At 71.2% G+C, this 55,987-nt stretch carries 49 protein-coding genes (1 of these 49 cut by a window edge); 25 read left to right on the top strand and 24 right to left on the bottom strand.

Features of this window, described 5'->3' with window-relative positions:
• Window positions 1-70: 70 nt before the first annotated feature.
• Together ABZT04_RS22970 and ABZT04_RS22975 are read right to left on the bottom strand one after the other, a co-directional pair.
• Window positions 71-1,507: an aldehyde dehydrogenase family protein gene (locus tag ABZT04_RS22970; protein WP_356058793.1), complete on the bottom strand. Its 1,437-nt coding sequence runs from the start codon at window positions 1,505-1,507 to the stop codon at window positions 71-73.
• Window positions 1,508-1,701: 194 nt separating this feature from the next.
• Complete coding sequence (locus ABZT04_RS22975) at window positions 1,702-2,736, bottom strand: LacI family DNA-binding transcriptional regulator (protein ID WP_356058959.1); 1,035 nt, start codon at window positions 2,734-2,736, stop codon at window positions 1,702-1,704.
• 140 nt (window positions 2,737-2,876) lie between these two features.
• Between ABZT04_RS22975 and ABZT04_RS22980 the strand changes: the two genes are divergently transcribed.
• The gene (locus tag ABZT04_RS22980; protein ID WP_356058795.1) at window positions 2,877-3,554 is read left to right on the top strand and encodes a TetR/AcrR family transcriptional regulator C-terminal domain-containing protein; all 678 of its coding nucleotides are present in this window, start codon (window positions 2,877-2,879) and stop codon (window positions 3,552-3,554) included.
• Window positions 3,555-3,592: 38 nt separating this feature from the next.
• Window positions 3,593-4,729, top strand: a complete 1,137-nt coding sequence (locus ABZT04_RS22985; RefSeq protein WP_356058796.1) for an NAD(P)/FAD-dependent oxidoreductase — start codon at window positions 3,593-3,595, stop codon at window positions 4,727-4,729.
• A 7-nt stretch (window positions 4,730-4,736) separates the two neighbouring features.
• On the opposite strand, the gene ABZT04_RS22990 is transcribed toward ABZT04_RS22985, so the two are convergent.
• On the bottom strand, window positions 4,737-5,420 hold the full coding sequence (locus ABZT04_RS22990) for a TetR/AcrR family transcriptional regulator (RefSeq protein WP_356058798.1): 684 nt from the start codon (window positions 5,418-5,420) through the stop codon (window positions 4,737-4,739).
• A gap of 103 nt (window positions 5,421-5,523) precedes the next feature.
• On the opposite strand from ABZT04_RS22990, the gene ABZT04_RS22995 reads away from it, so the two are divergent.
• Entirely contained in the window at window positions 5,524-6,087 is a 564-nt protein-coding gene (locus ABZT04_RS22995) for an NADPH-dependent FMN reductase (protein WP_356058799.1), read from the top strand.
• A 66-nt stretch (window positions 6,088-6,153) separates the two neighbouring features.
• Here the strand turns inward: ABZT04_RS22995 and ABZT04_RS23000 are convergent, their stop codons facing one another.
• On the bottom strand, window positions 6,154-7,035 hold the full coding sequence (locus tag ABZT04_RS23000; RefSeq protein ID WP_356058800.1) for an LLM class F420-dependent oxidoreductase: 882 nt from the start codon (window positions 7,033-7,035) through the stop codon (window positions 6,154-6,156).
• A gap of 256 nt (window positions 7,036-7,291) precedes the next feature.
• On the opposite strand from ABZT04_RS23000, the gene ABZT04_RS23005 reads away from it, so the two are divergent.
• The 4 genes from ABZT04_RS23005 to ABZT04_RS23020 all read left to right on the top strand — a co-directional run bounded on the left by ABZT04_RS23005 (window position 7,292) and on the right by ABZT04_RS23020 (window position 12,568).
• Window positions 7,292-8,272, top strand: coding sequence for an alpha/beta hydrolase (locus tag ABZT04_RS23005; RefSeq protein ID WP_356058801.1), 981 nt, complete (start codon window positions 7,292-7,294; stop codon window positions 8,270-8,272).
• A 757-nt stretch (window positions 8,273-9,029) separates the two neighbouring features.
• The gene (locus ABZT04_RS23010) at window positions 9,030-10,118 is read left to right on the top strand and encodes a helix-turn-helix domain-containing protein (RefSeq protein WP_356058802.1); all 1,089 of its coding nucleotides are present in this window, start codon (window positions 9,030-9,032) and stop codon (window positions 10,116-10,118) included.
• A gap of 455 nt (window positions 10,119-10,573) precedes the next feature.
• A complete protein-coding gene (locus ABZT04_RS23015; protein WP_356058960.1) occupies window positions 10,574-10,951 on the top strand; it encodes a histone-like nucleoid-structuring protein Lsr2 in 378 nt (125 codons plus the stop codon).
• A 276-nt stretch (window positions 10,952-11,227) separates the two neighbouring features.
• Window positions 11,228-12,568, top strand: coding sequence for a jacalin-like lectin (locus tag ABZT04_RS23020; RefSeq protein ID WP_356058804.1), 1,341 nt, complete (start codon window positions 11,228-11,230; stop codon window positions 12,566-12,568).
• A gap of 133 nt (window positions 12,569-12,701) precedes the next feature.
• Here ABZT04_RS23020 and ABZT04_RS23025 read toward each other — a convergent pair whose 3' ends face one another.
• Window positions 12,702-13,697, bottom strand: coding sequence for an AsnC family transcriptional regulator (locus tag ABZT04_RS23025; protein ID WP_356058805.1), 996 nt, complete (start codon window positions 13,695-13,697; stop codon window positions 12,702-12,704).
• Between the two features lie 141 nt (window positions 13,698-13,838).
• Here ABZT04_RS23025 and ABZT04_RS23030 point away from each other — a divergent pair, with 141 nt between their 5' ends.
• A complete protein-coding gene (locus ABZT04_RS23030; RefSeq protein ID WP_356058806.1) occupies window positions 13,839-15,446 on the top strand; it encodes an MFS transporter in 1,608 nt (535 codons plus the stop codon).
• 48 nt (window positions 15,447-15,494) lie between these two features.
• Here ABZT04_RS23030 and ABZT04_RS23035 read toward each other — a convergent pair whose 3' ends face one another.
• Complete coding sequence (locus ABZT04_RS23035) at window positions 15,495-16,445, bottom strand: superoxide dismutase (protein WP_356058807.1); 951 nt, start codon at window positions 16,443-16,445, stop codon at window positions 15,495-15,497.
• A gap of 416 nt (window positions 16,446-16,861) precedes the next feature.
• Between ABZT04_RS23035 and ABZT04_RS23040 the strand changes: the two genes are divergently transcribed.
• Together ABZT04_RS23040 and ABZT04_RS23045 are read left to right on the top strand one after the other, a co-directional pair.
• Entirely contained in the window at window positions 16,862-18,172 is a 1,311-nt protein-coding gene (locus ABZT04_RS23040) for an MFS transporter (protein WP_356058808.1), read from the top strand.
• Window positions 18,173-18,239: 67 nt separating this feature from the next.
• Window positions 18,240-19,607, top strand: coding sequence for a Fic family protein (locus tag ABZT04_RS23045; protein WP_356058961.1), 1,368 nt, complete (start codon window positions 18,240-18,242; stop codon window positions 19,605-19,607).
• A gap of 11 nt (window positions 19,608-19,618) precedes the next feature.
• Here the strand turns inward: ABZT04_RS23045 and ABZT04_RS23050 are convergent, their stop codons facing one another.
• Together ABZT04_RS23050 and ABZT04_RS23055 are read right to left on the bottom strand one after the other, a co-directional pair.
• Window positions 19,619-20,878, bottom strand: a complete 1,260-nt coding sequence (locus ABZT04_RS23050; protein ID WP_356058809.1) for a glucarate dehydratase family protein — start codon at window positions 20,876-20,878, stop codon at window positions 19,619-19,621.
• A gap of 76 nt (window positions 20,879-20,954) precedes the next feature.
• Window positions 20,955-22,343: a glycoside hydrolase family 43 protein gene (locus tag ABZT04_RS23055; protein ID WP_356058810.1), complete on the bottom strand. Its 1,389-nt coding sequence runs from the start codon at window positions 22,341-22,343 to the stop codon at window positions 20,955-20,957.
• Between the two features lie 255 nt (window positions 22,344-22,598).
• On the opposite strand from ABZT04_RS23055, the gene ABZT04_RS23060 reads away from it, so the two are divergent.
• The 4 genes from ABZT04_RS23060 to ABZT04_RS23075 all read left to right on the top strand — a co-directional run bounded on the left by ABZT04_RS23060 (window position 22,599) and on the right by ABZT04_RS23075 (window position 26,389).
• On the top strand, window positions 22,599-24,035 hold the full coding sequence (locus ABZT04_RS23060) for an amidase (protein WP_356058812.1): 1,437 nt from the start codon (window positions 22,599-22,601) through the stop codon (window positions 24,033-24,035).
• Window positions 24,036-24,037: 2 nt separating this feature from the next.
• Entirely contained in the window at window positions 24,038-24,256 is a 219-nt protein-coding gene (locus tag ABZT04_RS23065; protein ID WP_355911397.1) for a hypothetical protein, read from the top strand.
• 143 nt (window positions 24,257-24,399) lie between these two features.
• The gene (locus tag ABZT04_RS23070; protein WP_356058813.1) at window positions 24,400-25,887 is read left to right on the top strand and encodes an SPFH domain-containing protein; all 1,488 of its coding nucleotides are present in this window, start codon (window positions 24,400-24,402) and stop codon (window positions 25,885-25,887) included.
• Window positions 25,888-25,942: 55 nt separating this feature from the next.
• Window positions 25,943-26,389 carry a type II toxin-antitoxin system PemK/MazF family toxin gene (locus ABZT04_RS23075; RefSeq protein WP_356058814.1) on the top strand — a complete coding sequence of 149 codons (447 nt, stop codon included), beginning with the start codon at window positions 25,943-25,945 and terminating at the stop codon, window positions 26,387-26,389.
• Window positions 26,390-26,393: 4 nt separating this feature from the next.
• Here ABZT04_RS23075 and ABZT04_RS23080 read toward each other — a convergent pair whose 3' ends face one another.
• Window positions 26,394-27,218 carry a TIGR02452 family protein gene (locus tag ABZT04_RS23080; RefSeq protein ID WP_356058816.1) on the bottom strand — a complete coding sequence of 275 codons (825 nt, stop codon included), beginning with the start codon at window positions 27,216-27,218 and terminating at the stop codon, window positions 26,394-26,396.
• Window positions 27,219-27,499: 281 nt separating this feature from the next.
• On the opposite strand from ABZT04_RS23080, the gene egtA reads away from it, so the two are divergent.
• From egtA to ABZT04_RS23105, 5 genes are all read left to right on the top strand, one after another.
• Window positions 27,500-28,810: an ergothioneine biosynthesis glutamate--cysteine ligase EgtA gene (egtA, locus tag ABZT04_RS23085; RefSeq protein WP_356058817.1), complete on the top strand. Its 1,311-nt coding sequence runs from the start codon at window positions 27,500-27,502 to the stop codon at window positions 28,808-28,810.
• Window positions 28,807-30,135, top strand: a complete 1,329-nt coding sequence (egtB, locus tag ABZT04_RS23090) for an ergothioneine biosynthesis protein EgtB (protein ID WP_356058818.1) — start codon at window positions 28,807-28,809, stop codon at window positions 30,133-30,135. The genes egtA and egtB overlap by 4 nt, the downstream gene beginning before the upstream one ends.
• Window positions 30,135-30,905, top strand: coding sequence for an ergothioneine biosynthesis protein EgtC (egtC, locus tag ABZT04_RS23095; protein WP_356058819.1), 771 nt, complete (start codon window positions 30,135-30,137; stop codon window positions 30,903-30,905). Before egtB ends, egtC begins: the two co-directional genes overlap by 1 nt.
• Window positions 30,902-31,864: an L-histidine N(alpha)-methyltransferase gene (egtD, locus tag ABZT04_RS23100; protein ID WP_356058820.1), complete on the top strand. Its 963-nt coding sequence runs from the start codon at window positions 30,902-30,904 to the stop codon at window positions 31,862-31,864. The genes egtC and egtD overlap by 4 nt, the downstream gene beginning before the upstream one ends.
• A gap of 93 nt (window positions 31,865-31,957) precedes the next feature.
• Window positions 31,958-32,173, top strand: coding sequence for a dodecin (locus ABZT04_RS23105; RefSeq protein ID WP_019068358.1), 216 nt, complete (start codon window positions 31,958-31,960; stop codon window positions 32,171-32,173).
• Window positions 32,174-32,206: 33 nt separating this feature from the next.
• Here the strand turns inward: ABZT04_RS23105 and ABZT04_RS23110 are convergent, their stop codons facing one another.
• Window positions 32,207-32,698: a hypothetical protein gene (locus tag ABZT04_RS23110; protein ID WP_356058822.1), complete on the bottom strand. Its 492-nt coding sequence runs from the start codon at window positions 32,696-32,698 to the stop codon at window positions 32,207-32,209.
• Between the two features lie 64 nt (window positions 32,699-32,762).
• Between ABZT04_RS23110 and ABZT04_RS23115 the strand changes: the two genes are divergently transcribed.
• Window positions 32,763-33,767 carry an LLM class flavin-dependent oxidoreductase gene (locus ABZT04_RS23115; protein ID WP_356058823.1) on the top strand — a complete coding sequence of 335 codons (1,005 nt, stop codon included), beginning with the start codon at window positions 32,763-32,765 and terminating at the stop codon, window positions 33,765-33,767.
• Here ABZT04_RS23115 and ABZT04_RS23120 read toward each other — a convergent pair.
• Together ABZT04_RS23120 and ABZT04_RS23125 are read right to left on the bottom strand one after the other, a co-directional pair.
• Entirely contained in the window at window positions 33,757-34,779 is a 1,023-nt protein-coding gene (locus ABZT04_RS23120; protein WP_356058824.1) for an alcohol dehydrogenase, read from the bottom strand. The two genes, ABZT04_RS23115 and ABZT04_RS23120, sit on opposite strands and share 11 nt — an antisense overlap.
• A 37-nt stretch (window positions 34,780-34,816) precedes the next feature.
• Window positions 34,817-37,285, bottom strand: coding sequence for an ATP-dependent Clp protease ATP-binding subunit (locus ABZT04_RS23125; protein WP_356058825.1), 2,469 nt, complete (start codon window positions 37,283-37,285; stop codon window positions 34,817-34,819).
• A gap of 123 nt (window positions 37,286-37,408) precedes the next feature.
• Here ABZT04_RS23125 and ABZT04_RS23130 point away from each other — a divergent pair, with 123 nt between their 5' ends.
• The gene (locus ABZT04_RS23130) at window positions 37,409-39,751 is read left to right on the top strand and encodes an excinuclease ABC subunit UvrA (protein WP_356058827.1); all 2,343 of its coding nucleotides are present in this window, start codon (window positions 37,409-37,411) and stop codon (window positions 39,749-39,751) included.
• Between the two features lie 12 nt (window positions 39,752-39,763).
• Here the strand turns inward: ABZT04_RS23130 and ABZT04_RS23135 are convergent, their stop codons facing one another.
• From ABZT04_RS23135 to ABZT04_RS23160, 6 genes are all read right to left on the bottom strand, one after another.
• Window positions 39,764-40,933, bottom strand: coding sequence for an alanine--tRNA ligase-related protein (locus ABZT04_RS23135; protein ID WP_356058962.1), 1,170 nt, complete (start codon window positions 40,931-40,933; stop codon window positions 39,764-39,766).
• A 130-nt stretch (window positions 40,934-41,063) separates the two neighbouring features.
• Window positions 41,064-41,999, bottom strand: coding sequence for a lysophospholipid acyltransferase family protein (locus ABZT04_RS23140; RefSeq protein ID WP_356058828.1), 936 nt, complete (start codon window positions 41,997-41,999; stop codon window positions 41,064-41,066).
• Entirely contained in the window at window positions 41,999-42,772 is a 774-nt protein-coding gene (locus ABZT04_RS23145) for a GNAT family N-acyltransferase (protein ID WP_356058829.1), read from the bottom strand. Before ABZT04_RS23145 ends, ABZT04_RS23140 begins: the two co-directional genes overlap by 1 nt.
• A gap of 252 nt (window positions 42,773-43,024) precedes the next feature.
• Window positions 43,025-43,774, bottom strand: a complete 750-nt coding sequence (locus ABZT04_RS23150; protein ID WP_356058830.1) for a succinate dehydrogenase/fumarate reductase iron-sulfur subunit — start codon at window positions 43,772-43,774, stop codon at window positions 43,025-43,027.
• Complete coding sequence (locus ABZT04_RS23155) at window positions 43,771-45,723, bottom strand: fumarate reductase/succinate dehydrogenase flavoprotein subunit (protein ID WP_356058831.1); 1,953 nt, start codon at window positions 45,721-45,723, stop codon at window positions 43,771-43,773. The genes ABZT04_RS23150 and ABZT04_RS23155 overlap by 4 nt, the downstream gene beginning before the upstream one ends.
• Window position 45,724: 1 nt before the next feature.
• Entirely contained in the window at window positions 45,725-46,396 is a 672-nt protein-coding gene (locus tag ABZT04_RS23160) for a succinate dehydrogenase (RefSeq protein WP_356058963.1), read from the bottom strand.
• A 120-nt stretch (window positions 46,397-46,516) separates the two neighbouring features.
• Between ABZT04_RS23160 and ABZT04_RS23165 the strand changes: the two genes are divergently transcribed.
• Window positions 46,517-47,398 carry a LysR substrate-binding domain-containing protein gene (locus tag ABZT04_RS23165; protein WP_356058833.1) on the top strand — a complete coding sequence of 294 codons (882 nt, stop codon included), beginning with the start codon at window positions 46,517-46,519 and terminating at the stop codon, window positions 47,396-47,398.
• A 116-nt stretch (window positions 47,399-47,514) separates the two neighbouring features.
• On the opposite strand, the gene ABZT04_RS23170 is transcribed toward ABZT04_RS23165, so the two are convergent.
• The 5 genes from ABZT04_RS23170 to ABZT04_RS23190 all read right to left on the bottom strand — a co-directional run bounded on the left by ABZT04_RS23170 (window position 47,515) and on the right by ABZT04_RS23190 (window position 53,027).
• Window positions 47,515-48,294: an oxidoreductase gene (locus ABZT04_RS23170; protein WP_356058834.1), complete on the bottom strand. Its 780-nt coding sequence runs from the start codon at window positions 48,292-48,294 to the stop codon at window positions 47,515-47,517.
• Between the two features lie 31 nt (window positions 48,295-48,325).
• On the bottom strand, window positions 48,326-48,712 hold the full coding sequence (locus ABZT04_RS23175; protein WP_356058835.1) for a DUF4440 domain-containing protein: 387 nt from the start codon (window positions 48,710-48,712) through the stop codon (window positions 48,326-48,328).
• A gap of 50 nt (window positions 48,713-48,762) precedes the next feature.
• Window positions 48,763-50,907 carry an EAL domain-containing protein gene (locus ABZT04_RS23180; protein WP_356058836.1) on the bottom strand — a complete coding sequence of 715 codons (2,145 nt, stop codon included), beginning with the start codon at window positions 50,905-50,907 and terminating at the stop codon, window positions 48,763-48,765.
• The gene (locus ABZT04_RS23185; RefSeq protein ID WP_356058838.1) at window positions 50,904-51,716 is read right to left on the bottom strand and encodes an SAM-dependent methyltransferase; all 813 of its coding nucleotides are present in this window, start codon (window positions 51,714-51,716) and stop codon (window positions 50,904-50,906) included. The genes ABZT04_RS23180 and ABZT04_RS23185 overlap by 4 nt, the downstream gene beginning before the upstream one ends.
• 351 nt (window positions 51,717-52,067) lie before the next feature.
• The gene (locus ABZT04_RS23190; RefSeq protein ID WP_356058839.1) at window positions 52,068-53,027 is read right to left on the bottom strand and encodes an SCO0930 family lipoprotein; all 960 of its coding nucleotides are present in this window, start codon (window positions 53,025-53,027) and stop codon (window positions 52,068-52,070) included.
• 271 nt (window positions 53,028-53,298) lie between these two features.
• Between ABZT04_RS23190 and ABZT04_RS23195 the strand changes: the two genes are divergently transcribed.
• From ABZT04_RS23195 to ABZT04_RS23205, 3 genes are all read left to right on the top strand, one after another.
• Window positions 53,299-53,925: a hypothetical protein gene (locus tag ABZT04_RS23195; protein ID WP_356058840.1), complete on the top strand. Its 627-nt coding sequence runs from the start codon at window positions 53,299-53,301 to the stop codon at window positions 53,923-53,925.
• Window positions 53,926-53,941: 16 nt separating this feature from the next.
• Entirely contained in the window at window positions 53,942-54,706 is a 765-nt protein-coding gene (locus tag ABZT04_RS23200; protein ID WP_356058841.1) for a DUF4239 domain-containing protein, read from the top strand.
• 200 nt (window positions 54,707-54,906) lie between these two features.
• Window positions 54,907-55,455, top strand: coding sequence for a hypothetical protein (locus ABZT04_RS23205; protein ID WP_356058842.1), 549 nt, complete (start codon window positions 54,907-54,909; stop codon window positions 55,453-55,455).
• 94 nt (window positions 55,456-55,549) lie between these two features.
• Here the strand turns inward: ABZT04_RS23205 and ABZT04_RS23210 are convergent, their stop codons facing one another.
• Window positions 55,550-55,987: the 3' portion of a hypothetical protein gene (locus ABZT04_RS23210; RefSeq protein ID WP_356058844.1), read on the bottom strand. Its footprint extends 69 nt past the window's final position; only the last 438 of its 507 coding nucleotides appear in the window; its start codon lies beyond the right edge, outside the window — the gene reads right to left on this strand; the stop codon is at window positions 55,550-55,552.

Raw genomic sequence — 55,987 nt, forward strand, 5'->3', positions numbered from 1 at the left:
ATAGTCATACCGCAAAGCTAGAAACGGAGGCGCCGTAGAAGGTGCTGGCTGGGCCTAGAAGGAGTTGGACCTAGAAGGGGTACGACGCCACGTCGCCGCGCACCGTCGTCCACCGCACATCGGTGAAGGCCTCCACGTTGGCCTCGCCGCCGAAGCGGGCTCCGGTGCCGGAGGCTCCTGTGCCGCCGAAGGGTGCCACGGCCTCGTCGTTCACGGTTTGGTCGTTGATGTGGACGATCCCAGTCGGGATACGTTCCGCCAGGTCCAGACCGCGGGCGCTGTCGCGGGTGACGATGCCGAGCGAGAGGCCGTAGGGTCCCGCCGCGGCCAGGGTCGCCGCCTCGTCGGGGGTGGCGAAGGACCGTACCGGCGCCACCGGGCCGAAGACCTCCTCCGCGTAGGCGGGGGTGTCGTCGCCGGCGCCCGCGAGGACGGTCGGCCGGTAGAAGAGGTCCTCGTGGGTGCCGCCGGCCGCGAGCCTGGCGCCGCTCGCCGTGCTGGCCTCGACCAGGCCGTGCACCTTGGCCAGTTGGGCGCCGTCGATGATCGGCCCGAGGTGGACCTGTGCGCGGTGCGGGTCGCCCACGGCGAGGGAGTCGGCCTTGGCGGCGAGGCGTTCGACGTACTCCTCGTAGAGCGACTCGTGGACGAGGTGGCGGCCGGTCGTCATGCAGATCTGGCCCTGGTGGAAGAACGAACCCCAGGCCGCCGTGGAGATCACCGCGTCCAGGTCGGCGTCCGCCAGCACGATCAGGGCCGAGTTCCCGCCCAACTCCAGGTGTGCGCGCTTGAGATGACGCCCCGCCGCCTCACCGACCGCGCGGCCGGCCGCCGTTGAGCCGGTGAAGGAGATGACCGGCACCTGCGGGTCGGCGACCAGCGCGGCCCCCACCTCCGCGCCGCCGGGCAGGACGTGGAGCAGTTCGTCGGGCAGGCCGGCCTCCGCGAAGATCGCCGCGAGGGACAGTCCCCCGCAGACCGCCGTGCGCGGATCCGGCTTGAGGACGACGGCGTTGCCGAGTGCGAGCGCGGGGGCGACGGAGCGGATGGAGAGGATCAGCGGGGCGTTGAAGGGCGCGATCACGCCGACGACTCCGACCGGGACGCGCCGGGTGTACGACAGCCGGGGCGCCTCCGAGGGGAGGACCTGTCCGGCGGGGCGGGAGGCGAGCGCGGCGGCCTCGTAGCACTCCTGGGCGGCGACGTGCAGTTCGAAGTCCGCCTTGCCGGGGATCGACCCGGACTCCCGCACGATCCACTCGCGCAACCCCTCGGCGTGCGCGGCGAACAGGTCACCGGCCTTGCGCAGCACGCCGGCCCGGACGAAGTGCGGGACGCGCGCCCACTCGGCCTGCGCGGTGCGCGCCGCTTGCACGGCGGGGCGTATGTCCTCGGCGGCGGCGAGCGTGACGGTACCGAGCGTGTCGCCGGTGGCGGGCTCGGTGACCGAATACTCGGGGCCCGAGAGGGGGCGGGACTGCCAGGTCTTGGGGTCGAGCAGGGGCATGGCGGCTCTCCGTTCCGTCACCGGCGGGACCCACGGGGCAGGTGGAGTCCCGGGTCGTTCGCGTGACGGGATGCGGCGATCCGACGCAGACGTGCGAGCCGCATCCGGTGGTCGAACGCATCCCCGTCTGGTTGAGCATGCAACATCCTAGTCGCGTACGGCGAGTTCGCCCCGGTGCGGTCGTCGGCCCCCGTTCAGCTTGAATCGCGGTGGACGACCGAGGCGCCGAGCAGTTCGTGTACGCCCGGTGGCGCGCCGGGCTCGCGTACCGCGCCGTCGACCAGTTCGGCGAGGTCGCGGCCGGACGGCAGTTGGATGTGGACGGTGCTCAGGCGGGGGCGCAGGAGGCGGCCGATCATCAGGTCGTCGGCGCCGATCACGGCCGTGTCCTCGGGGATGCGGACGCCTTCGTCCTGGAGGGCGCGCATCAGCAGCATCGCGTACTCGTCGTTGTACGCGAACACCGCGTCGAGGCCGAGAGCGCGCCATCGTGCGGCGGTCTTGGCGGCACTCTCCTCGGTGTAGGCGAGCGGGAGTTCGGTCACCGTGGCGTCCGTGCCGAGCAGGGCGCGGCGCACTCCTTCGAGGCGCGGCCGGGAGAATGCCTCCAGGCCGGGCTCCTCGGGGACGACCACACCGATCCGGCGCCTGCCGCGACCGTAGAGGTGCGCGCCGGCGGCGTGGCCGACGCCCTCGTGGTCGAGCAGCAGGGCGTGGGCGCCCTCGACCCGCTCGGGGCCGAGCGTGAGGACGGCGCGCGCACCGGCACGCTTGAGGACCGCGACGCCCTGCGGGCCGAGTCCGGAGCCGGGCACCAGGACGGCGACCGGGCGGAGTTCGGCCCAGGCACGGGCGGCCTCGTCGCCGTGCAGACCGACCGAGCCGTGCTGCACGACCGTGTAGTCGAGGCGGCTCAGCGCCCACTGGAGTTCGGTCATGAACTGGCTGTAGAGCAGTCCCACCGCCACGGTCGGCGCCGGCATCAGCACCATCCGGCTGTGTCCGGCGCGCAGGCTGCGGGCCGCCGCGTGCGGGACGTACCCGAGTTCCTTGGCGGCCGCGTGGACGCGACGGCGGGTGGGTTCGCTGATCCGTACGGCGCTGGTGTTGTTGAGGACGTAGGAGACGGTCGCGCGTGAGACGCCGGCCAGGCGGGCCACATCGGCGCTCGTGGGGACGGAGCGCGGTGCGGGCGACGGGGCTGCGGGCGTTTTCGGTATCTGCACCATGACGTACGGCATCTTGGCAGAAGCCGGGGCCGGGCAGTGCGGCGGGGGAACGGTCGTCACGACAGCGACATGGTCCGGGATTTTACGAACATGTTCGTCACGAACTTGTTCTCAACGAACATGTTCGTTACCTTGAAGGCATGACAGCTCGCCCCGACACCCCGCGCAGCCGCCGTGAACGCCCGGCGAAACCAGCCCTGACCAGGGAGGGCATCGTCGCCGCCGCCGTGGCGGTGCTGCGAGCGGAAGGTTTGAACAAGGTCACCATGCGGCGCCTGGCCCAGGAGCTGGACACCGGTCCGGCCTCGTTGTACGTGTACATCCGCAACACCGCGGAGCTGCACGCGGCGGTCCTGGACGAGCTGCTCGGCACGATCGGGCCCGTCCCGGCCGAGGGCTCCTGGCGCGAGCGGCTGGAGCGGGTGCTCACCGCGTACACCGCGATGCTGTACGAGCATCCGAGCCTCGCCCGTTCGGCACTGACCGCCTGGCCCAGCGGCCCGCACTACCTGAACCTGATCGAGACCCTGCTGGCCCTGCTCGACGAGGGAGGCGTGCCACCCGCGCAGGCCGCGTGGGGCGTGGACCTGCTGCTCCAGCAGGCCACCGCGACGGCCGCCGAGCACTCGGCCGAGGACACCGGCCAGGACGCCGACTGGGACGCCCTGACGCACGCCCTGCGGAACGCGTCCGACCGCACCCACCCGCACATCGCCGCCGTCTCCGACGACCTGCTCTCAGGGGCACCCGAGGCCCGCCTGTCCTGGAGATTCCAGGCACTGATCAACGGTATCGAGCGCACCGCCGTAGTCGACTGACATCCCATCAAGTCGCGTCCCTTTCAAGGAGGTTCACCATGACCACCCCCCATCACCCCATCGCCGTCGTCGGCGGCGGACTCGGCGGGCTCACGCTCGCCCGGGTCCTGCACGTCAACGGCATCGAGGCCGCCGTCTTCGACCTGGAGGCCTCCCCCGCCGCGCGCACCCAGGGCGGCATGCTCGACATCCACCACGACTCGGGTCAGCCGGCGCTGCGCGCGGCGGGCCTGTACGAGGAGTTCCGCGCGCTGGTCCACCAGGGCGGCGAGGCCACCCGCGTCCTCGACAAGGCCGCCACGGTCCTGCTGGACGAGCCCGACGACGGCAACGGCGGGCGCCCCGAGGTCGACCGCGGGCAACTGCGCGACCTGCTGCTCGACTCCCTGCCGGAGGGCACCGTCCGCTGGGGCGCCAAAGTCACCGGCGCCCGTCCGCTGGACGGCGGCCGGCACGAGGCGACGCTCGCGGACGGCACCTCCTTCACCACCGATCTGCTGATCGGCGCCGACGGCGCCTGGTCCCGGGTGCGGTCCCTGCTCTCGGACGCGCTGCCCGCGTACACCGGCATCTCGTTCGTCGAGGTGGACCTGCCGGAGGCCGCCGTACGGCATCCCGTGAGCGCCGAGGTGGTCGGCGGCGGCATGCTGTTCGCGCTCGCCGCGGGCAAGGGATTCCTCGCCCACCACGAGACCGACGGGAGCCTGCACATCTACGTGGCGCTCAGCGTCCCCGAGGACGAGTTCGACGGCATCGACTTCGCGGACACCGAGGCGGCGAAGGCGTACACACTGGAGCACTTCGCCGACTGGGACAAGAGCCTGCGGGCCCTGGTCGCCGACGCGGACGGGCCGCTGGTCCCGCGGCGGATCCACGCCCTGCCGATCGGGCACCGCTGGGACCGGGTGCCCGGCGTCACGCTGCTGGGCGACGCGGCCCATCTGATGTCACCGTTCGCGGGCGTGGGCGCCAACCTCGCCATGCTCGACGGGGCCGAACTGGGCCTGGCGCTGGCCGCGCACCCGGGCGACACCGAGGCCGCGCTGACGGCCTACGAGGAGCGACTGTTCCCGCGCGCCGAGGAGTCGGCGGCGGACTCCGCGGCCAACGGGATCCTGCTGTTCCGTGAGGACGCCCCGCAGGGTGTGCTCGACATGTTCGCCGCCCACGACTGAGCGGGACTCAGCGGGGCGGCGGCGTACAGGTCACGCGGGCGACGAGGTCGACCCAGCCGGCCTCCAGCCGCTCCATGGGCATCCCGCACTGTCGGGTCAGATGGTTGATCAGGGCCGGGTCGAGATACGCCATGAGCGGCTGGGCGAGCAGCTCGCAGTCGGCGTCCGGCAGGATCTGCCGCAGCAGCATCGTGACGTGTGTGTGCAGGGCCCCGAGCGAGGGGTGGGAGAAGCGCCGGGTCGGCTCCGGCTGGGCGGCGAGCTGCAGGTCGAGCTGTTCCGCCGAGCGGTAGAGCACCGCCACGCCGAAGGCCCGCAGCCGCTCGACCGGCGGGGCGCCGGGACCCAGCGGGGGCGGCCCGCCGAGGAAGTCGGCCTGGAGCTCCCGCGATGAGTGGTCCAGCAGGGCGATCAGCAGGCCGGTGCGGTCGCCGAAGCGGCGGAAGACCGTCCCTTTGCCGACCTCGGCCGCGGCGGCCACGGCCTCCATGGTGACGCCGGCGACCCCGTGCTCCGCGATCAGCCGGGCGGCGGCCTCCAGCAGCCTGGCCCGGTTGCGGGCCGCGTCGGCGCGCAGGCACGGCTCGCGGTCGGCGGAGGAGCGGACCTCGAGCAACTGGGCTTCGCCGCTTGCCTCTTCGGGCTGCGAAAAGGGCGGCAGGACGCTGGACATGAACCCAGCATAAAGCACCGGGAAGAAACTGGACCGTGGTCCGGTTAGCCTGGTACAACTTAAACGGACCCCGGTCCGGATCGTAACGGCAGTGTTTCAGCACCCCCCTTTGGAGTCCCCCATGTCTGTTCGTATCCTCGCGCTCGTCGGCAGCCTGCGTGCCGGCTCGCACAACCGCCAGCTCGCCGAGGCCGCCGTGAAGTTCGCGCCCGAGGGCGCCGACATCGAGATCTTCGAGGGTCTCGCCGAGATCCCGTTCTACAACGAGGACATCGACGTCGAGGGCGACGTCCCGGCCGCCGCCGCCAAGCTGCGTGCCGCCGCCGGCTCCGCCGACGCCTTCCTCTTCTTCTCCCCCGAGTACAACGGCACCATCCCGGCCGTCCTGAAGAACGCCATCGACTGGCTGTCCCGCCCCTACGGCGCCAGCGGCTTCGGCGGCAAGCCCGTCGTCGTGGTGGGCACCGCCTACGGCCAGTACGGCGGCGTGTGGGCGCAGGACGAGACCCGCAAGGCCGTGGGCATCGCCGGCGGCAAGGTGATCGAGGAGATCAAGCTCTCCATCCCCGGTTCCGTCACCCGCTTCGCGGAGACCCACCCGGCCGACGACGCCGAGGTCGTGGCCCAGTTGACCGAGGTTCTCACCCAGCTCCACGGCCACGCGGGCGAGGCCGTCGCCGCCTGATCCTGGCACCCCGCCGCAGCGCCCGAAGGGGCCGGAGTCCACACGGACTCCGGCCCCTTCCACGTGTCAGTCCAGTTCGGCCAGGCGCGGTACCGCCGGGGCCACGAACCGCTCGATCCACTCGGCCGGTTCGCCCGTGCGCGGACCCAGGATGACCGTGTCGACACCGAGCTTGGTGAAGCCGTCGATCTCACGCAGGAAGGCCTCGACGTCCCCCGTGGTGACCGACTCGCCGGTGTGCACGATCGTCTTGCGGATACGGCCGTAGTCGCGCCCCAGCCTGTCGCAGTGCCCTCGCAGCACGTCGAGCTTGTGCCGCAGCTCGTCCGGCGTCGACACGATCAGGTTGCAGGCGTCGGCGTACTGGGCGACCAGCCGCAGGGTCTTCTTCTCCCCGCCGCCACCGATCATGATCTCGGGGTGCGGACTGCTGACCGGCGCGGGTACGCAGAGGGTCTCGGCGAGTTGGTAGTGCTTGCCCTCGAACGGGCCGTTCGCCTCCGGGTCCCACATCTGCAGACAAATCCGCAGCGTCTCCTCCAGCCGCTCGAAACGCTCCGCGACCGGCGGATAGGCCACGCCCAGACCGTGGTGCTCACGGTCGTACCAGGCGGCCCCGATGCCCAGCGTGGCCCGGCCGCCGGAAAGCACGTCGAGCGTGGTGGCGATCTTCGCGAGCAGCCCCGGATTCCGGTACGTCACACCGGTGACCAGCGCGCCGAGCCGGACCGTGGAGGTGTGGCCGGCCAGGAAGCCCAGCGTCGTGTAGGCCTCCAACATGGCGTCCTCGCCACCGCCGTTGAACTCCATCTGGAAGTAGTGGTCCATCACCGAGAGCCAACTGACGCCCGCCGCCTCGGCCGCGGCGCCCGCGGCGGCCAGCTCGGGCCCGACCGCCGCAGGTCCTCCGGGATGGTTGAAGCGGTTGATGTGTACGCCGACCCGCATGTCCGACTCCGTTCACAGTCCGCACGGACGTTCACCGTCCCCGTGACGGTAGGTCTTCGAGCGCCCTCGAAGTCAACCGCTGTACGCCCTGGTGGCCCGCGGGCCGGTGAGCGCGCGGTGCTCCTCGTACAGCCAGTGGCGCGCGAGGCACCCGCCGTCCGGCGGAGAGGTCCCGCCGGACGGCGGTGACCGGATCAGGGGTGGTCGCGCGGATTATGGCCGTACGAGCCGCCGCACCCAGCGTCAGGAGAAGCGCATGACGTCCGTCCCGCCGCCGCCCCCGTTCGACCCCGAACTCGCCGCCGCCCTGGAGTTGATCAGGGAGTTCATCTCGCCCGGGATGTCACTGGAGGAGATCGACGAGATCCGCCGGGGCCCGGCGATCACGCAGTCCGCGGAAATGGACCTGACCCTGGACGGTGCCTTCGAGATCGAGGACCGGGAGGTGCCGGGACCGCCCGGCGACCCCGCCGTCCCGCTCCTCATCTGCCGCCCGACCGCGCCCTCGACGCCCGCACCGCTGCCCGTCATCTACCACGTGCACGGCGGCGGCATGGTGCTCGGCAACAACCGGGTCGGAGTGGCCGGGGCGCTGGACTACGCGCGGGAACTGGACGCGGTGGTGGTGTCGGTGGAGTACCGGCTGGCGCCCGAACATCCGCATCCCGCGCCGATCGAGGACGTGTACGCCGGTCTGCTGTGGACGGCGGAGCACGCGAAGGAGATCGGCGGTGATCCGGAGCGGATCCTCATCATGGGCGCGAGCGCGGGCGGCGGCCTGTGCGCGGCACTGGCCCTGCTCACCCGGGACCGCGGCGGCCCCCGCCCGATCGGCCAGTTGCTGCTCTGCCCCATGCTCGACGACCGCAACGACACCCCGTCCGCACACCAGATGGCCGGCATCGGCATCTGGGACCGCACCGCCAACGAGACCGGCTGGACCGCCCTCCTCGGCGACCGCCGCGGCGGCCCGGACGTATCCCCGTACGCCGCCCCGGCCCGCGCGGACGACTTGACCGGCCTTCCCCCGGCCTTCCTCGACGTCGGCTCGGCGGAGACCTTCCGCGACGAGGTCGTCACCTACGCGTCCCGCCTCTGGCAGGCAGGCGGTATCGCCGAACTCCACGTCTGGCCCGGCGGCTTCCACGGCTTCGACGGCTTTGCGCCTCAGGCAGCGGTGTCGCAGGCGGCGCGGGCCGCTCATGTGGGGTGGTTGAGGCGGTTGTTGGGGGTGTGAGAGGGGCTTGCGCGTGACGCGGGGGGCGGCTGCTGCGGGCGTGGGTGTCGGTCGGGGCCGGTGGTTGGCGTTGCCGCGGGTGTCCTCGCCTTGCCGTGCCGTCAGGTGTCGAGGCGTAAGCGGTATGGGCAGTTTCCGTACGCTGCCGGGCGCGCCGTCCGGCGTCAGCGCGCCCGAGCCGCGCGGACGGGGCGCGTACGGTGGCATCTCGCCTCGGTCGGTGTTGTCCCTTCGCCTTGCTGCCGCGCCGAGGCATCGCCGCTCACGCACAGGGCGAGAGCGCCCGAGGCCGGACTGACGGCGGGGGCACGGTGACCTGGCGTCTCCGTTGGGGCCGGCGATTCGCGTATGAGGGGCACAGGCGCCGCCGCACCATGTCGGCGCGGGGCGAACGGGGCCCGCTGTTGGCTCGCGTGCGGTGACAGGTCGTCTTCGCCGGAGCCGATGGTTGGTATCGCTGCGGGGCCAGCACTCCCCCGAACCGTCGCTCGCGCACCGCGCCGTCGGATGCCGGAGCGCGGACGATTCGCGCGGTTTCCGTACCCCATCCCGGGGGCCGCCTGGCGGGAGAGCTGTCGAGTGCGCGCCCCGGCCCACACGTGCGGTGCTTGATGGCCTGGGTCGGCGCCCGTGGTTCGCGTTTCCCGGAGTCCGAGGACGCGATGGCCTTCTCCGGCAGCGTTCCACGTGTCCGTGTCGGCGGCGGAACCTCGTCCGCAGGCTCCTGCATACCCGTTTCATGGCGCACCATGGGCTTATGAAAGAGCTGGCCGGGCGGCTGACCGCGTTGGATCCGGACGCGGGGGCCGCCGTGCGGGTCATCGGTTACTTCGATCGGCTCGCCGAGTCGCGGGCCGGGCTGGAGGCGCTGGTGCGTGGGGCGGCGGTGCTGGCCGGGTGTGCCGCGCGGCTGGTCGACGGCGAGCGGCGGGTGCGGGTGCGCGTCGAGGCGGACGGCACGCGCAGGGACAGCGAGTCGCCGCCGGATCCCGCCTGGCCGTCCGCCGCGCTGACGCCGGGCGGCGCCTCGGCGCTGTGGCTGGAGCGGGCGGCGGAGGCTGAGCCCAGTGTCGTCGACGCGGTGATCCTGGAGCGGGCGGCCGGTGCGGTACGGCTCGTGCTCGACCGCACCCGGGGCCGGGTTCCCGCCGACGACCCCGAGCTGGTCGAGACACTGCTCGACGCCACGGCTCCGGAAACGGCACGGCTGCACGCGGCCCGCCGCCTCGGCCTCGACACGGCCGACCCCGCGACCCGCGCCCGGGTCGTCGCCCCGCTCGACGGGCGGCCCCGGGTCGTCGCCGCGCCGCGGGACACCGGTACGTCCGGTGCGCGGCCTCCGTCGGTCGGCCCGCGCGCCGACGGCGATCCGCAGACGGCCACTGTCATGGCCCACGCCGACGCCGAGTTGTCCGCAGGCCGGCTCGGTATCGGCCCCGCCGTCCCCGTACTCGACCTGCCCCGCTCCTGGGCCGCCGCCCGCACCGCTCTCCGCTTCACCGCCGACGGGACCGCACAGGATCCCGGCCCGCGCATCGCGTACGCCGACGAACTCGGCGGCATCGCCCTCCTCGCCGAACTGGTCGCACCGGGTGCCGAACCACCGCCCGACGTCCACGACTTGGAAGCGGCGGCGGCGAACGCGCCCTGGCTGCTGGCCACTCTGAACGCGGTCGCCACCACCACGAGCCTGCGCGCGGCCGCCGCCGAGATCAACGTCCACCACTCCACCCTCCAGGACCGGTTGGCCCACGCGGAATCCCTCCTGGGCTGGCCGGTACGCACGCCGCAGGGACGGCTACGACTCCAACTGGCGCTGACGATGCGGCATTTGGCACGGCCGTAGGTGCGGTCCAGGAGGTGGTGGCGTGCTCAGTGTCAGTGGTCCCGCATACGGTTCTCCAATGGATCGTCAACGGTCGTCGCCTCGCCAAGAGGACGACTTCACAGTCCAGGAGACCGGGCATGAGCGGAACTTCGATGCACGGGACAGAAGACGTACGAGAAGCGTGGGGCCGGGTGACCGCGTGGCTCGAACGCAACGACCCTGAAACTCTCGCCACGCTCGGCGGCCCCGGAAGTCGTTCCGCCATCAGGGAAGCCGAACTGCGCATGGGTCTGGACCTGCCCGCGGAGATGCGGCAGTGGCTGCTGGCGAACGACATCGATGCCGGCAGGCAACCCGACGCTCGCTCCTGTCTGGTGGCGCTGGGCTGCCAGATGGACATCCCCGGCGGCCACATCCTTCTCGGGCTGACGGATATCCAGCGGGTCTACCTCAGCCGGATGGGCCTGGAGGAAATGCAGCCGTCCGCAGACCCGGACCATCCGTTCTGGCGTCGCGAATGGGTACCCGTCGCCGCGGAGGCCGACGGTCTCTACGGGACGTTTCTCAACACGCTCAGCGGAACCATCGGAACCTGGGACGAGGCATCCGGTCCCGAAGAGGGCACCTACGCTTCGTTGTTCGCCTTCTTCCAAGAGACGGCGGACCGCCTGGAAGGGGTGTCGTCGGGGGACTGGAGCGGCCCCGGCCCGGCTGCCGGACCCGGTAGGTTCGATCCCCGTCCGGATGACGAGCCGATACGCCTGTGGGCACGCGCCAACGGTTATCTCGTGAATGACCGTGGACGTATCCCTGCGTCGATCCGTGAGGCCTACGAGATGTCACAGAACTGAGCACCGGCTCCGATCCCCCACGGAACACCGGCTCGCACCCGCCGCGCAGCCACCCCGGACCGCTGTCGAGGCAGCCGCTCGGACTCCGCGGCCGTATCCGCCCGCACCCACAACAAACGGTCACCCACCGGCACTTGGCCATCTCCACGTCATGCGGAATTCCCGATTCGGTACATCCGGAGGGGAGCCATAGCAAGCGCTTGTCGCTACATTTCGACAGGACCGCCGCATCACCATCACCCTCCCCCTCTGTCACTCCGCAGGAGGCACTTCCCCATGCGCAGACTTCTCGCCTGTCTGGCGGCCGCTACCGCGGCCCTGGGCGGGATCACGGTGGCCGCCGCCACTCCGGCCGCCGCCGCTACCTCGGGCAGCTTCAACGTGCTCAGCTACAACGTCGCCGGACTGCCGGAGTCGTTGTCCAGCGCCTCGACGCCGCGCGACACGAGCACCACCGAGATCGGCAAGCGCATCGCCCCGTACGACATCGTGAACGTGCAGGAGGACTTCAACTACCACGCCTACCTGTACTCCACCGACACCCACCCCTACCGCACCGCGACCAGCGGCGGCGCGGGTATAGGCAGCGGGCTCAACACCGTCTCCAACTACGCCTGGGACGGGGACGACTTCGAGCGCGTCCACTGGAACTCCTGCCAGGTCGACTCGGGCGACTGCCTGACCCCCAAGGGCTTCTCGTTCATGCGTGAGCGCCTCTCCGAGGGCGTGTACGTCGACTTCTACAACCTGCACACCAACGCCGGTACCAACGACGGCGACGAGGCCTCCCGTGCCGACAACCTCAGCCAGTTGACCTCGTTCATCAGCACCCACTCGGCGGGCAACGCCGTCGTGGTGATGGGTGACACCAACACCCGCTACACCCGCTCCGCCGACACCATCGCGGAGTTCGCCTCGAACAACAGCCTCACGGACGCCTGGGTCAAGCTGATCCGCGGCGGGTCAGCGCCGGCCAAGGGCAGCGACGCGCTGGTGTGCGACCAGACCGGGGCCACCGTCCCCAACACCTGCGAGGTCGTGGACAAGGTCCTCTACCGCAGCAGCAAGCTGGTCACGCTCAACGCGACCTCGTACAACAACGAGCACGCGAAGTTCCTGAACTCGGACGGGCTGATGCTCTCCGACCACGACCCGATCACGGTCGGCTTCACCTGGTCGCAGAACGCGGACTTCCAGCTCAGTGACCAGTTCGGCGGTCCGCACGGCGACTACTACCAGGACCTCCCGAGCGTCCCCGCCGCCGCCCAGGCCACGAAGATCTCGCTGCGCGCAGGCTCCCGCGTCGACCAGGTCGGCATCACCCTCGCGAACGGCACCACCCTCACCCACGGCGGCACCGGCGGCACCGCGTCCTCGCTGACGCTGGGCAGCGGCGAGTACGTGACGTCGGCGTACCTGTGCGAGGGCAAGTACAGCGACACCACGCGGATCTTCTACGCGAAGTTCACCACCAACCTGGGCAACACCCTGGCCGGTGGCACCACCACCTCGGACTGCGTGACCCGCACCGCCCCGTCCGGCTGGCAGATCGCCGGCTTCCACGGACGCTCCGGCGACGAGCTGGACAAGGTCGGCTTCATCTACACGAAGCGCTGACCCGAAGTACCGCAGGACGTCCGCCGGATCACCCGCCGCCACGGGTGGTCCGGCGCGGTGCGTTCCGGCCGCCTAGGGCCTGTTGCGAAAGTCCCGTCGTCCGCCGGGGCAGGCGGGACTTTCGCAACAGGCCCTAGGCGAAGGCCGGAGGCACCAGCCGCCCCCGTGAGATGAGCGACGTGGCCTGCTTCAGGCGGTGGACGTGGATGCTCACGCCGTAGCCGTCGACGCCCGGGACGGCGGCCAGCCTGGTGGTCAGGTAGCGGTACAGGTCCTCCGTGTCACGGCAGATGGCGATGACCATCACATTGGAGTCGCCGCTGATGGCGGCGGCGAAGGCGACCTCGTCGTGGCCCGCGAGTTCCTCGCCGGCGCGGGCAAGGCGGGCGGGGGCGACCCGCAGCCACAGGGTCGCGGTGAGCGCGAACCCGAGGCGCGCGGAGAGCAGTTCGACGTCGTAGGAGAGGGCCCCCGAGTGCTCCAGGGCGTCCAGGCGTCGCGCCACGCGGGCCGTGGACCAGCCGGTGGCGTCGGCGAGTTGGGTGTGGGTGGCGCGCCCGTCCTCCGCGAGGGCGTCGAGGAGCGGGGTGTCCTCGTCGGTGAGGCGTACGGGCGGTCCGGCGGGGCCGGGCGGCCGGTCGCCCACGAGGCGCCGGATCTGCTCGGGGGTGAGGTGGCCTCCGTAGCCCGTCCAGTCGTTTCTGCCGGTCGTGCCGAAGGGATGGATGAGCAGGTCGATGCTCACGTCGAGGACCGATGCCGATCTGGGCAGTTGTCGTAGCAGGACGTCGTCGCGCGACACATGTACCGGCGCGCTGATGACGCAGATGATCTCCGAGCCGCCGGACGCCAGCCCGGCGTAGGCGATGTCGGGCCGTCGGGAGAGGGCGTCGGCGAGCGGGCCGACCCGGTCGGGGCGGCAGCGGATCCGGGCCACCCAGCGCGCCTCGCCGTGGACGGCGGGATCGACCAGGCCGATCACCCGCATCACCCCGGCACGGCGCAGGGCGTGGAAGCGGCGGGCGGCCGTCTGCTCCGAGACCCCGGCCACCTCGCCGATCAGCCGGAACGACGCCCGTGGCGCGCACTGCAGCGCGCGGAGGATTTTTCCGTCGACTTCGTCCGTCATGGGGAAAGTCTGACATCAGTGCCGCGCTCCATGGAGGTTTCGGCTCGCTTCTCGGTGACACGTTGGTGATTGTCGATGCCGGAGCCGATCCTGGGGCGCGTGCCTGTTCTAGGGCATCACACCTCAGAAGGAGAGTTCTCCGTGAACGTCACGACCCCGGCGAGCGGGCCGACCGACCGGCGGGCGGCCACCCTTGTCATGGCCTGTCTCGGCGTCTTCGTCGCCTACCTGCCGGTGACCACGGTCGCCGTGAGCCTGCCCGCCGTCCAGGCGGCGCTGAACGCGTCGACCGCCCAACTGTCCTGGGTCCAGGACGCGTTCGTCCTGCCCATGGCCGCGTTCATCCTCACCGCCGGTGTCTTCGGCGATGTGCACGGGCGCAAGAAGGTGTTCCTGGCGGGGCTGCTGTTCGCCGCCGCCGGTGCCGCCGTGGCGCTGTCCGCGCAGTCGGTGCAGGTGCTGTGGATCGGGCAGGCGCTGGCCGGGCTCGGCGCGGCGACCCTGCTGCCCACCACGCTGGCGCTGATCAGCCACGCGGTGCCCGACCACCGGGAGCGCGGCAAGTTCATCGGCCTGTGGGCGACCTCCCTCATGGCCGCGCTGGCCATCGGCCCGCTGATCGCCGGAGTCATCCTCGACCACGCCTCCTGGCGCTGGATCTACCTGCTCTCCGTCCCCGTCCCGCTGATCGCGCTGGGCTTCGCCGGCCGCCTCCTCCCCGACTCACGGGCCCCGCACGGCCGCAGGCTCGACTGGCCCGGCCAGCTCACCGCCACTCTCTCCATCACCGCCCTCGTCTACGGCGTGATCGAGGGCGGCGCGGGTTCGTTCACCGACGTCAAGGTCATGGTGGCGCTGTTCACCGCGGTGGTCGCGGGGGTCGCGTTCGTGCTCGCCGAGCGGCGCGGCGACAGCCCGATGCTGGACCTGACGCTGTTCCGCAGCCCGGCGTTCACCGCCACCACCCTGGTCGCGATGATCACCTTCCTGGCGCTGATCGGCTTCTTCTTCCTGCTCAGCCTGTACTTCGGTCTGGTGCAGCAGCTCGACACGCTCCAGGCGGCCTGGCGGCTGCTCATGGTCACCGCGGCGGCGATCGTGGTCGGCCAGCCGGTCGGGCGGCTCATGCACCGGGTCTCGCCGCGCGTCCTGATCACCGGCGGTCTGCTCGTCATCTCCGGCTCGATGTTCTCGCTGACCGGCGTCGACGCCGACACCTCGTTCACGTCCATCGCCTGGCGGCTGGCGCTGCTGGGCCTGGGCATCGGGACCGTCCTGACGCCGATGACCGCGACCGCCGTGGCCTCGGTGCCGTATCAGCAGGCGGGGATGGCCGCGGCCGGCAACAACGCGTTCCGGCAGGTCGGCGGCGCGCTCGGCCCGGCCGTCCTGGGCGCCCTGCTCACCACCAAGGCGCTGGACGCGCTGCCCGGCCACCTCACCGACGCCGGGGTGACCGGCGCGACGCAGCGCAGCATCGTCTCGACCGCCGACGCCGGCGGTCTGGGCGCCGTCGCCCATATGAACCTCGGCGCGGACACCGGGCGGGCGCTCGGCGCGCTGGGCGACTCGTTCCTGGACGGCATGCGGCTGTGTCTGATCGTGGCCGGGGCGCTGACTCTCCTCGCCGCCGCGGTCTGCGCCCTGCTGCTCCGCCCGCGACAGGCGTCCGCGCCCACGACGGCTCCGACCGCCGGGGCTGCCACCGAGGCGCCCGTCGCGGCGGGCGACCCGGTGGCGAACCGCTGAACCACCCACGAGCGGGGCTCCGTTGACGGAGCCCCGCTCTCTGTCGTCTCAGACCGGGACGGCGACGGCGGTGAACGTCGTCTCGGGCGTCTGCGGGCTGGTGAAGCGGGCGTTGACCAGGTAGAGCCGGTTCCCGAAGCGGGCGGCGGTCGTGGGGACGTCGAAGCGCGGGTCGGTGATCGTACGGCGCAGGGTCGCGGTGGTGACCTCGGCGTCGAGGTCGAACACGCTGATCCGGTTCAGCCGGTTCTGGACGACGTACAGGGTCCGGCCGATCCGGAACAGACCGTCCCCGTTGGCCACGTCGGACGCTCCGCTCAGGGCGATCTCGGTGGCGGCGCCGGTCCTGAGGGACACGCGGTAGAGCTTGCCGGGTGTGCTGCTGACGACGATGAGGTCATGGCCGTCGGGGGTGCCGACGATGCCGTTCGCGTTGTTCACCCCGGGTGTCTGCACCCAGTCGCCGGTGAGCGGCAGGGCGGTGACCTCTCCCGTACGGCCGCGGGGCACGCCGTGGAGCACCGCGTCGAGGGAGTCGGTGAACCAGGCGCGGTCGCCGAGCAGGGTGACGTCGTTGATGAAGTGGCCGGTCGACGGGGTGAGTTGATAGGTCGTCAGGATCTCGCCGGTGCGGGAGTCGACGACTCTCGCGGCTCCGGTGCTGTCGGCGACGTACAACAGGCCGTCGTGGTCCAGCTTCAGTCCGACGGAGACCAGGCCGGTGGCGCCCTCGGAGAGCACCTTGCCCTCGCCGGTACGCAGGTCGGTGCGGTAGATGGCGCCGTCGGCGCGGGAGCCCATGTAGGCGTACGGCCTGCCGCCGATGGCTATGCCCTCGGGGAGGAAGCCGTCGGGCAGCGGGAACTCCGTCGGCCAACTGGCCTGGGCGGTGGACGAGTTGGCGCTCGCGGTGCCGGTGCCGACGGTCACGGCGAGTGCGGTCAGGGCGGCGCCGCCGAGTAAGGCGCGCCGGGTGGGCCGGGGAGGGACAGCGGTCATGACCAGGGCCTCCGGGACGAGTGGGAGTGGGGGGAGTTGAGCTCTGGGACCGGGTCAAGTCGTCTTCAACTCCGCCCCAAAGCCTTCTCTTTGCGCAACGGCCCGTCACGCCCCCGGAGTTCCCACCCGGGCGAACAGCAGGAAAGGTTCTGGTGCTCTACTCACCGCTCCCGACCACGAATCTGCGGACACTTCCGATTTCGGCATCGGAAATGCCACGAACTCCTTGCGCAGACCTTGAGGAGATGCCGGTACCGCATATGAGGAGTGGCGTGGCTGCGCTATATTTCACGCCTCAACTTCCCCTGCTCGCAGGCGTTTTCCCCTTGCTCCGCCTTCCTTGAATTCCTTGCGCCCCAGGCCGGTTCCGTCCGTTTCGCCCCCCGTGATACGCCTCACCGAAAGCCCCCCATTCCGTGGCCATCACCCTGCACGAGGACCGGCCGCCGGCCGGTCGCCATGCAGCCGTTCCGTCCGGCAGCCTTTTTCGACGGATCTACGCACCGCGCACCAGTGACGCGCTGGCGTTCTCCATGTCCACGTACGCCATGCCGCTGCTGGTGCTGGCCATCACCCGTTCCTCGTCGCTGACGGGTCTGGCGTTCGCCCTGGAGTGGACACCGCGGATCGCCGCGTTCGTGCTGGCCGGAAAGGTGGTGGACCGGCGCGGCGCGGCGATCGTGTGCTTCCTCGCCTCGCTGCTGCGGGCCCTGGTGCTGGTGGCGGCGGCCGTCGCGCTGGCCATGCTGCCGCACGGCACCGCGGAGACGGTGACCGTGCTGGTGCTGGCCGCGGTGACCGGCACCCTCACCCAGTTCAGCTTCGTCGCCAACGAGGCCGTGGGCGCGATCGTCACCCGGCGGGCCGAACACCACCCGCACGGAGTGCAGTCGGTGCTCATCGGCATCGACCAGACCGCCATGCTCGTCGGCCCCCTGCTCGCGGGCTTCCTGCTGCTGGTGGGCCCGGGCTGGATGCTCGGCTGCCTGACCGGGCTGTCGCTGCTGGCGGCCGTGCTCGGCCTGCAGACACCGCCCACCCCGCTGCGCTCGGCCCGCCCGGACGGCGAGCGGACCCCCGGCGGCATGCGGACCGGGCTGCGCATGCTGCGCCGACTTCCCGCCCTGCGCTGGCTGGTGGCGGGGCTGGCCTGTTCCAATCTCGCCCTCGGCCTGCTCCAGTCGGCCAGCCCCGTCATCGTGGTGCAGAACTTCGGCCGCGACTCCGCCGACGTGGGCACCCTGTGGTCCGCCGCCGCTGCCGCCACCCTGCTGGCCATCACCCTGTGCCGACTCGCGCTGAGCCGCGTCGACCTGTGGGGAGTGGGGGTGGTGTGCGGCACGTTCGCGTCGGCGGCCTGTCTGGCACTCCCCCAGGCCCCGTCCTACGCCGCCTACACGGTCCTCGTCGCGCTGTTCATGGCCGGCGACGGCGGCCTCACCGTCGTCCTGCGCACCCTGCGGTCGCTGGTCATCCCGGCCACGGCGTTCGGCACCACGCTCTCGCTCACCATGCTGCTCCTGCTGCTGCCGTTCCCGGTGGCCGGCGTCCTCGTCGCCATCACTCCGCCGGCCCACCTCGGCACGGCCGTCCTGTGCTGCGCCGCCGTGCAGGCCGTCGCCCTGGCCGTCACCTTCGTACGGCTGCGCAACGAACCCACCCTGCGCGCGAGCGCCGACCCGACGCGCGCCATGCTCCCCAAGGAGCCGTCGACGGCGGCGCGTTGACGAGCCGTGCCCCACGGTAATTCGGTTGAACGGGCGCCGGGTGGGTGGGCAGGCTTGCGCGGTGCTGATGGACCTGAACCCGAGGACGCTGAGCTGGGACGAGGTGGACCCCGCCCGTCATCCCTTCGACAGCGGGTCCGCGGCACAGGCGGTCCGTTCGCTCGGACCGGCCCTGCGGACACCGAGCCGCCCCGACCTCCCCTACGGCGATCCCGTACTGCACGAGTGGAGTTGGCACGTGGCGACGCCCTGGGCCGACGCCATGTCGTATTCCCTCGCCGAGCGCTTCGGCGACTGGGCCGTCGGCTGGCGCTGGGCGCACGACGAGGGGGACTTCGACGGCGGCCCGGTCGGAAGCTGGTGCTGTGCCACGCATTCGCACCACTCTCCGGAGGAGACCCTGGACCGGGTGGCCTCCGGGCTGTGCGAGTGGCGCGACTGGCTGGAGCGGCTCGCCGACCTGTTCGAGGCGTATCCGCTGGACCTGGCGACCGTGGCGGACCAGCGGATCCTGTGGGAGTGCGCCGCCCGGAACCTGATCCTTCAGGTGACGGACCGCACCGGTTGCGGCAGCGGCTGGTACGGGCACTGCCGTCAGGTCCTCTCCTGGTTCCTCAGCCGCTGGCACGTCGACCCAGAGGTCGCGGAGGTGTTGGTGGACGAGGCGATCGGCGGGCGGTTCCGCAGTTGGAGCGGCCCGGACCGGGTGCTCGTCGACGACATCGCGGAGCGACTCGCGCGGTCACTGCGGCCCGACGACGCGGTACGCCGCGCCGCCGGACCTCTGCCGGACCATCTGCGGAGCTGGCTCGCGCTGCGCGAGGACGTGCCGTGGGAGGGAGTGCCGGACGGCGGCGGGGACGGCCCGGTGATCCCGGTGCGTGACGGAGCGGCGGAGTCCATACGTACCTTCGACCGTGCCGTGGACACGGCCCGCGGGGAGGGACTGCTCGCCGCCCTGGACCTGGTGCGGGCCGACGCGGCGCGTGGCGCCCGGCTCGACTTCGACCTGCTGCGCGGCTGGCAGCAACAGGTGCTGGGCACACCGGAACCACCGTCGTTCCGCACACTCCCTGCCTTCGCCAAAGGCGGCAGGGAGCGCTACGGCATCGGCCCGGACACCCGGGAACACCTCGACGTCTGTCTGGCCGAGAGCGCAGCGAGCGGTGCCCGGCCCCTCCCGCTGACCGCCCGCGCGGCACGTGCCCATCTCGACGTGTGCTTCTTCCATCCCTTCGACGACGGCAACGCCCGGTCCGCCTTCCTGGCCCTGGTCTTCGTCCTCGCCCGCGAAGGCGTCGCCCTGGACCGGGTCACTCTGATCCGCCGCTTCGGCCTGCGGGCCGACGACCCGCAGAGCGGGGTGATCCTGGCCCGGTCCCTCGACACCCACCTCAGGGAGACCCGGCGCCGCGCCGCCTCAACCAGCCCCTGACACAAGGGAGTTCACCAGCGCGGCAGTCTCAGCTCGTAGTCGGGGTGGATCCGCCGCATGTAGGCGGTGTCGTCGCGGGCGCGCATCCCGGACTCCGCATACAGCCGGTGCAGTCGGTCGAGGGCGTCGTGGTCGAGCTCCACGCCGAGGCCCGGGCCGGTGGGAACCTCGACCGCTCCGTCGCGCAGCTCCAGCACCCCGGGGACGACGATGTCGTCGGCCGAGTTCCACGGGTAGTGCGTGTCGCAGGAGTGGTCGAGGTTGGGGATGGTCGCGGCGACATGGGTCATGGCGGCGAGGCTGATGCCCAGGTGCGAGTTGGAGTGCATGGACAGGCCGAGCCCGAACACCTCGCAGACGGCGGCCAGTTCACGGGTCCGGCGCAGCCCGCCCCAGTAGTGGTGGTCGGTGAGGAGGACCTGGATGGCGCGCTGCTCGATCGCCGGCCGCAGATGCTCCCAGGCGACCACACACATGTTGGTGGCCAGCGGCAGCGGTGAGTCCTTCGCGACCTGCGCCATGCCGGGGATGGTGGCGGTCGGGTCCTCCAAGTACTCCAGTACGCCGTCGAGTTCATGGGCCACATACACCGACGTCTCCGGTGTCCAGGCCGTGTTGGGGTCCAGGCGCAGCGGCTGCCCGGGGAAGGCCTCGGCCAGTGCCCTGATCGCGGCGATCTCCTCGTCGGGCGGGAAGACACCGCCCTTGAGCTTGAACGACCGGAATCCGTACCGCTGTTGCATCAGCCGGGCCTGCGCGACGATCCCGGCGGGGTCCAGCGCCGCACCCCAGTCGTCGGCCACGGCGGCCCGGCCGTCGAGAGCGGGGTGTTCGGCCCATTTGTAGAAGAGGTACGCGGCGAAGGGCACCCGGTCGCGGACCTTCCCGCCGAGCAGGTCGCAGACCGGGAGCCCGAGGAGCTTGCCCTGTGCGTCGAGGCAGGCCACCTCCACCGCCGAGGTGGTCCAGCCGCGTTCGTGGGCGCTGGGGACGGTCGGCAGCAGGGCGGCGTCGATCGCGGCGACGAGGGCCGACGTGTCGAACACGTCCCTGCCCACGACGATCTTCGCCGCCGCCTCAAGTCGCTCCAGACGGACCGCGCCGCCCGTGGACTCGCCGAGGCCCACCGTGCCGTCCTCCAGCACGAGTTGGAGGACGCACCGCAGGGCGAGCGGCTCATGGACACCGGTGGAGTTGAGCAGGGGCGGGTCGCGGAAGGCGATCGGGGTGACGATCAGTTCGCGGATCCGGGTTCCTGCCGTACTGCTCATGCGTCGAGCGCCTCCAGGCCATCGCCGTTCATGTCCATCAGCATCCTGCCCCGTTCCGGCAGCTCTCAGCCGCCGCTCAGGCCCAGGCCGTCACGGGCACGAACGAGCTGTCGGTCCGGAAGAGGTCCGTGCCGTCCGTCGGGTCCACCCGCAGTTGGTAGTCGTAGTGGCGCAGGTAGTAGCCGGGGTAGTTGTACGACTCGAAGCGGAGCGCGCCGGTGGTGGCCCCGGTGCGCGCGTAGAACGTGGCGTCCTTCGCGAACGTCGTCGTGCCGTCGTTGGCGTCGAAGCGGCCCCGGAAGTCGTAGTGGCGCAGGTAGTTGCCCGCGGAGTCCCGGAAGGAGAAACCGGTCGCGTCGGCGAGGCCGGCGACGACGGTGAAGGTGGAGGCCTGCTTCAGCGCGGTGGTGCTGGAGCTGGTCACCACCGGCAGGTTGAGCAGGGCGGACTGCTCCTGCCAGTAGCGGGTGGTGTAGTTGGCGGACCGGAAGGAGCGGGTGACGCCGGTGGCCAGGCTCGGGCCGCCGGACACCGTCTCCTTGATGACCGTGAAGTGCCGTGCCGTACCGGAGAGGGTGGTCAGCGCGGTCGGCGCGGACCAGGTGGCGAAGGTGTCGTAGCTGTCGCTGTAGTAGTAGTTGCCGTCGCCGTAGCCGTCGAAGAAGATGCGCCAGCCGCCGTTGTCGAGCTGCACCACCGAGGGGCCCTCGCGGTAGCTGCCCCAGCCGGCCCAGTCGCCGGTCTTGGAGATCGTGTAGGGGCCGGTGAGGCTGGTGGCGGTGGCGTACTCGATGTACTTCGCCGTCTCGTTCTTGGTGAAGGCGTGGTAGGTCGAGCCGGTCCGCACGATGTACGTGTCGATGTGGTTGGAGCCGATGCCGGACACGGCGACCGGTGAACTCCAGGCCGTCAGCGCCGAGTTGGTGGCCTTCAGCACGTACGGCGTGAAGATCCACTCGTCGTCGGTGGTCGAGCAGGACACGATGACGTTGACGCTGCCGTCGCTGTCCACGAACCACTCGGGCGCCCAGGCCCGGGACAGGTTCGTGATCGGGACCGTGTAGTCGTACAGGAACGTCCAGTTGACCCGGTCGGCGCTGCGGGCGAAGCCGATGGTGGTGCTGACGTCCTCCCAGGTGTGGGTGGTGTACGTCAGGTAGTAGGAGCCGTCGGTGTGCTTGAACACGCTGGCGTCGCGGATGCGGTTGCTGGGCGGGGTGTAGGCGGAGGACTGGACGAGGCGGAAGTCGGTGGCGTCGTCGGACTGGTAGACGTTGACGGTGCCGTCGTCGCTGTTGAGGAACGGGACGATCGTGTACCGGGTGGCGTAGCCGCTGGACGGGGCGGCTGCCAGGGCCGCGCCGAGCAGTCCGGGGGCCTCGCCCAGGACGAGCGCGGAGGCGGGGAGGACGGCCATCGCGCGCAGCAGGGCGCGGCGGGACGGCGTGGGGGGACGTGTGGTCACGGGCGGCTCTCCCGGAGACTCGATGGTTTCACTGGTTCGCCATGTCGAAATCTCGAACACGGTTCGCCAAATCGATCAGAAGGTAAGGGTGGGTCAGGAGCACGTCAATGGTTTGCGCAGGGCTGGATGATCTCTGTGGGACGTCTGTGGTGAACACCCGCCCGTTCGGCTCCCGTTGGAAGTCGCCGCATCCATATCCCGCCGGGCGCCCGGACGTTACCGTGCGGTAGACATCGTGCTTCCGGAGGTGCCCGTATGACGCCCGACCGCTCCGCAGGCCTGGCCGAGTCCGCCCGCGCGCTGGCCGCCGGGGAGGTGACGGCACGGGCGCTGACCGAGCAGGCCCTCGCGCGGATCGAGTCGACTCGGGCCTCCCTGAACGCCTTTCGGGTCGTACGGACGGAGGCGGCGCTCGCCGAGGCCGAGGCGGCGGACCGGGAACTGGCCGCCGGAGTGCGCAGGCCGTTGCTCGGCGTACCCATCGCCGTCAAGGACGACATGGACGTGGCGGGCGAGCCGACCGCGTTCGGCTGCCGGGGCGAGTTCCCGCCGGTGGCCGAGGACGGGGAGGCGGTACGGCGGCTGCGGGCGGCCGGTGCCGTGATCGTCGGGAAGACCAACACCTGCGAGTTCGGGCAGTGGCCGTTCACCGAGGGGCCCGCGTTCGGAGAGACCCGCAATCCGTGGAACTCCCGTCACACGCCCGGGGGTTCGTCCGGTGGCTCGGCGGCGGCCGTCGCCGCGGGGCTGGTCCCGGCGGCTCTCGGCTCGGACGGCGCGGGGTCGGTGCGCATCCCCGCCGCGTGGACCCACCTCATCGGCGTCAAACCGCAGCGCGGCCGCGTCTCGACCTGGCCGCGCGGCGAGTCCTTCCAGGGCATCACGGTCAACGGCACCCTCACCCGTACGGTCGCGGACGCGGCCCTGCTGTTGGACGCGGCGAGCGGCAACCACGCCCGCGACCCGCACCAACCTCCCGTGCTCGCCCTCGCGGAGGCGGCGGGCCGCGACCCCGGACGGCTGCGCATCGCGCTCTCGCTGAAGCCGCCGTTCACCGCAATGCCCGCCCGGCTGCGACCGGAAGTGCGGGCCAGAGTTCTCGAACTCGCCGAGAAACTGGCCCAGTTGGGCCACACAGTCGTCGAGGCCGATCCGCCGTACGGGCAGATCGGGCTGACGTTCGTCCCGCGCGCCACCGTCGGTCTCGCCGAGCGGGTCCGCGAGGCACCGCACCCCGGGCTCCTCGACCGCCGCACCGTCGAAGCCGCCCGTCTCGGTCGGCTGCTCGGCGGGGCCCCGCTGCGGGCGGCCCGGCGCGCGGAGGCGGTCCTGCACGACCGGATCGGCGCGTTCCTCGGTATGTACGACCTGATCCTCGCGCCCACAACCGCCGCTCCCCCGCCCGCAGTTGGCGCGATGCTCCCGCTCGGCGGCCTCGCCACAGACCGCGCGATGATCGCCGCGTGCCCCTACGCCTGGCCGTGGAACATCCTCGGCTGGCCCGGCGTCAACGTCCCCGCGGGCTTCGTGGCGGGTGGACTCCCGGTCGGCGCCCAGTTGTTGGGCCCGGCCAACAGTGAACCGCTGCTGCTGTCGCTCGCCGCCCAACTGGAGGCGGACCTGCGCTGGCACGAGCGGTGGCCCGAAGCGGCCGCAGCGGATTCCCCGGCGGGTTCGGCCCGTACGCTGTGAGCATGGAGGACGCTTCGATGGTCGGGCTGATGGGACGGGTCACCGGGACGGTCGGGCCCGGGCTCGTCGGCGAGGTGATCGTCCGGGTGCGCGGGGGCGCCGAGCACTTCCTCGCGTACGCCGCCGCCGGCGCGGACCGGATCGAGCGGGGCACCGTCGTGATGGTGGTGGAGTACCTGCCGCCGAGGACGGTCTACGTCACGCAGGCATACGACAGTTGAGCCCCCTGCTTCGCAGGTGAGAGCGGTCCGGGGCCGTATGCGTCAAGATTGCAACAAGGATCCGTCAGCGGCTGTACCCCGGTGTCGCGCAGGCGCACACTCCCTTCGTTCGGTGCCGAAAGGGCACCATCACAAGGGGGCGAATGCCGATGATCATCGGCGTCGTAGCGGGGGCGGCGGTTGTCGCCGTGCTCGTACTGATCGGTCTGTTCAAGTCGATGTGGCGGGTCGCCGAGCCCAACGAGGCACTCATCATCTCGGGCTCCAAGCACCGTACCGAAGGCCTTGAGGAGGGCATGGGGTTCCGCATCGTCACGGGGCGCGGCACGCTGGTGCTGCCCGGTGTGCAGGCGGTGCGCAAGATCTCGCTCGACCTGAACGAGACCGAGTTGCACGTGGACTGCGTGACCACCCAGGGCATTCCGCTCAAGGTACGGGGCGTGGTCATCTTCAAGGTGGGCGACGACTTCGTGTCGATCGCCAACGCGGGCCGTCGTTTCCTCGACCAGCAGAAGATGATGTCGGAGCGGGTGCACAATGTGTTCGCCGGTCATCTCCGGTCCATCGTGGGCGGGTTGACGGTCGAGGACATGATCCGCGACCGGGAGAAGCTGACCGGTCAGACCCGTGCCGCGTGCGGTACGGAGATGGAGAAGCTGGGTCTGATCGTGGACTCGCTGCAGATCCACGAGATCGAGGACCCGACCGGGTACATCAAGAACCTCGCGATGCCGCACGCCGCCGCCGTCCAGCGGGACGCGCGCATCGCGCAGGCCGAGGCCAACCGGCTCGCGACCGAGGCCGAACAGAAGGCCGCGGCACGGATGTCGGAGGCCACCCGGGACAGCGAGATCCTCCAGGCCGGCTATCAGGCCGAGCGCGACAAGGCGGCGGCGAAGGCCCGACAGGCCGGACCGCTCGCGGATGCCGCCGCCCGGCAGGACGTCGTCGTCCAGGAGACCCGGATCGCCGAACTCGACGCGCTGCGCCGGGAACAGCAGCTCCAGGCGGACGTCCGCAAGCCCGCGGACGCCCAGGCCTACGAGACCCGGGCCCGCGCCGAGGCCGAGCGCGACGCACGGATCTCCGCCGCGCAGGCCAAGGCGAAGGAGACCGAACTCGCCGCCCTGGCCGAGGCGAACCGGGTCAAGACGGCCGCGAACGCCGAGGCCGAGGCGACCCAGGCACGCGGTGCGGCCGCCGCTACGGCCACCAGGGCCACCGGTGAGGCCGAGGCCGCCGCCGCCCAGGCGAAGGGCCTCGCCGCCGCCGAGGCGACCCGGGCCCAGGGTCTCGCCGAGGCGGAGGCCATCAAGGCGAGGGCCGCGGCCCTCGCCGAGAACCAGGAGGCCGTGGTCGCACAGCAACTGGCCGAGAACTGGCCGGAGATCGTACGGGCGGGCGCGTCCGCGTTCGGCAGCGTCGACAACATGGTGGTCCTCAACGGGGCCGACGGCATGGCGGACATGCTCGCCAAGGCGCTCACCATGGGCGGCACGGGTCTCGGTCTGGCCCGCCAACTGCTCGCCACGATGAACCAGAACGGGCAGACCCCGAACGGGACTTCGGCCCTCAACGGGACCGTGACACCGCCGTCGCAGAAGGTGCCGGTGGAGAAGGACGAGAGGTGACCCCGACGGGAGGCTGACGTACAGGTCACGGGGGACACCGTTTAAGGTGCCCCCCGTGACCGCGTTTACCGATGGATACGTCCCGGGCCGCTTCGGCCCCTCCGCCACCACCGAGGCCGACCCGCGCGAGGTCGGCAGGGTGCGTACCGAGTACTCCCCCGCGCACGACGGTGACCCCGACCCCGGTGAGATCGTCTGGACCTGGGTGCCGTTCGAGGAGAACGACGGCCGGGGCAAGGACCGCCCGGTGCTCGTCGTGGCCCGTGAGCCCGGCGGAACCCTGCTCGCCGTCCAGCTCTCCAGCAAGCGGCACGACGCCGACCGCGAGTGGGTGCCGATCGGCAACGGCCCGTGGGACAAGTCGGGCCGCGACTCGTGGGTCGACGTGGACCGGGTGCTGCGTCTGCACGAGGACGGCATGCGCCGGGAGGCGTGCGCGATCGACCAGATGCGCTTCAACCTCGTACGCCACCGGCTGCACGAGCGCTACGGCTGGACCTGAGCGGCTACCGCTGGAGCTGACCCTCCGGGAACGCCCGTACGAACGCGTCCCGGACCGCGGCACCCGGTGTGCGGTCCAGGACGCCGAACACCACATGCTCGAAGGCCGCGGCGAACCGTCCGCCCGGCCCGAGCAGCGCGCGGAAGGCGCCCGCGACCTGCACCGGGTCGTTCCGGAAGACCCCGCAGCCCCAGGCGCCCAGGACCAGGCGCCGGTAGCCGTGCGCGAGCGCCGTCTCCAGCACCCGCTCCGCCCGTACGGCGACGGCGTGCGGCAGCTCGGCCGCGCGCTCCGGTGCCGTGCGCAGCACAACCCCGGCGTTCGGCGCGGCGGCGGTCAGGAATCCGGCGGTGTACGGCTCGTCGAGGAGGCGGCCCTCGTCGTCGCGGAAGACGGGGACGGCCGGTGAGTGGATCACCCGGTCCGTGTAGAACGGATCGCGGTGGGCGCGGTGGTGGTCGTAGAAACCGCGGGCCTCGAGCAGGCACGTGTACAGCGCGGAGGCGCGGCACAGGGCCTCCTCCTGGGCCTGGGCGCCGTTCAGGAAGCCGCCGCCCGGATTGCGGGCCGAGGCGAAGTTCAGCACGGCCACCGGGCCGGTGAGCCGGCGGGCGGCTTCGAGGCTGCTCTCGCCCGTGACCTCGACGAACGTGTCCACGGGCGAGAACGGTGGTATCTGCACCGGTTCCGGTCCGTGGAGGCGGGTAGCCGCGCGGGCCGCCTCGGTCTCCGCCGCGATGGAGATCTCGCGGCCGTCCGCCGCGCGGTAGCCCCCGGCCGCCACGATCTCCTCGGTCTGCTGCGCGATACCGCGCAGACGCGCGCTCATGGCGCAACCCCCGTATACGCCATGACCGCGCGCTGAGCGATCTCCCCCGTGCTCTCCCCCGTCGTGCTCATACAGGCATCGTGAGCGATGCTGGTTCTGCCGTGCAACAGAGTTTCCGGGCCCCCGGAAACAGCGGAAGAACCGGAGATTACCGATCCCGAACGTGCCGATACGCACCCTTGTGCGATGCGGCGCGAGGGTCTTGGGTGGTACGAGTGTGCCGACCCGGGCCCAAACGAAACCGGGCCGGTGGCATGGTGGAATCTCAGGAGGATCCCGACATGTCCGATACGGCAAGTGACTGTAGCGACTGTACGGAGCCCGTCGTCGCGGTCACCGAACCCGAGGTGGAAGCCCTGGTCAAGGGCATCTGCTTCAAGACAGGACCGCCCCGAAAACTCGGGGTCGAAGTGGAATGGCTCGTCCACGAGCTGCGCCTGCCGCAGCTCCCCGTGACACCCGAACGACTGGAAGCGGCCTACGCCGCTCTCAGGACCGTGCCCCTGAGGTCGGCGCTCACCGTCGAGCCCGGCGGCCAACTGGAACTCAGTTCGTCGCCCGCCGCCTCCCTGATGGAGTGCATCGGTTCCGTCTCCGAAGATCTCGACGCCGTCCGCGCTGTGCTGGCCCGCGACGGCCTGGGACTGGTCGGCGTCGGCCACGATCCCTGGCACCCGCCGCGCCGGTTCCTGCACGAGCCTCGCTACGACGCGATGGAGCGCTGCCTCGACCGCACCGGCACCGCGGGCCGCCGCATGATGTGCACCTCGGCGTCCGTGCAGGTGTGCCTGGACGCCGGCCACGAGGAGCCGGGCCCGCTGGGCCTCGGGCGGCGCTGGTGGCTGGCGCACCAGTTGGGCGCGGTGCTGGTGGCCGCCTTCGCCAACTCCCCGCTGGTCGGCCGCAGCCCCACCGGCTGGCGTTCCACCCGGCAGTTGATCTGGATGGAGATCGGCCCCGGCCGGGCGGGCGCGCCGCCGCTGGACAAGGAGCCGCGCGACTCCTGGACCGGCCATGTCCTGGACTCGCCGGTGATGTGCATACGGCAGGACAGCGGCCCGTGGGAGGTCCCGGAGGGGCTGACCTTCCGGGAGTGGATCAGGTCGGGGTCGCCGAGACCGCCGACCCGTGCGGATCTCGACTATCACGTCACGACCCTGTTCCCGCCGGTCAGACCGCGTGGCCATCTGGAACTGCGCATGATCGACGCGCAGCCCGGGGACGACGGCTGGATCGTGCCGCTGGCCGTGACGACGGCGCTGTTCGACGACCCGGAGGCGGCCGAGACCGCGTACCGGGCCGTGAAGCCGCTGGCCGAACGGTCCCTGGGGCTGCCCGCGCCGCACAATCCGCTGTGGATCGACGCGGCCCGCTACGGACTGTCCGACCCGGAGCTGCACGAGGTGGCCCTCGTCTGCTTCGCCGCGGCGCTGGAGGCCCTGCCCCGGCTCGGCGCCACCGCCGAGGTCACGGACGCCGTCCGCGCGTACTTCGACCGCTATGTCATCCGGGGCCGCTGCCCCGCCGACGATCTGCTCGACCGCGTGCGCGGCACGGACAGCCGTCCGCACGGGAAGGACATCCGCACATGACCGACGCAGACATCGCCACTGACATCGATATCGAGGCGCTCCGGGAACGGGCGTTGACCACCCTCACCACGGCCCGGGACCGCACCACGCTCCTGACGAGCTGCGTGGAGGAGCCCGAACTCCTCGCCCAGGTCTCGCCGTTGATGTCCCCGCTGGTCTGGGACCTCGCACACATCGGCAACCAGGAGGAGCTGTGGCTGCTGCGGGCCGTCGGCGGCCGGGACGCGATACGGCCCGACATCGACGGCCTCTACGACGCGTTCGAGCACCCGCGTTCCGAACGTCCCTCGCTGCCGCTGCTGCCGCCCGAGGAGGCCCGGCAGTACGCGGCCGAGGTACGCGGCCGGGTCACCGACGTGCTGGAGAGCACCGCGTTCCACGGGAGTCGGCTGACCGCGATGGGCTTCGCCTTCGGGATGGTCGCCCAGCACGAACAGCAGCACGACGAGACAATGCTGATCACCCATCAGCTCCGCACGGGACCACAGGCGTTGACGGCCCCGGACCCGGAGCCGGTCCCGCTGTTCACCGGTCCTACCGAAGTCCTGGTCCCCGGCGGCCCGTTCACCATGGGCACCTCCACCGAGCCATGGGCCCTGGACAACGAACGGCCCGCTCACCGGCGGGAGGTGGAGTCCTTTTACATCGACACGACCCCGGTGACGAACGGCGCATATCTGGCGTTCATCGAGGACGGCGGCTACGACGACCCGCGCTGGTGGACGAAGGAGGGCTGGGCGCACATCCGCCGCAACTCCGTCACAGCGCCGCTGTTCTGGCGCCGTGAGGCGGGCCAGTGGCTGCGGCGCCGGTTCGGCGTCACGGAGGCCGTACCGCTCGACGAGCCGGTGGTGCACGTGTGCTGGTACGAGGCCGACGCCTACGCCCGCTGGGCCGGACGCCGGTTGCCCACCGAGGCCGAGTGGGAGAAGGCGGCCCGTCACGACCCGACGGGCGACCGCTCGATGCGCTACCCGTGGGGCGACGCCGACCCGGCGCCGGAACACGCCAACCTCGGCCAACGCCACCTCCGCCCGGCCCCCGCCGGAAGCTATCCGGCAGGCGAATCACCGCTCGGCGTACGGCAGTTGATCGGTGACGTGTGGGAGTGGACGTCGAGCGACTTCCTGCCATACCCGGGGTTCCGGGCGTTCCCGTACAAGGAGTACTCGGAGGTGTTCTTCGGCCCGGAGTACAAGGTGCTGCGGGGCGGTTCGTTCGCCGTGGACGAGGTGGCCTGCCGGGGCACGTTCCGCAACTGGGACTATCCGATCAGGCGGCAGATCTTCTCCGGATTCCGCACCGCCCGCTCGGGGGCCGTCTGATGTGCCGTCACCTGGCCTATCTGGGACCCGAGGAACCGCTCGGCCGGCTCCTCGTGGAACCGGAGCACAGCCTGTACCGCCAGTCCTGGGAGCCGCGGCGGCAGCGGCATGGCACGGTCAACGCCGATGGTTTCGGGGTGGGTTGGTACGCCGAGGGCGACCCGGTGCCGGGCCGCTACCGGCGGGCCGCGCCCATCTGGGGCGACCAGTCCTTCGCCGACCTGGCCCGCGTGGTCCGCTCGGGCGCGCTGCTGGCCGCCGTACGGGACGCGACGCTCGCGGGTGCCGACGGGGAGGCCGCGGCGGCGCCGTTCGCCGCGGGCCCCTGGCTGTTCAGCCACAACGGCGCCGTCACCGGCTGGCCCCGCACCCTCGCCGTCCTGGCCAGGCGCCTGCCCCCGGTGGACCTGTTGTCCCTGGAGGCGCGCTGTGACTCCGCGCTCGTCTGGGCGCTGGTCCTGAACCGGCTGCGGGCGGGCGACGAGGAGGGCCAGGCGCTGGCCGACACCGTGCTGGAGGTCGCCCACTACGCCCCCGGCTCCCGCCTCAACCTCCTTCTCACCAACGGCGAGACGATCGCCGCGACGGCCTGGGGCGACACCCTCTGGTACCTCTCGGAGCCCGGCCGCACGGTCGTCGCCTCCGAGCCCTACGACGACGACCCGCACTGGCAGGAGGTCCCCGACCGCACTCTGCTCACCGCGACCAGCGCCGAGGTCCTCCTCACCCCCCTGAAAGACCTCGCACCTTCGAAGGAGCCCCGTACGTGAGCCCGTTCCTTCTCACCCGCACCCTTCCCGAGGACGCCACCGACGCGGCCCTGCGCGCCGACGTCCTGCAGGGCCTCACCCGCACCCCGAAGACCCTCCCGCCGAAGTGGTTCTACGACGCCCACGGCAGCGAACTCTTCGAGCGGATCACCGAGTTGCCCGAGTACTACCCCACCCGAGCCGAGCGGGAGATCCTCGTCGACCGGGCCGGCGAGATCGCCGCCGCCACCGGCGCGCGCACGCTCGTCGAGCTGGGCTCCGGTTCCTCGGAGAAGACGCGCCACCTGCTGGACGCGCTCACCGGCCTGGCCGTGTACGTCCCGGTCGACGTCAGCGAGAGCGCGCTCACCCAGGCCGGGCAGGCCCTCGTCGAGGAACACCCGGACCTGAACGTGCACGCCCTGATCGCCGACTTCACCGGCGCGATGACCCTGCCGGAGACGCCCGGGCCCCGGCTGCTGGCGTTCCTCGGCGGCACGATCGGCAACCTGCTCCCGGCGGAACGCGCCACGTTCCTCGCCGGACTGCGCTCGCTGCTCTCCCCCGGCGACGCGCTGCTCCTCGGCACCGACCTGGTCAAGGACGAGCAGGTCCTGGTCAGGGCGTACGACGACGCGGCCGGAGTGACGGCCGCGTTCAACAAGAACGTCCTGACCGTGGTCGACCGCGAGCTGGGCGCCGACTTCGACCCCGACGCCTTCGACCACGTGGCCCTCTGGGACAGCGGCCACGAGTGGATCGAGATGCGGCTGCGGTCCCGCACCGACCAGACCGTGAAGATCCCGGCGCTCGATCTCGCCGTCGACTTCGCGGCCGGCGAGGAACTGCGCACCGAGATCTCGGCGAAGTTCCGCAAGGAGGGCGTGCGGACCGAACTGGCGGCCGCCGGGCTGGAGTTGGCCCACTGGTGGACCGACCGGGAGGGACGCTTCGCGCTGTCACTGAGCGTGGTGCGTTGACGGCGGGTGACGGGCCGTCTCGCGCACCGCCGCACCTTGGGGCACGGTGGAGTGACGCGTGACGCGCCCGTCACGGCCGAGAGGAGCACCCGCATGTCCAACCACACGTACCGGGTCACCGAGATCGTCGGCACCTCTCACGAGGGCATCGACCAGGCCATCCGCAACGGCGTCGCCCGCGCCGCGCAGACCCTGCGCAGCCTCGACTGGTTCGAGGTGACACAGGTCAGGGGCCAGATCGAGAACGGGCAGATCGAGCACTACCAGGTCGGCCTGAAGGTCGGCTTCCGCATCGAGGACGAGGACTGACAGCCGTACAGGCCGTCGTAGGGAAGAGAGTCCTCAGGTCCGGCCCTCCCCCTCCTGCGCCGCCTCCAGCGCGGCGGAGGGGGCGGTCCAGCGGGCCCGTACGACGCTGAACCCGGCCCGTTCGGCGTCGTCGCACACCAGTTCGTCATCGTCCACGAGAACCCGGACCACGCGGTTGTGGGCGAGCCGCTCCAGGATCTCCAGCTTGGTGCGCCGAGCGGGCCTGCGGTCGTCGTTGCGTCGCATGAAGACCCGCCCTTCGGGCAATCTTTGGGCGGCGAGCCAGGCGAGCGTGTCGCGCCGGCACCGCTCGGGCCGCCCGGTCAGATAGACGACCTCGCACTCCTCGGCACACTCCAGCACCAGCGCGATGCCCGCCGCCAGCGGCGGGTCCTGCGGGGCGGCACCGAAGAAGCCGTCCCAGTCGCGCGGCCTGCTCTCCAGGAAATGCTGCCGGTGCGCCGTGTCGGCGAGGGTGTTGTCCAGATCGAATACGGCGAGGGGGCGGCTGCTGTCGGTTGTCACACGGCCACTTTAGGCAGCCCCGGAAGGCTGGGAATGCCAGGGGCTGTCGGGCGTTGAACCCCTTGTGAGCTCCGTGATCGCCTCGACCCCCTTCTCCGTCCTCGACCGCTCCCGCACCCGCGAGGGGCACCCGGTCGCCGAGGCGCTGCGTGACACCGTTCGGCTGGCGCGGGAGGTCGAGGAGCTGGGGTATCGGCGGTTCTGGGTGTCGGAGCACCATGGTGTGCCCGGGGTCGCCGGGTCCGCGCCGACCGTGTTGGCCGCCGCCGTCGCCTCGGCCACCCGGAGCATCCGGGTCGGGACGGGCGGGGTGATGCTGCCCAATCACCAACCCCTGGTCGTGGCCGAGCAGTTCGGGGTGCTTGAGGCGCTGTTCCCGGGCCGGATCGACATGGGGCTCGGCCGTTCGGTCGGTTTCACCGACGGTGTGCGCCGGGCTCTGGGTCGCGACAAGGACGACGCCGACGATTTCGCCGGACAGCTCGACGAACTCCTGGACTGGTTCCGCGGCACCTCGCCCACCGGTGCGCACGCGCGGCCCTCGGAGGGCCTGAGTGTCCCGCCCTTCGTGCTCGCGATGGGCGAGGGTGCCGACATCGCGGCCCGCGCCGGCCTGCCGATGGTGATCGGGGACCTGCGCAATCGGGAGAAGATGCGGCGCGGGATCGACCACTACCGCACACGGTTCCGGCCCTCCCCCTGGGCTCCGGAACCGTACGTCGTCATCTCCGGGACGATCGCGGTGGCCGCCACCCCCGAGGCGGCCCGCCGGCTGCTGGTCCCGGAGGCGTGGTCGATGGCGTACTCGCGTACCCACGGCACCTTCCCGCCGCTGCCGCCCGCCGAGCGGGTGGAGCAACTGGCCATGACCGACAAGGAGTTCGGCTTCTACGAGGCCGGGCTCAGCGGACAGCTCGCGGGCACCGAGGAACAGGTGGCCCACGAGCTGGAGACGGTGCTGAAGGAGACGGAGGCCGACGAGGTCCTCGTCACCACCAGCACCTACGACCGCGAAGCCCTGCTGGACTCCTACCGGCGGCTCGCCCGCATCGCCTCGCTCACGGGGTGAGCACCATCCGGAAGCGCGCGGCCCCGGACAGCATCCTCTCGTAGGCCTCGCCGGCCTCGTCCAGAGGCACGGTCTCCACCATCGGACGGATGCCGTACAGGGCGCTGAAGGCCAGCGTGTCCTGGACGTCCTGCGCGGTGCCGGAAGGATGGCCCCGAACCACCTTGGCGCTCATGAGCAGTTGGAGCGGACTGATCCCCAACGGCGCGTTGTCCGCCCCGATGACCACCAGCTCGCCGCGGGGCCTCAACCCCTCCACGGTCGCCGTGGTGGCGTCGGCGTTGCCCGCAGTGGCCAGGACGACCTTGGCGCCGCCCAGCGCGCGCAGCGCCTCGGCGACCTCGGTGTCCGCCGTGCTGTCGACGTAGTGATGCGCGCCCAACTGCTTGGCGAAGTCGGCCTTTTCGGCGCCTCGCGCGATCGCCACGGTCTCGAATCCCATGGCGACCGCGTACTGCACGCCCAGGTGACCGAGGCCGCCGAGGCCGAGTACGGCCACCAGGTCGCCCGGTCGCGCGGAGCTGTGCCGCAGCCCGTTGAACGTGGTCACTCCCGCGCACCCCATGGGCGCGGCGGCGCTCGCGGCCAGCCCGTCGGGGATCCGGGCGAGCGCGTCGACCGGTGCCACGGTCATCTCCGCGAAGCCCCCGTCGTAGGCCCAGCCGGGCACCTTCAGGTTCTCGCAGACGATGAAGTCGCCCTGCCGGCAAGGGGTGCAGTAACCGCAACTGCCGCCGAACCAGCCGACCGCCACCCGGTCGCCGACCCGCCAGCCGCGGTCCGAGCTGCCCTCGCCGAGCGCGTCGATCCGCCCGGCGATCTCATGCCCGGTGACCAGCGGGAACCGCACGCCGGGCACGCCGGCGTTCACGAAGAACGTATCGCTGTGGCAGATCCCGCAGGCCTCCACGGCGATGCGCACATGACCGGGCCCGGGCAACGGCACATCACGCTCGACGATCTCGAACTCACCGCCGGCGGAACCGACTTGCGCTACTCGATACCTGTCCATCCGTCCCTCCGGGAGGGGTTGCGCATCCGGGGCGTCGCTACTGCTCGGCCCCCTGGCTCGCGCGGATCACGATCGCGCCGTCGCTCGCGTCTACCCGGGCCTGGTCGCCCGCGTTCAGCTCGCCGGAGAGCAGCAGGTCGGCCAGCCGGTCGTCGACCTCGCGCTGGATGGTGCGGCGCAGCGGGCGGGCGCCGAAGTCGGGCTGGTAGCCGAGGTTCGCGAGCAGGTCGGCCGCCGCGTCGGTGACATCGAGGGTGACGTCCTGGGCGTGCAGCCTGCGCCGGGTGTGTTCCAGCAACAGGTCGACGATCTCGCGCAGTTGGGTGCGTTCGAGGCCGCGGAAGACGATGATCTCGTCGATGCGGTTGAGGAACTCGGGCCGGAAGTGCTGGTTGAGGACCGGCATCACCGATTCGCGGACCTTGGCGTAGTCGTCGACGCCCGCCGCGAGGATGCGGTCGGCGCCGATGTTCGACGTCATGATCACGACGGTGTTCTTGAAGTCGACCGTGCGGCCCTGCGAGTCGGTGAGCCGTCCGTCGTCCAGGAGTTGCAGCAGTGTGTTGAAGACGTCGGGGTGCGCCTTCTCGACCTCGTCGAGCAGCAGCACGGCGTACGGCTGCCTGCGGACGGCCTCGGTGAGCTGTCCTGCCTCCTCGTGGCCGACGTATCCGGGAGGGGCGCCGACCAGCCGGGAGACGGTGTGCCGCTCCTGGAACTCGCTCATGTCGAGGCGGATCATGCGGTTCTCGTCGCCGAAGAGGGCGGCGGCGAGCGCGCGGGCCAGTTCCGTCTTGCCGACGCCGGTGGGGCCCAGGAAGAGGAAGCTGCCGATGGGCCGGTTCGGGTCGCTCATCCCGGCGCGGGCACGGCGTACCGCGCGGGCGACGGCGGTGAGGGCCTCGTCCTGGCCCACGACCCGCTCGTGGAGGTGCTCCTCCAGCTTCATCAGCCGGGCCCGCTCCTCCTCGGTGAGCTGGGCCACGGGGATGCCGGTGGTGCGGGAGACGACCTCGGCGATGTCCTCGGCGGTGACCTTGGGCGCCTGTTCCTCGGCGGTGCCGGCCGCCTTCAGCTCGGCCTCGGTCTCCTTGATCCGGTCGCGGAGTTCCCGGGCCCGCTCGTACTCCTCGTCGGCGACGGCCTGGTCCTTCTCCCGGTTCAGGGCCGCCAGTCGGTCCTCGGCCTCGCGGGTGTCGGAGAGCGGGGTCTTCGCGCGCAGCCGTACCCGGGCCGCGGCCTGGTCCATCAGGTCGATGGCCTTGTCGGGAAGGAAGCGGGCGGTGATGTACCGGTCGGAGAGTTCGGCCGCCGCGACGACCGCCTCGTCGGTGATCCGGACCTGGTGGTGGGCCTCGTAGCGGTCGCGCAGCCCGCGCAGGATCTCGATGGTGTCGTCGACGGTCGGTTCGCCGACCAGGATGGGCGCGAAGCGGCGCTCCAGCGCGGAGTCCTTCTCGATGTGCTTGCGGTACTCGTCGACGGTGGTGGCGCCGATGAGGTGCAACTGACCGCGGGCCAGGGCGGGTTTGAGCATGTTTCCGGCGTCGAGGGAGCCGTCGCCACCGCCTCCCGCGCCGACGACGGTGTGCAACTCGTCCAGGAACAGCACCAGTTCGTCCCCGTGCTCGCTCACCTCGTCGAGGAGCTTCTTCAGCCGCTCCTCGAACTCGCCCCGGTACTTGGTGCCGGCGACCATCCCGGCCAGGTCCAGCGACACGAGCCGCTTGCCCTCCAGGGTCTTCGGCACGTCCCCGGCGACGATCCGCTGGGCGATGCCCTCGACTACGGCGGTCTTGCCGACGCCGGGGTCACCGATGAGGACGGGGTTGTTCTTGCTGCGCCGGGAGAGGACCTCGATGGTCTGCTCGACCTCCTCGTCCCGCCCGATCACGGGGTCGAGCCGCCCCGCGCGGGCGTCCTCGGTGAGGTCGCGCCCGTACTCGTCGACGGTGGGCGTGTTGCTGTGCCGCTTCCGCTCGGGCTCGGCACCGGTGGGCAGTGCGCCGTTCTCCCAGCCGCTGCCGGCGAGGGCCTGTCCGGCGGCCGACTCGGGGTTGGCCGCCAGGGCCCGCAGCAGGTGTTCGGGGCCGATGTACGAGGAGTTCTCGGCGCGCGAGATCTGGTACGCGTCGAGCAGGGCGCGCTTGGCGGCCGGGGTGAGCGTGGTGGGTTCGGTCTTCACGGCGCCGTCCGCGCCGGCCAGCCGCTCGCGGATCCGGTCGGGGTCCGCGCCCGCCTCGGCGAGCAGCCGCCGGGTCGACTCCTGCTCGGTGGCAGCGGCCAGCAGATGCCGGGCGTCGAGTTCCTCGCTGCCCTCCACGGCGGCGATGTCCCGCGCCTGCGCCACCAGTTCCCGGGCGCGTTCGGAGAGCAGGCTGCCGATGTCCACGCGCTGGGGCCGGCGCGAAGGCGTCGCCGGTCCCGAACCGCCGAAATACCGGGACATCAACTCGTCGAATTCCTCGAAGGGGCTGCGTCCGAAACCGAATCCGGGAGTGGTCATGACCACGGGCCTTCCGTGTGACGACTGGCATCCGTATCCTCCAACGTGGCACAGTGCGGACACCCGCGCACCCCCGCAGGTCAGCGGGCGTCCCACGACGAGGCCGCGTAGACTCTTCGGGTCATGCACAGCCCTCAGGCCCCCTACGTCCGCGTCCGTGGCGCCCGCGAGCACAACCTTCAGGGCGTCGACGTCGACATCCCGCGCGACGTGTTGGCGGTGTTCACAGGGGTCTCCGGCTCCGGGAAGTCGTCCCTCGCCTTCGGCACGATCTACGCCGAGGCGCAGCGCCGCTACTTCGAGTCGGTCGCGCCGTACGCCCGCAGGCTGATCCATCAGATCGGCGCGCCGAAGGTCGGCGAGATCACCGGCCTGCCGCCCGCGGTCTCGCTCCAGCAGCGCCGCTCGGCCCCCACCTCCCGTTCCTCGGTGGGCACGGTCACCAATCTCTCCAACTCCCTGCGGATGCTGTTCTCCCGCGCCGGTGACTACCCGCCCGGCGCGGAGCGTCTCGACTCGGACGCCTTCTCCCCCAATACGGCGGCGGGCGCGTGCCCGGAGTGCCACGGCCTGGGCCGGGTGCACCGGACGACCGAGGAGTCCCTCGTCCCCGACCCCTCGCTGTCGATCCGCGAGGGCGCGATCGCCGCGTGGCCGGGCGCCTGGCAGGGCAAGAACCTGCGCGACATCCTGGACACCCTCGGCCACGACGTGGACGTGCCGTGGCGCGAACTGCCCGCCGAAGCGCGTGAGTGGATCCTGTTCACGGACGAGCAGCCGGTGGTCACGGTCCATCCGGTACGGGACGCGGACCGCATCCAACGCCCGTACCAGGGCACGTACATGAGCGCCCGTCGCTACGTCATGAAGACCTTCTCGGACACGAAGAGTCCGACCCTGCGCGCCAAGGCGGAACGCTTCCTGACCAGCGCCCCCTGCCCGGTCTGCAAAGGCGCCAGGCTGCGCCCCGAGGCACTCGCCGTGACCGTCGCGGGCCGCACGATCGCCGACCTCGCCGCCCTGCCGCTCGCGGAGCTGTCCGGCATGCTCGGCGGCACCTCGGAGGCGGCCCGCGTCCTCACCGACGACCTCCGGTCCCGCATCTCACCCATCCTCGAACTCGGCCTCGGCTACCTCAGCCTGGACCGTCCGACCCCCACCCTCTCGGCGGGCGAGCTGCAACGGCTGCGTCTGGCAACGCAGTTGCGCTCCGGTCTGTTCGGTGTCGTCTACGTCCTGGACGAACCGTCCGCCGGACTGCACCCCGCGGACACCGAGGCCCTGCTCACGGTGCTGGACCGGCTGAAGACCGCGGGCAACTCGGTGTTCGTGGTGGAGCACCACCTCGATGTGATGCGCGGCGCCGACTGGCTGGTGGACGTGGGCCCGCTGGCGGGTGAGCACGGCGGGCGGGTGCTGCACAGCGGGCCGGTGGCCGACCTGGCGGCGGTGGAGGAGTCGGCGACGGCTCGTTTCCTCTTCGATGCCTCCCCCGCACCGGTCCGCGAAGTCCGCCCGCCGCGCGGCGAGTTGAAGGTCGGGCCGATCACCCGGCACAACCTCAGGGATGTGACCGCCGAGTTCCCGCTCGGTGTGTTCACTGCGGTCACCGGCGTCTCGGGGTCCGGAAAGTCCACGCTGATCGGCGAGATCACCGAGGAACTGCCGGGCGTGGGACGGCTGGTGTCGGTCGATCAGAAACCGATCGGTCGCACCCCGCGCTCCAACCTCGCCACCTACACCGGCCTCTTCGACACCGTCCGCAAGGTGTTCGCGGCCACCGACGAGGCACGACAACGGGGTTACGGCGTAGGGCGGTTCTCGTTCAACGTGCCGGGCGGCCGCTGCGAGACCTGTCAGGGCGAGGGATTCGTGAGCGTCGAGCTGCTCTTCCTCCCGAGCACCTACGCACCCTGCCCGGACTGCGGCGGGGCCCGCTACAACCCCGAGACGCTCCAAGTGACGTACCGGGAACGGAACATCGCGCAGGTGCTGGACCTGACGGTGGAGGCCGCGGCGGGCTTCTTCGCGGACACCCCGTCCGTGGCACGCAGCCTCGCCACACTCCTGGACGTCGGTCTCGGTTATCTGCGGCTGGGCCAGCCCGCCACCGAACTCTCCGGCGGTGAGGCCCAACGCATCAAGCTGGCCAGCGAGTTGCAGCGCGCCCGGCGCGGCCACACCCTCTACCTGCTCGACGAACCGACCTCCGGCCTCCACCCCGCCGACGTCGAGGTCCTCCTCCACCAGCTCCACGGCCTCGTCGACTCGGGCCACACCGTGGTGGTGGTCGAGCACGACATGGCCGTGGTGGCGGGCGCGGACTGGGTGATCGACCTGGGGCCGGGTGGCGGGGAGGAGGGGGGACGGATCGTGGCGACCGGTCCGCCGAGGGACGTGGCGGGGGCTGCGGGGAGCGTTACGGCCCCTTATCTGGCGTGGGCGCTGGCACCCCCGCAGCCGTAGTTCCGCGGTTTCCTACTTCTCGTTCACCAGCCCGGCGACCAGTTCACGTGGCAGCCCGTGGGTGTCGTGCAGGTAGTGGTAGTCCTCCTCGCGCAGCGGGCCCCGGAACTCCGGCCTCGACAACACCCGCCGCCCCCGTTCGAGGAGTTGGGTGAACCGCCGCTCCTCGTCCAGCAGCACCTCACGGACCGTGCCCGTGTCCGGCGACTGTCGGAAGTGGTCGAGCGTGTGCTCGACGGGTTCCACCGGCAGGTCGGACACCGTGCGCGAGTCGTCGTCCCGGCGCAGCACGGTGAGCAGCCGACGGATCAACCGCCGCAGCACATACCCACGGCCGGTGTTGGTCGGCCGTACCCCGTCCCCCAGGACGACCACGCTCGACCGCAGATGGTCGCAGACCACCCGCGTCGAACGCTCGTCGAGGTCCCACAGGACGGGCACCGTCCTCATCCACGGCTCGAACAGGTCCGTCTCATAGACCGACCGCCGCCCCTGGAGAACGGACACGAGCCGCTCCAGCCCCATCCCCGTGTCGACGCCGATCTGCCGCGAGGGATCCAGGCCGCCGTCCTCACCGCGTTCGTACCGCAGGTGCACGTGGTTCCAGATCTCCACCCAGCGCGAATCGGTCGTGGGCGTGCCCTCAGGCACTGTCCCGCCGGTCCAGACGAAGATCTCGGAGTCGGGGCCGCACGGTCCGACCGGTCCGTTGGACCACCAGTTCTCGTCCCGGGTGGACTCGACGGGCAGGCCCAACTCCCGCCAGGTGTGCAGCGATTCGAGATCGGGGCCGAGCTGATCGTCGCCGCCGAAGACCGTGACGTACAGCCTCTCGGGCGGGATGCCGAAGCCGTCGCGCAACAGGTCGTAGCCCCAGCGCAGGCTCTGCGGGTGGTCGTAGTCGCCCAACGACCATGATCCGAGCATCTCGAAGACGGTGAGGTGGGTGAGGTCGCCGACCTCGTCGAGGTCGGTGGTGCGCAGACAGCGCTGGACGTTCACCAGGCGTCGCCCTTGTGGATGCGGGCGGCCCTGGAGGTACGGCGTGAGGGGGTGCATGCCCGAGGTGGTGAAGAGGACCGGGTCCGAGGGCGGTGGCAGGAGTGTGCTGCCGGTGATCGGCCGGTGGCCGCGTTCGCGGTAGAAGTCGAGGAAGGTGCGGACGACAACGTCAGTGTTGATGTTCGTGTTCATGGCGGTGGTCCTTCGGGTCCGGGGGACGACCGGAAGGGACCGCGGGGAAGCCTGCGAAGGGGCTGGAAACGACACGTCCCGGCGGTCCGTTTCCGGCCGCCGGGAGAGGTGGGTGGAGTCAGGCGTCGGCAGCCGGCGAGCTGGTCGCTCGCGCGGTCGCGGTGCCGGTGTGCCTGATGATCCTCATGGACGCCACGCTAACAGGACGCCTCCGCGCCGTCCTGCGGATTTTCACCGGAGCCGGGGCCACCGAGGTGCAGTGGTCCGAGTGCCGGGCCTGTCCCCACGCCCCGGCCTGTGCCGCGTACGCGAGGGAGCGGCGGTCGGGGTGGCTGCCGGGCGCTATGGCCTCCCCCACCTCGACCTCGGCGACCAGTCCACGCGTCGACACCACCCGCCACACCGAGGTGAGCAGCGAGTCGCTGCCGACGAAGGCGGGTGCGGTGCTGGCCGTGCCGCCGTCGGTCAGGTAGTGCAGGCCGATCGGTTGGACGGGCACTCCGGCGTCCAGCGCGGCCTGGAAGACGGCCCGCCGGAAGTGTCCCTGGGCTCGGCCGCACCAGGTGCTGCCCTCGGGGAAGACGGCGACCGCTCCGCCTGCGCGCAGGGCGCCCGCGATGGAGGCGACCGTCTCGGGCAGGGCGCGCAGCCGGTCGCGGTCGATGAACAGGGCGCCGCTGCCCGCGGTGAGCGTCCCGGCCACGGGCCAGTTCCGGATCTCGGCCTTGGCCAGCATCCGGGCGGGGCGTACGGCGGCCATGAGCGGGATGTCCAGCCACGAGATGTGGTTGGCGACCAGCAGCAGCCCACCGGTGGGTGTGGTGGTGCCGGTGATACGGAGCCGGATGCCGGCGGTACGGACGATCGTGCGGCACCACCAGCGCACCGCGCGGGCCGGGACGCGCCCGCCGATGGGGGTGAGGGCGGCCCCGACGGCCACCACGACCAGGACGGCCACGAATCGCAGCACGGCGCGCGGTATCGCCGTGACGGACCCCGTCGACTCGATGCACGCCCTGGGGGTGCAGGGTGCGCTGGGCAGCCAGACGCTCATCAGGCCGGGACGAGCGAGAGGAAGTGCCGCAGATAGCGCGGGTTGACCCGGCGCATCGACAGCAGCACGTACAGGTCGGCGACCCCGAAGTCCGGGTCGCGGGCGGGCTCGCCGCAGACCCAGGCGCCGAGGCGGACGTATCCGCGCAGCAGCGGCGGGAGTTCGACGCGGCCGGTGGGGCGGGTGACGCCGTCCGCGCTCCAGGGGAGCAGCGGGCGTACCCGGAACTCCTCGGGAGCCAGGTGCTTGGCGCTCACCCGGTCCCAGGTGCCGGCCGCGAGTGCGCCGCCGTCGGCCAGGGGGATCGAGCAGCAGCCGGCCAGCCACTCGTGGCCGCGGTCCACCATGTAGCGGGCGATGCCGGCCCAGATCAGGCCGATGACGGTGCCGTCGCGGTGGCCGGGGTGGACGCAGGAGCGGCCGACCTCGACGAGGCCCGGGCGGATCGAGTCGAGGGGGGCGAGGTCGAACTCGCTCTCCGAGTAGAGCCGTCCGGCGACCGCGGAGCGCTCGGGCGGCAGCAGCCGGTAGGTGCCGACCACCTGCCCGGTGACCGTGTCGCGGACGAGGAGGTGGTCGCAGTAGGCGTCGAAGGCGTCCACGTCCAGGCCGGGCTGCGGGCTGGAGAGGTGGGCGCCCATCTCCCCGGCGAAGACGTCGTGCCGCAGCCGCTGCGCGGCACGCACCTCGTCCTCGTCGCGGGCGAGCGTGACGGTGTAGCGGGTCGGCGCGGCGGGCTGCGAGGGACGGTCGAGGGTGGAAACGCCGGTCATGGCTCTCCCTGATCACGGGCCGGGGACGGGGGAGGAACAAGCTGGCCGGTTCCGTAAGTCCAGCCGCAACAGTTCTTCCTACGCCGGGCGTCCTGCGCGTGACCTGTGCCCGGAGGCGGGATGTGGGGTTGCTGAACGGCGGACCCGCCTCGGGGTGCCTGGCGGGACCGGGGATGAGCACCACTCCCGGTCCCACCCGTCCGCACCTTGTCGGCGAACGTCCTTCTCCCGTAAGGGAGTTGATGCGGGAGTTCAGCGCTTGGCGGCCTTGCGGGTGGCGCGCAGCCACTCCTTGTTCATCGCGGTGATGGAGACCAGCGGGATGCCCTTAGGGCAGGCGGTGGCGCATTCGCCGGCGAGGGTGCAGCCGCCGAAGCCCTCGTCGTCCATCTGCGTGACCATGTCGAGGACGCGGGTCTCGCGCTCGGGGGCCCCTTGTGGGAGGACATTGAGGTGGTTGATCTTGGCGGAGGTGAACAGCATCGCCGCGCCGTTGGGACACGCGGCCACGCAGGCCCCGCAGCCGATGCACTCGGCGTGCTCGAAGGCGAAGTCGGCGTCCGGTTTGGGCACGGGGGTGGCGTGGGCCTCGGGTGCGGCGCCGGTCGGGGCGGTGATGTAGCCGCCGGCCTGGATGATGCGGTCGAAGGCCGAGCGGTCGACCACGAGGTCCTTGACGACGGGGAAGGCGGAGGCACGCCAGGGTTCGATGTCGATCGTGTCGCCGTCCGCGAAGGACCGCATGTGCAACTGGCAGGTGGTGGTGCGCTCGGGGCCGTGCGCGTCGCCGTTGATGACCAGGCTGCACGCGCCGCAGATGCCCTCGCGGCAGTCGTGGTCGAAGGCGACGGGGTCCTCGCCCTTGAGGATGAGTTCCTCGTTGAGGGTGTCGAGCATCTCCAGGAACGACATGTCCGTGGAGATTCCGTCCACTTGGTAGGTGGACATGGCGCCCTCGGCGTCGGCGTTCTTCTGCCGCCAGACGCGCAGGGTGAGCTTCATGCGTAGCTCCGCTGAGTGGGGTGGACGTACTCGAAGACCAGGTCTTCCTTGTGCAGCACGGGAGATGAGCCCGTGCCGGTGAACTCCCAGGCGGCGGCGTACGAGAACTCCTCGTCCCTGCGCGCCGCTTCGCCGTCCGGGGTCTGCGACTCCTCACGGAAGTGACCGCCGCAGGACTCGGCGCGGTGGAGTGCGTCGAGGCACATCAGCTCGGCGAGTTCGAGGTAGTCGACGACGCGGTTCGCCTTCTCCAGCGACTGGTTGAACTCCTCGCCGGTGCCCGGGACTTTGATGCGTCGCCAGAACTCCTCGCGGATCTGCGGGATGCGTTCCAGCGCCTTGCGCAGTCCGCTGTCGGTGCGGGCCATGCCGCAGAACTCCCACATGAGTTCGCCGACTTCACGGTGGAAGGAGTCGGGGGTGCGGTCACCGTCGACGGAGAGGAGGAGGTGGAGACGATCCTCGGTCTCGGCCAACACCTCCTGTACGGCGGGGTGTTCGGCGGTGATGTCCTGATGTCCGGGATGCCGGGCGAGGTAGTCGTTGATCGTCGCCGGGAGCACGAAGTAGCCGTCGGCGAGGCCCTGCATCAGCGCGGAGGCGCCGAGCCGGTTGGCGCCGTGGTCGGAGAAGTTGGCCTCACCGATCGCGAACAGGCCGGGGATCGTGGTCTGGAGGTCGTAGTCGACCCAGAGGCCGCCCATCGTGTAGTGCACGGCGGGATAGATCCGCATCGGGACCGTGTACGGGTCCTCGGCGGTGATCCGGGCGTACATGTCGAAGAGGTTGCCGTACTTCTCCTCGACGGCCTTGCGGCCCATCCGCCGGATGGCGTCGGCGAAGTCGAGGTAGACGCCCTGCCCGCCGGGGCCGACCCCACGCCCCTCGTCGCACACGTTCTTGGCGGCGCGGGAGGCGATGTCGCGGGGCACCAGGTTGCCGAAGGAGGGGTAGATGCGCTCCAGGTAGTAGTCGCGCTCGTCCTCGGGGATCTGGTGCGCCGGACGCTGGTCGCCCTTGGCCTTCGGCACCCAGATCCGGCCGTCGTTGCGCAGCGACTCGCTCATCAGGGTCAGCTTGGACTGGTGGTCGCCGGTGCGCGGGATGCAGGTCGGATGGATCTGGGTGAAGCACGGGTTGGCGAAGAGGGCGCCGCGCCGGTGGGCCCGCCAGACGGCGGTGGCGTTGGAGTTCATGGCGTTCGTCGACAGGTAGAAGACGTTGCCGTAGCCGCCGCTGGCGAGGACGACGGCGTCCGCGAAGTAGGTGTCGATACGACCGGTGACGAGATCCCGGGCGACGATCCCGCGCGCTTTCCCGTCGATGACGATCAGGTCGAGCATCTCGGTGCGCGGGTGCATCTCGATGTTCCCGGCGGCGATCTGGCGGGACAGCGCCTGGTAGGCGCCGAGGAGGAGTTGCTGTCCGGTCTGGCCGCGGGCGTAGAAGGTCCGGGAGACCTGCACACCGCCGAACGACCGGGTGTCGAGCAGGCCGCCGTACTCGCGGGCGAAGGGCACGCCCTGCGCCACGCACTGGTCGATGATCTCGACGGAGATCTGCGCCAGCCGGTGGACGTTGGACTCGCGGGCCCTGAAGTCGCCGCCCTTGACGGTGTCGTAGAAGAGACGGTGGACGGAGTCGCCGTCGTTGCGGTAGTTCTTCGCCGCGTTGATGCCGCCCTGGGCGGCGATCGAGTGGGCGCGGCGCGGGGAGTCCTGGTAGCAGAACTGGACGACGTGGTAGCCCTGTTCGGCGAGCGTGGCGCCGGCCGAGCCGCCCGCGAGGCCGGTGCCGACGACGATCACCGTGTGTTTGCGCCGGTTGGCGGGGTTGACGAGTTTCGCCTCGAAACGGCGGGTGTCCCAGCGCTCGTTGATCGGGCCGGTGGGGGCCTTGGTGTCGGTGACGGGTTCCCCGGTGGTGAACTCCGCGTATTCAAGGGTCATTTCAGCTCACCACTCCGGTCATGACGCCCACGGGTACGGCGATGAAGCCGGCCGTGAGCAGCAGCGCGAGGACATTGGCGGTGGTCTTCAGGGCGCGGTCGCGGCTGCGGCTGCCCGCGCCGAGGGTCTGGGCCGCGCTCCAGAAGCCGTGCCGGACGTGCAGGCCGAGGGCGAGCATCGCGACGATGTAGATGACGTCGCCGTACCAGGTGGAGAAGGTGTCCACGACGTTCTGGTACGGGTGGCCCGCCTGGAAACCGCCGGAGTGCACGGTGCCGGTCGTCAGGTCGAGGATGTGCCAGACGATGAACAGGGCGAGGATGACGCCGCCCCAGCGCATGGTGCGGGTCGCGTAGCTCGCCCGGGGTTTCCTGTGCACATACTTGCTGGGGCGCGCCTTGATGTCGCGGCGGCTGAGCTGGTACGCGGAAACGGCGTGCGCGACCACGGCGACGACGAGGACGATCCGGATCAGCCAGAGCGTCCACTCGTAGTGCATGAACGGCTCGCCGACCGTGCGCAGCCAATGGGCGTAGTGGTTGAACTCGCCCGCGCCGAAGAAGATCTTCAGGTTGCCGATCATGTGGACGACCAGGTACAGCAGCATGATCAGGCCGCTGACCGCCATCACTGTCTTCTTGCCGACGGAGCTGTCCCACACGGTGCGTGCCATCGACGGCCGTCGGTCCGTCCGCGTTGCCAGAGCCATGTCTAGGGACGTTAGGCGCCCGGAGGCCGATCGGTCCAAGACATGGTCTGCCTGGATTCCATAGGCTACGGCTATCGTGGGTGAATGCAGTTCCAGCAGCTCCAGTACTTCGTGGCCGTCGCCGAGACCCGGCACTTCACCCGGGCCGCCGATCTGGTCCATGTCGCGCAGCCGTCGTTGTCCCAGCAGATCAAGGCGCTGGAGCGGGAGTTGGGCGCGGATCTGTTCCTGCGGGCCCGGGGCAACATCACGCTCACGGACGCGGGCGAGGCGCTGCTGCCGCTGGCCCGGCGCATCCTGGCCGACGCGGACACGGCCCGGCACGAGGTCCTGGAGCTGGTCCAGCTCCGCAGCGGCCGGGTCCGCCTGGGCGCGACCCCGAGCCTGTGCACGGGCCTGCTGCCGGACGTACTGCGCGCCTTCCACGACCGCTATCCGGGCATCCGACTCCTCATCGAGGAGGGCGGTTCACACGACCTCGTCCGGGAACTGGCGCGCGGCGCCCTGGACCTCGCCCTGGTGGTCCTGCCGCTCCCCACTCCGTCACCCGCGCTCACCACGGTGGAACTGCTGCGCGAGGACCTCGTCGTCGTGTCCTCACCGGAGGCACCCGCACCGGGCCGCGGCCGGACGGTCCGGATCGCCGACCTGGAGGGCGAACGCCTGGTGATGTTCCGCCACGGCTACGACCTACGCGAACTGACCGTCGCCGCCTGCCGCGCCGAGGGCTTCGAACCGGACTTCGCGGTGGAGGGCGGCGAGATGGACGCGGTGCTGGGCTTCGTGCGAGCGGGGCTCGGCGTGGCCGTCGTACCGCGCATGGTGGCTACGAAGTCCGGGCGCGGGCTACGAGTGACCTCCCTGGCCCGGCCGGGCCTGCACCGGACGATCGCGCTGGCCCACCGCAGCGATGTGGCTCCGCCTCGGGCGGCCAGGGAGTTGCAGCGGATGTTGTTGGAAAGGTGAGCCTCTCGCAGAGGGCGGGACGGTGGTGCGGACGCCGGTTGCGGCGGAGGCTCTGGGAGGAGTGTCGACCAGGCGTTCTCGTCCGGGAGTTCAGCACCCGTCGACGCCCGGCCGATTCACCAGGTCGGAATGAACCCCCCGTCGATCACCAGATCGCTGCCCGTGAGGTTCGCCGCCCGGTCGCCGGCGAGGAAGAGGACCACGTCGGCGATCTCGGTGGGCTTGGAGAAGCGGCCGGTGACCATGGCGGCTGCGGCCCGGGACGCGACCTCGGCGGGAGTGATGCCGGTGGCCGCCGAGACCGTCTCCGCCACTCCCCCGCCGCCGAGCCACAGCTCCGTCTCGACCGGGCCGGGGCTGACGGTGTTGACGCGGATGCCCTTCGGGCCGACCTCCTTGGAGAGGGCCTTGGAGAAGGCGACCAGGGCGGCCTTGCCCGCGCTGTAGTCGATGACCAGCGGGTCCGGGAGGGTGGCGTTGACCGAGCCGATCGTGATCACGGAGCCCCGGCCGGCGGCCAGCATCAGTGGCAGGGCGGCGCGGGTGACGCGGACCGCCGTGAGGAGGTTCAGGTCGAGGGTGCGCTGCCAGTCGTCGTCGGTCACGGACAGGAAGCCGCCGGTGCGGGGCGGGGCCGTACCGACGTTGTTCACCAGGACGTCGACGCGCCCGTCCGCCGCCGCGATCAGGCGCTCGGCCGCGGCGGGTTCGGCGAGGTCGACCGGCACCCAGGTGACCGGGAACTCCTTTGCCAGCGCGTCCAGTTCCTCGGTGGTGGTGCGGGATCCGGCGACGACGGTCGCGCCCGCTCCGGCCAGCGCCGTCACGACGGCCAGTCCGATGCCCTTGCTCGCGCCCGTCACGACTGCCGTGCGGCCCTGCAGTTCGGTGCTCATCGAGCCCAGCTCCTTCGCGTCGCGGTTCACCTCAGTCGATGTCCGGCGGCACCAGCGTCCCCTGGTGGTAGAACATCCGCCAGCCCGTCTCCTCGTCGCGCTTGCGCCACAGGGAGGTGCGGCGGGCACGGCTGCCGTCGAACACCGTCTCGTACCGGATCTGCACCAGGCCCGGGGCCAGGACGACACCCGTCATGGCCGAGGGGTCGTAGCGCGGACCGTCGGCCGTGCTGCCCGCGTGGTCGGGCAGCCAGGCCACCATGTCGTCGTACGTGTAACGGCGGCCCGAGCAGCCGACCTCCACGAACTCGGGGTCGAGCAGGCGCACGATCTCGGCGCGGGAGGCGCGCACGGCGGGGTCGAGGAGGGCCAACTCGCCCGCGATCACCGCGTTCACAACGTCGGATTCGTCAGTCACCCGCACATGATCACGCCCGCCTCCGGACCCCGCGCAAGCGGATTACCGCCTCACCCCGTCGCGTCCACCAGCGCCAGCTCGTGCAGCCGTTCCGGTGGGCCGGGGCGGGCGTAGTACCAGCCCTGGGCCGTGTCGCAGCCCAGTATGCGGAGTTGCTCGGCCTGGGCTCCGGTCTCGACGCCCTCCACGGTGACCGCGAGGTTCAGGCTGTGGGCGAGGGAGACGATGCCCTCGACGATCTTGAGGTCGACGGGGTCGGCCGGGAACTGCTGCATGCCCTGGGTGAAGGAGCGGTCCAGTTTGAGGATGCTCACGGGCAGGCGGCGGAGGTTGGCGAGGTTGGAGTAGCCGGTGCCGAAGTCGTCGAGGGCGATATCGACACCCATCTCGGCCAGTCGGCGCAGTGGTTTGAGGAGGTCGTCGTCGGCACCGATCAGGGCCGACTCGGTGACCTCCAGGCAGAGCGCGTCGGGGTTGACGCCCGTGCGCTCCAGGATGTCGACGGTGTCCTGCACCAGGCCGGGGTGGCTGAGCTGGCAGGGCGAGAGGTTGACGTTGATGCGCAGTGGGCCGGTGGCGTCGTTGCCGCCGTGTCGTTCCTGCCACTGCTTGGCCTGCCGGACGGACTGCTCCAGGACCCAGCGGCCGAGCGGCACGATCAGGCCGGTGTGTTCCGCGAGCGGGATGAACCGGTCGGGGCCGAGCACTCCGTGCTGCGGGTGCAGCCAGCGGACGAGCGCCTCGGCGCCGCGCACGCTGCCGTCGCCGAGGTGGACCAGCGGCTGGTACTCGATGAAGAACTCGTTCCGGTCCAGGGCCGCCGGGAGCGCCGTGGTCAGGCCGTGCCGGGTGATCGCGCGGGCGTCGGCCTCCGGGTCGGCGAGTTCGAAGCGGTTGCCGCCCGCCGACTTGGCCCGGTACATGGTGATGTCGGCGCTGCGCAGCACCTCGGCCGGGCCGCGCTCGCCGGCCGGGCCCTCGACGATGCCGATGGAGCCGCGCACGGTGAGGTCGCGGCCGTCGATGCTGACCGGGGTGATCAGCGCGTTCATGATGCGGCCGGCGAGTTCGTCGACCTCGCGCTCGGTGTCGGGGCCGGTGGTCAGCGCCACGAACTCGTCGCCGCCGAGCCGGGCGACCATCTCGCCGGGCGCCGTCGCGCAGGACTGCAGCCGGTCGGCGACCTCGACGAGCAGCCGGTCGCCGGCCGCGTGGCCGAGGCTGTCGTTGATGGTCTTGAAGCCGTCGAGGTCGAGGTAGCACAGGCCGAAGCGCTGGTTGTCGCCCGCGCCGAGCGCCTTCTCCAGGCGTTCGAAGAACAGGGTGCGGTTGGGCAGGCCGGTGAGGGCGTCGTGCGTCGCCTCGTAGCGCAGCCGCAGGTTGAGGAGGCGCCGCTCGGTGGTGTCCTCCATGAGGGCGAGCTGGTACTGCGGGTTGCCGTCGGCGTCGCGCAGCAGGGAGACCGTGAGGTTGGTCCACAGGACCGTTCCGTCAGGGCGGTAGAACGCCTTCTCGACGTGGTAGTGCTCGCGCTCGCCGCGGACGAGTTCGTCGTAGAGCGTCCACGTCTGGGGCGCGTCCTCGGGGTGGGTCCACTCACGGACGTTGCGGCCGCCCATGGTCTGCTCGGTGACGCCGAACATGCGCAGCAGCGCGCCGTTGACCTGGAGGATGTTGCCGTCGAGGTCGGCCATGCCGATTCCTATGGCCGCGCCCTCGAAGACCGCGCGGAAGCGGGCCTCGGTCGCGTGCAGGGCCTGCGCGACCACGCCCTGGGCCTGGAGTGCGGCCACCGAGATGGCCTCCTGCTCGGCCAGGGTGCGCTCGCGCAGCTCCTGGGCGAAACCGGCGGCCATCGCATGCTGGAGACGGGCCGAGCGGATCCGCAGGTCCTCCTGGGGGCCGTCGCCGCCGCAGTAGAGCACCAGGTAGGCATCGACGCACTCCAGGGCGCGGCTGAGGGCGTCGGGGTCGGTGCAGTGCGCGGCGACGAGTGCGCCGCCGACCGCCTTGCCCTCTTCGGCCTCGAAGGTCCTGGCCCGCAGCGCCTCGCTCAACCGGCGTGCCAGCGGTAGCAGCAGCTCCTCGAACTCCGGCCGGGTCAGCGACGTCGAGGTCGCCGGGAACACCGCCCGGCTCCAGATGGTCGCGAACCTGCGCAGTCTGTCCTCCGGCCCGTCCGGCTCCGCGGTCACGCCGTGCGTCCTACGCCGGCGAATCCGGAGAAGGAGTACGGATCCTCGTCCTCCCGTGCGGTGTCCGGCCGCCAGTCCGGCATCGGCACCAGTCCGGGTTCCACCATGTCGTACCCCTCGAAGAACCGCGCGATCTCCTCGCGCGAGCGCATGATCAGCGGATTGCGGATGTCCTTGTACACGTCGACCGCGCCCTCCGCCCGCTCCGGTGGCAGCGGGATGCCCTCGTACGAGGCATGGGTGAGGATCAGCAGGCTGCCGGGCGCGAGTGCCTCGCGCAGCTGCGCCACCGCTCCGTAGGGGTCGTCCGCGTCTTCCACGAAGTGCAGTATGGCAACGAGAAGTAACGCCACTGGCCGGTTCAGGTCGATGAGTTGACGGACCTGGGCGCTGGCCAGGATCTCCTGGGGCTTGCGGAGGTCGGCGGCGACGACGTCCGCGGTCGGGTTGCCCGCGAGGACAACCTGGCTGTGGGCGACCGCCACCGGGTCGTGGTCGACGTAGACGACATGGGCGCCGGGGCTGGCCTCCTGGGCCACCTCGTGGACGTTTCCGAAGGTGGGGATTCCGGAGCCGATGTCGAGGAACTGGGTGATGCCCTCGGCGGCCGCGAATCGTACGGCGCGGCGCATGAACGCCCGGTTCGCCTGCATGATCTTGGGGAGTCCCGGCAGGAACTCCATGGCCTTGCGGGCCGCTTCCCGGTCGACCTCGAAGTTGTGCGAACCGCCCAGGTAGTAGTCGTAGATACGCGAAACGCTCGGCACCGAGATGTCGATGCTCCGTGGTGCCCAGGCGGGACGCTCCATGTATCTCTCCAGGCGTAGGCGATCCGGTGTTCGAGCTGAGGCTACTGATCGCCCGCCAAAAGAACGAGCGGAAACGGAAATTGACCATCCGTTCCCGGTCACTGCCTGCGGCACGTGCCGAATTGACGTGCGGGGACACGCGGAGACATGCGCAGAAGCGCGGAGAATGCCGGAATCGCTGTGCCGGATACGCGAAGGGGTCCGCCCCCTCCGTGCGGTGCGGAGGGGGCGGACCGGGGGTCGCGCGCGCTGCTGTTGTTCGTTCGGCACTCTTCTCGCTTGCCCGCGTCCCTCCCTTCCGCGTTTCCGTTGCCGAGTGGGCGGGGGCGATCAACCCTGGGGAGGTTCTCGCTACTCCGCGGGCGCGCCGACCGGCTTTCCTTCGGGGGAGACGGCGTACCAAGTGCCGCCCACGCCCTGACCGTTGGTCTGTCCGGCGGCCGTGTCACCGGAGAAGGTGTAGATGGGCCAGCAGTTGACGGTCATCTGCTTGACGCCGTCGGAGCGGGTGAAGCCCATGAGGCCCTTCTTCTGTACGCCCTTGGTGTCGTTGGCCGAGACGATGCCGACGGCCGGCCACTTCTCCGCGCAGGCGCCGAGGCAGTTCGACACCGACTTCGGCCACGCCTTGTCCTTCAGGAAGCGGTAGACCGTGTGGCCGTTCTTGTCGACGACGATGTCGCCGAGCTTGGCGTCCTTGCGGACGGAGAGACCGGGCAGCGAGGCGAGGGTCGCCTTCTTGCCGTCGGGGGCGAGCGCGTACCACTTGCCGCCCACGCCCTGGCCGTTGACGTCTCCGGCGTTGACGTCCTTGGCGTAGCGGTAGGCCGGCCAGCCGCCGATGGTCAGCTGCTTGGTGCCGTCCGTGCGGGTCACCTCGCCGAGGAGGGACTTGTCGATACCGGCACCGGCCGTGGCGTCGTTCGCGGGGACCGGCGGCCAGGCGGTGGCGCAGTCGCCGTCGCAGTTCGACTTGGGCGGATTGGCCGTGTCGGCGTCGAAACGGTAGAGGGTGAGACCGGCACCGTCGCTCAACACCTTGCCGAGGTCGGGGTTGTTGGCAACGGTCAACTGGCCGGCGGGCTCGGCGGCCGCGGCCTGCTGGCCGTCGGCTCCGTAGCCGTTGGCCGCGCCGGTGCTGGCACTGGCCGTCGCACCGACGCTGCCGTAACCTCCGGCCGCCGCGGTGGCACCGACGTTCTGTGCCGCAGAGGAGGGCGTGGTCACGTTCTCCGAACCGCACGCCGCCGTCAACGCCATGACGGACACGGCCGTCGCCGCGAGTGAGGCGCTCCGCCAGGAGGTCTTCATCGTCAACTCCCCATAATCACCTGGATGTTGCAGCGCCCGTCTGTGCCGCCGCACGGTCCTAGGTACGGGTGCGGACCACGGAAGTGTTCAACCGCCGCACAAATTTCTTTCCGACCCCTGTGACCCGGTCGCGCCATTTCGCCTGTGCGTGCGCATCCGGCCATGGACGACGGTCGGATCGTCAAACCGTCGCGCCGTGCCTTCCACTCGTTCGGGGCAATCCCTCCGCGCCCCGGCACGCGCGGCCGCGCGAGGCCTCATGATCTCCGTCGTGCATGGACCCGAACCGACCCGAACCGCCCTCGCCGCAAGGGTGTTGGCCCTGGTGACGCTGACCTGGCTGCTGGCGGGCGCACCGGCGGGCGTGGCAGCGGCCGACGCCTGCGCGTACGCCTCCACGGGCCCGGACGGCACGGAGGCGGTGGCGGTCGCCGGCGGCGGCTCCTGGCCGACTCCCCCGGTCTGCCCGAAGCCGACCCCACCGCCGCCCTGCCCCTCACCGACACCCACCCCGCCACCGCCGGAGCCGACACCGTCTCCCCCGCCGAAGCCCACCCCCACCCCGAAGCCGACACCGAAACCGACCCCGAAGCCGCGGCCCACGCCGAAACCCGTGCCGCCGCCGCCCGCACCGGCGCCGCGCCCGACCCACGCGGCCGCGCTTCCCCGGCCGACCCCGCCGCCCACGCCCACACCGACCCCTCCGGCGCCCACCCCGCCACCGCCCGCACCGGGACCCGAGCCGCGCCCGCATCCCTCGGTGACCCCGGTGAGTTATCCGAAGTACCACGCCCAACCGCGCCCGCGGCCCGCCACCACCCGGACGCCGCCGGTCGTCTACGTCCTGCTCATCACCCTGCCCGCGGTGGTCGCCATCGCCGCGCTGCGTCCGCGCTGACCCCCGGAGGAACCCCTTGTCGGAATGGCTTGTTCTCGTCATCGCGATGGTGGCGGCCTGCGCCGTGGTCGTCGTCATCACCTTCCTGCGCGAGCGCACCGCGTCCGAGGACGAGGATCCCGGCGACACCCCGGACGTCATCGAGTACATGACGATGTGGATCGGCGTGGTGTACGCCATCGTCCTGGGCCTGGCGATCGCCGGTGTCTGGGAGGCCCGCAGCGCCGCCCAGGACCATGTGCAGGCGGAGGCGCAGGCGCTGCACGAGATCTCGGAGCGGGTCCGGGCCTACCCGGCGGACGAACGCGACCGTGTCCGGGCCGATGTCGACGCCTACGTCTCACAGGTGGTCCACGTCGAGTGGAAGACGATGGCCGACCACGAGAAGCTCACCCAGCGCGGCACCGACCTCCTCGAACGCATCCGCCAGGACGTCACCGGCTACCAGCCGAAGACGGACTTCCAGGCGCAGGCCTACCAGCCGCTCGTCGACCAGGTGGCCGCCGTGGACCAGGCGCGCAGCGCTCGTTCGAACTCGACCGGGGCGACCATGCCGTCGGTGGTGTGGTTCGGGCTGCTCGCCGGGGCCGTGATCACCATCGGCATGGTCTTCGCGCTCCAGATCCGGCGTACGACACGGGAACTGGTCCTGGCCGGGCTGTTCTCGGCGCTGATCGCCTTCCTGCTGTTCCTGATCTGGGACTTCGACGCGCCCTACAGCCGTGGCATCACGGCGTCGGCACAGCCGTTCCTGAACCTCTTCCCGCACATCAAGGACTGACGGCCCCTCACCCGAGCCGCTCGCCGGGGGACGTCCGCCGCGCCGCGGCCGTCCCCCGCTCGGCCCACACAGTTGCCCCATTCGCACGACTGGGATCGCGGGCGCGCACACATGTTCCTAGCGTTTCGGACATCGAGGTGCATTTACGGCGCCAGCGGAAAAGGTCCGCGGCTGCTCCTCGGGGACCCGGAGGAATCACCATGCGCGCGATACGCGTCGCCTCGGCCGCACTGCTGGGCATCAGCGCCCTCGCCTTCTCCGCACCGGCCGCCGTCGCGAAGGGCGACGGCAACCACAACATCACGCCGTTCGGCTTCAGCGTCCTGCCCTCGACGATCGCGGCGGGCGGCCAGGTGACCCTGCGGCTCGACCGCGACAACGGCGGCTGCAGGGGCTCCGCCACGGTCTCCTCCGGCGTGTTCGACACGGTCAGGATCCCGCACGGCCAGTCCTCGGCGACGGCGATGGTCGACTGGGACGCCAGACCGGGCGCGGTGTACGAGGTGACGTTCACGTGTGGCGGCGAGAGCGGCTCCACGAGTCTGACCATCGCGTCCGGCCGTACGAACCACGACATCGAGCCGCTCCAGCCGGCACACCAGATGCCCCGAGGGGTCCACGCCGGTGAGGGCGGCAGCATCGCCGGCTTCGACCTCAAGGAACTCGGCATCGGCGCGGCCCTCATCACCGGCTCGGTGGGGGCGGCGTACCACTTCTCGCGCCGCCGCACCGGAGAGGACGGCGCCTGACCGCACCACCACCGGACAGGCCTTCGCCCCGGAACCCGAAAGGGTCCGGGGCGAAGGCCTGTCACGTGCGTCCTGACCTCCGAAGGGGAGGAGGTCAGATGCCGCGCTCGGTGCGGCGGCGCACCCAGAACACCCCGCCGCCCACGACGGCCGCGGCGACCAGACCGCCGCCGATCGCCATGTCGGTCGGGGTCGCCCCGGTGGCGTTGCTGCCACCGAGACCGCCGCGGACACCGCCGATGACGGTGTAGGCGTGGTCACGGGTCAGCGAGGAACCGTTGGAGCAGCGGACCGTGATGCTGTACGAGCCGGGCGTCGCCGACCTGCTGATCCTGGCCGTTCCGCTGGACGTCGTACCGGAGCCGCCGAGCAGGGAGAGGTTGGCGGGGCGTTCGAACCCCGGCGAGGTGGCCATGGCGTTGCCGCCGCTGAAGCAGCCGTCGACCGTGACGGTGAGCTGTCCGCCGCGGGCGATCACGCTGGGCAGGGCGAGAATGTTGCTGGGGCTGGCGCCCATGCCGTCCGCGACGGC

It is taken from the genome of Streptomyces sp. NPDC005492, from assembly GCF_040605995.1.
Taxonomy (GTDB): Bacteria; Actinomycetota; Actinomycetes; order Streptomycetales; family Streptomycetaceae; genus Streptomyces.

What these genes read in the sequence shown, in the direction of transcription:
- ABZT04_RS22995 (WP_356058799.1), top strand. Translation starts at nt 5,524, where the DNA reads ATGTCTGTTCGTATCCTCGCGCTCGTCGGCAGCCTGCGTGCCGGCTCG.
- ABZT04_RS23035 (WP_356058807.1), bottom strand. Translation starts at nt 16,445, where the DNA reads ATGACCGCTGTCCCTCCCCGGCCCACCCGGCGCGCCTTACTCGGCGGC.
- ABZT04_RS22985 (WP_356058796.1), top strand. Translation starts at nt 3,593, where the DNA reads ATGACCACCCCCCATCACCCCATCGCCGTCGTCGGCGGCGGACTCGGC.
- egtA (WP_356058817.1), top strand. Translation starts at nt 27,500, where the DNA reads ATGTCCGATACGGCAAGTGACTGTAGCGACTGTACGGAGCCCGTCGTC.
- ABZT04_RS23080 (WP_356058816.1), bottom strand. Translation starts at nt 27,218, where the DNA reads ATGAGCGCGCGTCTGCGCGGTATCGCGCAGCAGACCGAGGAGATCGTG.
- ABZT04_RS23105 (WP_019068358.1), top strand. Translation starts at nt 31,958, where the DNA reads ATGTCCAACCACACGTACCGGGTCACCGAGATCGTCGGCACCTCTCAC.
- ABZT04_RS23025 (WP_356058805.1), bottom strand. Translation starts at nt 13,697, where the DNA reads ATGACGGACGAAGTCGACGGAAAAATCCTCCGCGCGCTGCAGTGCGCG.
- ABZT04_RS23000 (WP_356058800.1), bottom strand. Translation starts at nt 7,035, where the DNA reads ATGCGGGTCGGCGTACACATCAACCGCTTCAACCATCCCGGAGGACCT.
- ABZT04_RS23190 (WP_356058839.1), bottom strand. Translation starts at nt 53,027, where the DNA reads ATGAAGACCTCCTGGCGGAGCGCCTCACTCGCGGCGACGGCCGTGTCC.
- ABZT04_RS22975 (WP_356058959.1), bottom strand. Translation starts at nt 2,736, where the DNA reads ATGGTGCAGATACCGAAAACGCCCGCAGCCCCGTCGCCCGCACCGCGC.
- ABZT04_RS23050 (WP_356058809.1), bottom strand. Translation starts at nt 20,878, where the DNA reads ATGAGCAGTACGGCAGGAACCCGGATCCGCGAACTGATCGTCACCCCG.
- ABZT04_RS23205 (WP_356058842.1), top strand. Translation starts at nt 54,907, where the DNA reads ATGCGCGCGATACGCGTCGCCTCGGCCGCACTGCTGGGCATCAGCGCC.
- ABZT04_RS23065 (WP_355911397.1), top strand. Translation starts at nt 24,038, where the DNA reads ATGGAGGACGCTTCGATGGTCGGGCTGATGGGACGGGTCACCGGGACG.
- ABZT04_RS23150 (WP_356058830.1), bottom strand. Translation starts at nt 43,774, where the DNA reads ATGAAGCTCACCCTGCGCGTCTGGCGGCAGAAGAACGCCGACGCCGAG.
- ABZT04_RS23015 (WP_356058960.1), top strand. Translation starts at nt 10,574, where the DNA reads ATGCAGCCGTCCGCAGACCCGGACCATCCGTTCTGGCGTCGCGAATGG.
- ABZT04_RS23125 (WP_356058825.1), bottom strand. Translation starts at nt 37,285, where the DNA reads ATGACCACTCCCGGATTCGGTTTCGGACGCAGCCCCTTCGAGGAATTC.
- ABZT04_RS23165 (WP_356058833.1), top strand. Translation starts at nt 46,517, where the DNA reads ATGCAGTTCCAGCAGCTCCAGTACTTCGTGGCCGTCGCCGAGACCCGG.
- ABZT04_RS23145 (WP_356058829.1), bottom strand. Translation starts at nt 42,772, where the DNA reads ATGACCGGCGTTTCCACCCTCGACCGTCCCTCGCAGCCCGCCGCGCCG.
- ABZT04_RS23120 (WP_356058824.1), bottom strand. Translation starts at nt 34,779, where the DNA reads ATGGACAGGTATCGAGTAGCGCAAGTCGGTTCCGCCGGCGGTGAGTTC.
- ABZT04_RS23020 (WP_356058804.1), top strand. Translation starts at nt 11,228, where the DNA reads ATGCGCAGACTTCTCGCCTGTCTGGCGGCCGCTACCGCGGCCCTGGGC.
- ABZT04_RS23130 (WP_356058827.1), top strand. Translation starts at nt 37,409, where the DNA reads ATGCACAGCCCTCAGGCCCCCTACGTCCGCGTCCGTGGCGCCCGCGAG.
- ABZT04_RS23155 (WP_356058831.1), bottom strand. Translation starts at nt 45,723, where the DNA reads ATGACCCTTGAATACGCGGAGTTCACCACCGGGGAACCCGTCACCGAC.
- ABZT04_RS23160 (WP_356058963.1), bottom strand. Translation starts at nt 46,396, where the DNA reads ATGGCACGCACCGTGTGGGACAGCTCCGTCGGCAAGAAGACAGTGATG.
- ABZT04_RS23170 (WP_356058834.1), bottom strand. Translation starts at nt 48,294, where the DNA reads ATGAGCACCGAACTGCAGGGCCGCACGGCAGTCGTGACGGGCGCGAGC.
- ABZT04_RS23140 (WP_356058828.1), bottom strand. Translation starts at nt 41,999, where the DNA reads ATGAGCGTCTGGCTGCCCAGCGCACCCTGCACCCCCAGGGCGTGCATC.
- ABZT04_RS23045 (WP_356058961.1), top strand. Translation starts at nt 18,240, where the DNA reads ATGGACCTGAACCCGAGGACGCTGAGCTGGGACGAGGTGGACCCCGCC.
- ABZT04_RS23070 (WP_356058813.1), top strand. Translation starts at nt 24,400, where the DNA reads ATGCCGATGATCATCGGCGTCGTAGCGGGGGCGGCGGTTGTCGCCGTG.
- ABZT04_RS22980 (WP_356058795.1), top strand. Translation starts at nt 2,877, where the DNA reads ATGACAGCTCGCCCCGACACCCCGCGCAGCCGCCGTGAACGCCCGGCG.
- ABZT04_RS23060 (WP_356058812.1), top strand. Translation starts at nt 22,599, where the DNA reads ATGACGCCCGACCGCTCCGCAGGCCTGGCCGAGTCCGCCCGCGCGCTG.
- egtC (WP_356058819.1), top strand. Translation starts at nt 30,135, where the DNA reads ATGTGCCGTCACCTGGCCTATCTGGGACCCGAGGAACCGCTCGGCCGG.
- ABZT04_RS23185 (WP_356058838.1), bottom strand. Translation starts at nt 51,716, where the DNA reads ATGGAGCGTCCCGCCTGGGCACCACGGAGCATCGACATCTCGGTGCCG.
- ABZT04_RS23010 (WP_356058802.1), top strand. Translation starts at nt 9,030, where the DNA reads ATGAAAGAGCTGGCCGGGCGGCTGACCGCGTTGGATCCGGACGCGGGG.
- egtB (WP_356058818.1), top strand. Translation starts at nt 28,807, where the DNA reads ATGACCGACGCAGACATCGCCACTGACATCGATATCGAGGCGCTCCGG.
- ABZT04_RS22970 (WP_356058793.1), bottom strand. Translation starts at nt 1,507, where the DNA reads ATGCCCCTGCTCGACCCCAAGACCTGGCAGTCCCGCCCCCTCTCGGGC.
- ABZT04_RS23005 (WP_356058801.1), top strand. Translation starts at nt 7,292, where the DNA reads ATGACGTCCGTCCCGCCGCCGCCCCCGTTCGACCCCGAACTCGCCGCC.